This window comes from Stenotrophomonas sp. YJH_SMC_82 (genome assembly GCF_059368875.1).
On sequence record NZ_JCAFSE010000002.1, the window covers coordinates 782,828 to 838,541 of the forward strand.

Genomic DNA, 55,714 nt, shown 5'->3' on the forward strand with positions numbered 1-55,714 from the left:
CTGGTGCGCGCGCTCGGCCGCGATGAAAGCACCGGCTCCCCCACCTGGCTGTGGCCGGCCCTGCCAGCGATGCTGCTGCATGGCGGTTACCACGTGATGGTGGCGATGCGCACCAACGGCGGGCCGGACATGCACTTCTTCGCCGCGCTGTCGCTGGTCGGCCTGGGCATGGCCTGGCTGACCTCGCTGGTGGGCGCGCGCGGCCGCATGTCGGCGCTGGGCGTGGTGGTGTTCCCACTGGCCGCGGTACTGCTTCTGGCCTATCACGGCTACGGCCACGAGCCGAGCAAGGTGCTGGGCTGGCGCCTGGCCAGCCATGCCTGGCTGGCGCTGCTGGCCTACGCCACGCTGAGCATCGCCGCGCTGCTGGCGATCATGCTGTGGCTGCAGGAACGCGCGCTGCGCCGCCGTGAGTTCCGCCCGTGGCTGCGCGCGCTGCCACCGCTGGCCGACCTGGAATCGCTGCTGTTCCGGGTGATCACGGTCGGCTTCGCGCTGCTGACCCTGACCCTGGTCACCGGCGTGCTGTTCGTCGACGACCTGCTGGCGCAGAAGCTGGTGCACAAGACCGTGCTGAGCGTGCTGTCGTGGATCGTGTTCGGCGTGCTGCTGGTCGGACGCCGTCGTTACGGCTGGCGCGGCATGAAGGCGGTGCACTGGACGCTGGCGGCAATGCTGTTGCTGCTGCTGGCGTTCTTCGGCAGCCAGTTCGTGATCGAACTGGTGTTCGGGCATTCGCGATAAAGGCATGCCGACCAACGGTCGGCACCCACCCAACATCACCTGGTAGTGCCGGCCGCTGGCCGGCAACTGGACCGCACCCTGCGTGGATGCTGCCGCCGGTCAGGGCACCGGCTGCGCCAGGATCTTCCGCACCGAACGGCCGCTGTTGGTGAGGATGTCATCGACCTGCCAGCAGCCCTGGCCCTGGCGCACCATCGGCAGACGGGTCACGTAGGCCTTCTTCCATACCGCATAGCGCATCTCGACCTGGCCGGCAGTGGCCGAGGCCTCTTTCCAGCGGTAACGCACCGGGGTTTCAATGTCGCCGTCCTGCGCATCCAGCCACGGGTCGGAATCGATCGTGCAGATGCCCTCTTCGCGCTGCTGGCAGGCACGCTCGCCACGCAGTGCCTTGCCGAACGCCGGGCTGACCAGCGCGGGCGGTGGCTCCAGCAGGTCACCATTGTCGGTCGTGGCTTCGAAGAAGGCACGGGCAACGGCCATGGGTTCCTGGCAGGCCGGTGCGGCCTGCACGGTGGGGGCCAGCAGCAGCCCGGCGATCACGAACATCCCTGTCTTTCGCATGTATTCCATTCCCTGGGGGTGATGATGATCCGTTGTAGAGCCGAGCCCATGCTCGGCTGCTTTCCGCGTGGGCCGAGCGCAGGCTCGGCTCTACAGGAGCGTGCAGCTTACAACCCGTAACGCTCGATCACGTCCAGATGCGGCTGGCGGTCCTGGTCACAGGCTTCAGCCAGGCGCAGCCAGCAATGCGGATGCGGCCACGTCGCGGTGTGCTGCTGGAGGAAGCGGTGCAGCGCCAGCGGCGCATGGTCCTGCGGCTGGGCGACGGTGAACAGCAGGCCGGGCAGCGTGCCCTCCTCCCTATCGGGGTCGGTGACGGTGTAGTCCGGGCGGCTGTGCGACCACACCTTCCAACCCTGCGCTTCGGCCGCCTCGACGAAGGCATTCCACGCCTCTTCGCCCGGGTGCGCGCCATCGATCATCCAGCTGCGGGCGAAGCCGCCGCGCTCCAGCACATGCACCTGCGCATAGGTCGGGATGAAATGCTCGCGCGCTTCCTCCTCCTCGGGTGCCGGATGCACCAGTGCGGCATCGAACACCACCCAGTCGCCCACCTGCTGGGCGCGGTTGGACGGCGCATTCTCGACGATGCGCGCGGTCACCGGTCCGCTGCGGCGGGCGTAGTACTCCATCGGCTCGCCGTTCTCTTCGCTGCGGATGATCACCCAGCCCCACGGTTCCTCGACCACGCCCTCGTGGCTGGACAGCTCCATGCCAATCGCCGCGGCCGAGCGGCGCACCGCGTCCCAGTCGCGCGCCGCGCTGGCCGCACTCATGTGGTCCCAATGCGCGGCGTTCGGCTCGTCCAGCAGCTCCACCAACTGCGCATAGCAGGCCTGGGCCTCGCTGAAGCGGCCGGTTTCCATGTACATGCGCGCCAGCGTGCCGCGCGCGCCGTGCGAGCCCGGAGACAGCTCCAGAAGCGATCGGGCCGCCTGCTCCAGCGCCGGCCAGTCGGACACCCGGCGTGCGCGCTGCACGTCGCACCAGTGCGCGAACACCGGCACGCTGCTGCGGTAGACCTCGGCCAGCTGGCGCAGGCCGTCGTCGTCCCCCTGCTCGGCCAGCCAGCGCATCAGCGTGTAGGCTGCGGGACCATCGTTCTGCGCATGGCTGCGTACGAACCGCCACAACAGCGCTCGCGCCTCGGCCTGCGCGCCGCAGGCGCTCAGCGCCGAGGCGGCCATCTCGGCCAAGGCCTCGTCATCGGGCAGCTGCGCCTGCGCCTGCAGCAACCACTGCGCCTCGCGCTCGGGGTCGCGCGCCTGGTTCTGTTCACCCTGCGCGTCCAGCCATGCCAGCAGCTCGCCGGCCGGCACCGGCAGCGGTGCGACATCCGGCAATGCATCGATGCGTGCCGCCAGGCCGGCCACCAGCGCTGCCGCCCCCCGGTCCTGGCGCAGCTGCGCCAGATGGGTACGCGCCAGTTCCAGCTGGCGCAGTGCCACCCAGCGCGCACCACGCTGCAGGGCAAGCTCCAGGCTCAGCGCTGCCACTTCGATCAGCAGGCGATGCGATCCGACCCGGGCGAAGTGCTCGATGATCGTGTTGAAGCGCGTGCCCAGGTCCCACGTATTGCGCGCAGGGTCACGCTGGCACAGCGCTGCGGCGGTGTTCGCCCACAGCCGCCAGTAGTTCGGGGTCAGCTCGCTCCACGGCACCAACTGCTGCAGCGCTTCTTCGTCGCGGCCCAGCTGGGCCAACGCCCATGCCTTGGACAAGCGGCGCGGCACCGTGCAGTTGGCCGGCTCATACTCCCCGGAGGCGGCCACTTCGGCTTCGCGCTTCTCGATCAGCGCCAGTGCCTCGTCGGCGCGGCCGACAGCGAGCAGGATCTTGATCTGCATCTCCGGGAAGCTGTCGAACACTTCCTTGCCACAGGCCTCCACGGCGTCGGCCTGCGCCTGCAGGTAATCCAGCGCCTCCTGGCCACGGCCATCGTCGAGCAGCGCATCGGCTTTCTCGCAGCTCAGGCACTGGAAGCAGGCCCAGCTGGGATCGATGCGGCCGAGGGTCTCGTCGCACACCTCGATGCGCTCGGGCACCCAGCCCGGGCCATCGATGTTGCCGTAGCAGGCGGCCAGGTCCTGGGTCACGCAGATCGACTGCGGGCATTCCAGGGTGTCTTCGCGGTGTGCCCGCTCGAACAGCGCAACGGCTTCGCCAAGTGCGCTCTCGCCTTCAACACGGTTGCCGACGCGGTTGCGCAGCGCCCAGTGGCCGACGTAGACGTCGACCCAGGGGTTGTCGAGCGCCTTGCCCAGTGCGCGTGCTTCGGGCAGCAGTGCATCGACACGGTCGATCTGCAGTTCACTGACCTCGTCGGCGAGGCGGTTCAGCAGGTGCGCGTTCTGCGCCTGGCCGGCCTGGCGCAGGTCGCCCTGCAGTTTTTCGACCCAGTTCCAGATGTCCATGGGGTAAGTACTCCTGTCTAGCGAAGGCTGGATGAGAGGGCGCGGTGCTCAGCGCAGCATCTGCTGCAGGGCACCGGCGATATCGGTAAAGGCGCCGTTGAGATCCGGGCCCTGCGTGACGGTCGTTGCCCGGGCCAAGGGACGGCCCTGCGCAGCGACGATGATCTTCAGCGAGCGCAGCAGGCGTGCCGCCGCTTCGGCCTGCGGGTGGCCCTCGCGCTGGGCGCGCAGCAGCGCCTGCACCGCCGGGTTGTCGAGGTTGAGGTACAGCCGCGAGGGTGCGCGCGATTCGATGCGTGCGGTGAACTGGCGCGCCAGGCGCAGCGCCGCCATCGAAACGCGCTTGTCGTTCTCGTCGTCTTCCAGGCGCTGCTTCAGTTCGGCCTCGCGGTCGGGCACCACCACCACCGGCAGTGCTTCCGGGCTGAAACGCGCCGGCAGCAGCTGCTCGCCATCACCCAACTGTTCGCGCAGCCAGGCCAGCTGCGCGTCGTCGAGGCTGTCATCGCTGCGGAACAGTGCGCGATTGCCCTGCTCGGTGCCGAGTTCAACCAGGCGCAGGCCCTTGGCCTGGGCCCAGCGCCGCAGGAACGGCACCACCGCGTAACGATGGCCATGCGCGACCGGCACCCCCATCGCGCGGAACAGCATCTCTTCGAAGCCACCGCCATTGTCGAGGATGACATGCACGGCACCGCGCGCCGGCAGGGCACTGGCCGGCAGGTCGCCCTGCGAGGTCGGCACGCGCACATGCTCCATCAGCAGGTCGAACAGGCGGTCATCGCACAGTGCCGCGCCCAGCAGCGCCTCGTTGTGGCGGCTCAATACGCGTCGCCACGCCTCCGGCTGCTGCCGCGCAACGTCGGCCAGACCATCGATCAGCGCCTCCAGCAAGGCATGTTGCACAGCGCGGTACTGGTCATCGCGCTGCAGGTCTTCGCGGCTGGCGGTGGGAGTCAGCCGCGAGGATTCGATCACCCCGCCGATGAAGCCAGCCCACGGCGGCAGCAGGTCACGGGCATCGTCATCCAGCAGCATGCCGCGCACGAACACCGACAGGTTGCGGTTGTCGCTGGTGCCATAGGTGGCACCATCCTGCACCCACAGCAGGCCGGTGGCATCGCTGTTGCCGTCGGCACGCAGCGGCACGGTGACGATCGGCTCGAAATCGTGCTCGAAGCGCGCGGCGAACTGCAGTGCCTGGCGGCGTGCCTGCACCGGGTGCACGGCCACGTCACCCTGCCCCCGCCACGGCGGCGGCTCGGGGTTGAGCGCTTCGGTCGCAGCACCGATGAAGATCGGTTCGGACAGCAGCGCGCAGTAGCGGCCCAGCACCTCATGCAGGCGCGCCTCGTTGGCCAGCGGCAGGAAGTCCGGATGCAGCTCCAGTTCCACCTCGGTGCCGACCGCACGTGCCGGCACTTCGCTGACGGTGTACTGCTCGGCATTGCTGGACACGTACAGATGGCCCAGCTCCGGCGTCTGGTACGAGGTGGTACGCACGCTGACCCGGCGCGCCAGCACGAAGGCCGACAGGAAGCCGAGGCCGAACATGCCGATCAGGCCTTCATCATCCTCGCCGCCCTGGCGCAGGCCACGGGTATAGCCGACGCCGACGGTGGCCAGGTAGTCGTGGATCTCCTGGCGGGTCAGGCCGGCACCGGTATCGGTGATGCGCAGCACGCCGGCACCGGCATCGACCTGCACCGAAATGCGCGAAGGCACCTGGACGCCGGGCTGCTCGATGCGGCGGCGGATGATCGAGTCGTGCGCGTTCTGCACCAGTTCGCGCAGCGCCACCACCGGGGTGGAATACAGGTGCTTGCCCAGCACCGTCATCAGTCCATTGAGATCGACCCCGGCACGACGGATCTCGGCGTTGGGGGCGGTGAGCGCGGTGTCCTGCATGTAATCGTTTACTCCTGGGCACGGAAAGGCGCCAGAGGGCGCCTTCGTCGAGCGGGAAAAACTAGCACAGCCAGCCTGACCGTTGCCGTATATGACGTATGTGGAGGCAGGCCCCGCAGCAGTCCCCCCAGTGCCTCACGCCGCGTCGATGGCCTCGGACAGGCGCTCCACCGCGATCACTTCCATGCCTTTCACCGATCCGCCCTTGGGCGCATTGGCCTTGGGCACGATGGCGCGCTTGAAGCCATGGGTGGCGGCCTCGCGCAGGCGGTCTTCGCCATTGGGCACCGGCCGGATCTCACCGGACAGGCCCACCTCGCCGAACGCAATCGTCTTTTCCGCCAGCGGCCGGTCCTGCAGCGAGGACAATACGGCCAGCAGCACCGGCAGGTCGGCGGCGGTTTCCTGCACGCGGATGCCACCGACCACGTTGACGAACACGTCCTGGTCGCCGACCAGCACGCCACCGTGGCGGTGCAGTACCGCCAGCAGCATGGCCAGGCGGTTCTGCTCCAGGCCGACCGCGACACGGCGCGGATTCGACAGCGGCGACGCATCGACCAGCGCCTGCACCTCCACCAGCAGCGGCCGGGTGCCCTCGCGGGTGACCATCACGCAGCTGCCCGGCTGATGGGTGCTGCCGCCGGACAGGAAGATCGCCGATGGATTGGAGACCTCCTTCAGGCCCTTGTCGCCCATCGCGAACACGCCCAGTTCGTTGACCGCACCGAAGCGGTTCTTGAACGCGCGCAGCAGGCGGAAGCGGCTGCCGCTCTCGCCCTCGAAATACAGCACTGCATCGACCATGTGCTCGAGCACGCGCGGGCCGGCGATGCCGCCCTCCTTGGTCACATGGCCGACCAGGAACACGGCCGTGCCGGTCTCCTTGGCAAACCGGACCAGCCGCGCCGCGCTCTCGCGCACCTGGCTGACCGAACCGGGCGCGGCGGTCAGGCTCTCGGTCCACAGGGTCTGCACGGAGTCGGCCACGATCAGCCGCGGGCCGGCCTTGGACGCATGCTGCAGGATCGATTCGACCCCGGTCTCGGCCAGTGCGTTGACCCCGTCCAGCGGCAGCTCCAGGCGGTGCGCGCGGCCGGCGACCTGCGCCAGCGATTCCTCGCCGGTGACGTACAGCACCGGCAGTTCGGCCGCCATCTTCGCCACCGCCTGCAGCAGCAGGGTCGACTTGCCGATGCCCGGATCGCCACCGACCAGCACCACCGCGCCCTCGACCAGGCCACCGCCCAGCACCCGGTCGAACTCGCCGATGCCGGTGGAGACCCGGCGATGCTCGGTCTGCTCCACGTCCTTCAGGGCGGTGATCTTCGGCGGGTCGATCTTGCCGGCCCAGCCGGCCCGGCGCGAAGCCGGCGCCTTGGCCGCCGCCGCGCTTTCCAGCACGATCTCCGACAGCGAGTTCCAGGCGTTGCACTCGGTGCATTGGCCCTGCCACTTGCTGAATTCGGCGCCGCATTCATTGCAGACGTAGGCGGTGCGGGCTTTTGCCATCGGATGATTTCCAGCTACGGGAACAGGCGTGGCAGGATAGCCGAGCCGGGTCGCAGGTGCTGCGACCACTCAAGTCCTGCCCACCTGCGCCGATAGGGGTCGCGGGCGTGCGCCTTGCGGGCGCCCCTCCCTCCCCCACTGGATTCATCATGACTGGCAGCTACAGTCAGAGCCTGGTCATCATCTCCGTGCTGGTGGCCATTCTTGCTTCGTACACGGCGCTGGACATGGCCGGGCGCCTGGCCACGGCCGAGGGTCGCGTGGCCCGCTGGTGGCTGGCCGGCGGCGCGGCGGCCATGGGCCTGGGCATCTGGTCGATGCACTTCATCGGCATGCTCGCCTTCGACCTGCCGATTCCGGTGGGTTACGACCTTGGCATCACCCTGTACTCGCTGGCGGTCTCGATCGGCGCCTCGGCCTATGCGCTGTGGCTGGTGTCGCGGCCCAGCCTGCCGTGGCGCCGGCTGCTGGCCGGGGCCGTGCTGATGGGCCTGGGCATCGCCACCATGCACTACCTGGGCATGGCGGCGATGCGCATGCAGCCGGGCATCGACTACCACCCGGGCTGGTTTGCCGCCTCCATCGCGGTGGCCATCGGTGCCGCCGGCGCCGCACTGTGGATCGCCTTCCGCCTGCGCGCCGAGCGGCGCAACACCCTGCTGCTGCGCGCGCTTGCTTCGCTGGTGATGGGCCTGGCCATCGTCGGCATGCATTACACCGGCATGGCGGCGGCGCGCTTCCCCGAAGGCAGCATCTGTGGCGCCGTCGGCAGTGGCGGCATCGACACGCGCTGGCTGGCGGTGCTGGTGATCGTCACCACCGTGGCCACGCTGGGCATCGCCCTGGTCGCCTCGCTGTTCGACCGGCAGATGCGCGTGCGCACCGGTCTGCTGGCCGATTCGCTGGCGCACGCCAACGACAAGCTGATCCAGGCCGCGCTGCACGACCCGTTGACCCAGCTGCCCAACCGCATGCTGCTGCAGGACCGCATCGAGCAGGCGATCGAGAAGGCGCGGCGCCGCAACCATGCAGTGGCGGTGATGTTCTGCGACCTGGACGGCTTCAAGGCGGTCAATGATGCGTACGGCCACCAGCTCGGCGACCGCCTGCTGGTGGCGGTGGCACAGCGCATCGGCGGCCAGCTGCGACCGCAGGATACGTTGGCCCGCCTCGGCGGCGATGAGTTCGTGATCGTGCTGGCCATCGACATTCCCGACGATGCGGTGGTGGTGGCCGAGCGCATCATCGCCGCGGCCGGCGAACCGTTCCTGCTGGATGCGGCCGAACTGCAGGTCAGCGCCAGCCTGGGCATTGCCCTGTACCCGGATGACGCCGGCAACGAGCGCGAGCTGATGGCCCACGCCGATGCGGCGATGTACCACACCAAGGAAACCGGGCGGAACGGCTACACCTTCTTCACCCCCTCGATGCAGCTCAGTGCCAACCGCCAGCTGCGCCTGCTGCAGGACCTGCGCAAGGCCATCGCCCGCGACGAACTGATCCTGCATTACCAGCCCAAGTTCCCTGCCGCCGGCGCACCGGCCACCGGGGCCGAAGCGCTGCTGCGCTGGCAGCACCCGGAGCTGGGACTGCTGGCGCCGGACGTGTTCATCCCCATTGCCGAGCGCAGCGGCCTGATCCTGCCGATCGGTGACTGGGTATTGGACCGCGCCTGTGCGCAGCTGCGGGCATGGCACCAGGCCGGGCATACGGAATGGTCGATGGCGGTGAACCTCTCGCCGCTGCAGTTCGCCTCGCCGGCACTGCTGGACAGCGTGCGCGAGGTGCTGCACCGGCATCGGATCGAACCGGCGCGGCTGACCCTGGAGATCACCGAGACCACGGCGATGAAGGACGTCGATGCCAGCCTCGCGATTCTCAACGACCTGACCGCGATGGGCGTGCACATCGCCATCGATGATTTCGGCACCGGCTATTCCAGCCTGCTGTACCTCAAGCGCATGCCGGCCACCGAACTGAAGATCGACCGTGCGTTCGTGCACGACCTGGAGCGCAATGACGAGGACGCCGCCATCGTCTCGTCGATCATCGCGCTGGGCCGCACCCTGCAGCTGCAGGTGGTGGCCGAGGGCGTGGAGACGCAGGCGCAGCGCGAGTACCTGAGCGAACTGGGGTGTGATCAGTTGCAGGGTTACCACCTGGGCCGACCGATGGACGCCGAGGAATTCCTGCGCCGGGTGGGGTGAGGCGCCAGGTCCGGGGTCGGATCCCTTGCCGCAGGCAAGGGATCTGACCCCATCCACGCATGGCGTGGATCTCCTGGTAGAGCCGGCCGCTGGCCGGCTTCGCGTAATTGCCGGCCAGCGGCCGGCACTACCAGCCTGGTAGGTGCACGAAACGCGCAACCACAGCAAACAGAAAGGCCGCCCGAGGGCGGCCTTTCTGCGTGGCAACGTCGCGAGGACGTCAGTGCATCATGTGCACGTTCATGTTGTGCATGACCCACAGGGTGCCGATCACGATGATGCCGATCACCACAACGGTGAAGGCCGCAGCGTTGACGTTCCAGCGGCTTTCCGAAGAGCGGTCCAGATGCAGGAAGAACACCAGGTGGACCAGCATCTGCAGCACCGCGGTGACCGCGATCACCACACCGTTGACGGTGCGCGAGAAATCACCCGACATCACCATCCAGAACGGGATGACGGTCAGCACCACCGCCAGCACGAAGCCGATCAGGTACGACTTCACGCTGCCGTGGCTTTCGCCGCCGGTGCCGTGGTCGTGTGCGTGGTTGTCATGTGCCATTACAGCGCTCCATTGAGGTAGACGACGGAGAACACGCCGATCCAGATCAGGTCCAGGAAGTGCCAGAACAGGCTCAGGCACGCCATGCGGGTCTTGTTGGTCGGGGTCAGGCCGTACTTCTTCAGCTGCACGAACATCACCAGCAGCCACAGCAGGCCGGCGCTGACGTGCAGGCCATGGGTGCCGACCAGGGCGAAGAACGCCGACAGGAAGGCACTGCGGTCCGGACCGTAGCCCTGATGGATCAGGTGCTGGAACTCATAGACTTCCATGCACATGAAGCCAAAGCCCAGCAGCCAGGTAACCGCCAGCCACAGGAACATCTGGCCAACCTGCTTGCGGTGCATGGCGATCATGCCCAGGCCGAAGGTCAGCGACGAGGTCAGCAGCAGCGCGGTTTCCCACGCCACGAACGGCAGTTCGAACAGGTCCTTCGCGGTCGGGCCACCATCGGTACCGCCTGCCAGCACCACGTAGGTGGCGAACAGCGAGGCGAAGATGAGGCAGTCGCTCATCAGGTACACCCAGAAACCGAAGACGGTGTTGCCGCCGGTGTCGTGGTGCTCGTGGTCGTCATGGCCATGGGCCGCCGCGTGCGCGGCGTGCCCGTGGCTCAGGGTCGAGGTATTGGTGCTCATGCCTTCAGCTCCGACTTCACCAGGCCCTGGGCTTCCAGGTGCTTGCGGTGTTCGTTCTCGATGCGTTCCACCTCGGCGGCCGGGACCCAGTAGTCCACGTCCTGGTCGAAGGTGCGGTAGATGAACGTGGCGATCATGCCGACGAAGCCGACGATGGCCAGCCACCAGATGTGCCAGATCATCGCGAAGCCGAACACCAGGCTGAAGGCACCGATGACAACGCCCGTGCCGGTGTTGCGCGGCATGTGGATGTCGGTGTACTTGGCCGGCTTCGGCCAGGCTTCACCGCGCTGCTTGCGCTCCCAGAAATCGTCCAGCTCGGTGACTTCCGGCAGCGTGCCGAAGTTGTAGAAGGCCGGCGGCGAAGAGGTTTCCCACTCCAGCGTACGGGCATCCCACGGGTCGCCGGTCAGGTCGACGGTCTTCTTGCGGTCGCGGATCGAGACGGCCACCTGGATGATCTGGCACAGGATGCCGGCGCCAACGATGAAGGCACCTGCGGCGGCGATCAGCAGCAGCGGCTCATAGGCCGGGTTGACCGTGCTCTGCAGGCGACGGGTCATGCCCATGAAGCCCAGCACGTACATCGGCATGAAGGTCACGTAGAAGCCGATGAACCAGCACCAGAACGCGCACTTGCCCCAGAACTCATTGAGGCGGAAGCCGAACATCTTCGGCCACCAGTAGGTGATGCCGGCGAACATGCCGAACACCACGCCGCCGATGATGACGTTGTGGAAGTGGGCGATCAGGAACAGGCTGTTGTGCAGCACGAAGTCGATGGCCGGGATCGCCAGCATCACGCCGGTCATGCCGCCGATGACGAAGGTGACCATGAAGCCGATGGTCCACAGCACCGGGGTGGTGAAGTGCACGCGGCCGCGGAACATGGTGAACAGCCAGTTGAAGATCTTCACGCCGGTCGGGATCGAGATGATCATCGTCGTGATGCCGAAGAAGGCATTGACGTTGGCACCGGAGCCCATGGTGAAGAAGTGGTGCAGCCACACGATGAACGACAGCACGCCGATGCAGGCGGTGGCGTAGACCATGCCCTTGTAGCCGAACAGCGCCTTGCGCGAGAAGGTCGCGATGACTTCGGAGAACACACCGAACGCCGGCAGGACCAGGATGTACACCTCCGGGTGACCCCAGATCCAGATCAGGTTGATGTACAGCATGGCGTTGCCGCCACCGTCATTGGTGAAGAAGTGCGTACCCAGGTAACGGTCCAGGGTCAGCAGCACCAGGGTGATGGTCAGCACCGGGAAGGCAGCGACGATCAGCACGTTGGTCACCAGGGCGGTCCAGGTGAACACCGGCATCTGCATCAGCTTCATGCTGGGGGTACGCATCTTCAGGATGGTGATGAAGAAGTTGATACCGCTCAGCGTGGTACCCAGGCCTGCGACCTGTAGACCCCAGATGTAGTAGTCCATGCCGACGCTTGGACTGTATTCGATGCCCGACAGTGGCGGGAATGCCAGCCAGCCGGTGGCAGCGAACTCACCGATCCACAGCGACAGCATGATCAGCACCGCACCGGACACGAACAGCCAGAAGCTGAGCGAGTTGACGAACGGGAACGCGACGTCGCGCGCACCGATCTGCAGCGGCACGGCCAGGTTCATCAGGCCGGTGATCAGCGGCATCGCCACGAAGAAGATCATGATCACGCCGTGGGCGGTGAAGATCTGGTCGTAGTGGTGCGGCGGCAGGTAGCCCTCGGAGCCACCGACGGCGATGGCCTGCTGGGTACGCATCATGATGGCGTCGGAGAAACCGCGCAGCAGCATGACGAAGGCGACGATGAGGTACATCACGCCGATCTTCTTGTGATCCACCGAGGTGAACCACTCCTTCCACAGATAGCCCCACAGCTTGAACTTGGTGATCAGGGCGACGACGCCCAGGCCACCAAGAACCGCGCCGATCAACGTCGTCAGGACGATCGGATCGTGGGGGATCGACTCAAGAGAGAGTTTTCCCAACATGTTCATTCTCCCGAACCCGCGTGGCCGGCATGGCCTGCGTGTTCGTGTTCGTTGGCATCCAGGTTTTCACCCGATTCCTTGGAATCATGCGCATCACTGGGGGCATGGCCCTCGTGCGCTTCATGGGTGGCGGCATCGGCAGCGGCGGCACCGGCATGCGAGTGCTTCATGCCGTAATGCTTGTTGTCGCCCATGTGCTTGGCGATGACCCAGTCGAACAGGCCTTCTTCGGTCTTGCCGAAGTAGGTGACCGGATACCACTCGGCGTTGCGTGCTTCACCCAGCGCCTTGAACGAGGCCTTGTCCAGGGTCTGCTCACCGGCGCGGACCTGGTCCAGCCACTGGCGGTATTCGGCATCGGTGACCGAGTAGGCGGTGAAGTGCATCTTGGCGAAGCCCGCGCCGCTGTAGTGCGAGGACATGCCCGGGAATTCGCCGGTCTCGTTGGCGATCAGGTGGAGCTTGGTCTCCATCGCAGCCATCGAGTAGATCATGCTGCCCAGGTGCGGGATGAAGAATGCATTCATCACCGAATCGGACGTGATCTTGAAGTTCAGCGGCGTGTTGACCGGGAACTTGATTTCGTTGACGACCGCCACCTTCTCTTCCGGATAGATGAACAGCCACTTCCAGTCCAGCGAGATCGCCTCGATGGTGACCGGCTTGACGTCCGAATCCAGCGGACGATACGGGTCCAGTGCGTGCGACGAACGCCAGGTCAGGACCGCCAGCACCAGCACGATCATGCAGGGAATGGACCACACCACCACCTCGATCGCCGTCGAGTGGGACCACTTCGGCTCGTAACGGGCCTTGGTGTTGGAGGCGCGATACTTCCACGCGAACGTCAGGGTCATGATGATGACCGGGATGACGACCAGCAGCATGAGCACGGTGGCCGTGATCAGCAGGGTCTTCTCATCCTGGCCGATCTGGCCCTTCGGACTGAGGATGGCCACCGCATCGCAACCGGTGAGCATCACCAGCAACGACAGCAGCAGGCCCGGGCGCAACCAGCGCCCAAGGGTTTTCAACGGAATCATCGGTCGATCCAATTGCGAGGGAATGCCGTTCCCCGTCCCTGCCTGTTCCGGCCAAAAGCCGGTCCCACCGGTCCGGAAGACAGGCAGGGAGGTGGGGTCGAGTCAGCCTTTCAATTTTAGGCCGTCACCCACCATTTAAGAAAGGCATTGACATTGATCGAGCGCAGGAAAGGCCCGATTCTGGCTGCGACACGTTGTCGCACCGCGCAGGTGTGACGGGCCCATGACCCAGGACTGCGTGCCGGCCCCGCGCGCTCGTGGGGCCATTCGCCCTCGTTCGGCAAAGTCACCTGAACCGGTTCAGCGTACTGGCGGGTGCCTGGCGTGGGATGCTCTGCACAGGAGGAAGCCCCCGATGGACAAGATCGACTTCAAGAAGCGCGACCGGGCGCTCTATCAACCGCCCGCCGGCAGGTTCGTACCGGTCGATGTGCCGCCCCTGCCCTACGTGATGGTCGATGGTCACGGCGACCCGAACACGGCCCCCGCCTACCTGCAGGCCGTGCAGTGGCTGTATTCGGTGAGCTATGCATTGAAGTTCGCGCTGAAGGCCGAAGGGCGCGACTACGTGGTGCCACCGCTGGAGGCGCTGTGGCGCGCCGAGGACCCGGCCAGCTTCATCGCGCGACGCAAGGATAAGTGGGCCTGGACCGTGATGATCCGCACGCCTGAGGATATCCGGCCTGCGCAGTGGCAAGCGGCGATCAGCAAGGCGCGCGCGAAACTGGGGGATGCGCCGCCCAGCCTCCGCCATGAAATCCTTGCCGAGGGCCCCAGCCTGCAGACCTTGCACGTGGGCGCCTACGACGACGAAGGCCCCGTCCTGGCGCATCTGCATGACGAAGTGATGCCCGCACTGGGTTACACCTTCGCCGGCCCCCATCATGAGATCTACCTGAGCGACCCGCGCAGGACCGACGCGGCACGGTTGAAAACCGTGCTGCGGCAGCCGGTGCGGCCGATCGGGCCTGATGAGGATTCCGGCACATGACACAAGGAATGCCATGCACCTGATCAACCGACTGCTGCACTGGACCACCCTGCCCGCCGGGCGCCGCCTGATGGCCGTGCTGGGTGCCGCGCTGGTGATCGTGCTGGCCTGCAATCCGGATCTGCTGCCGTTGTTGCCGGTGGTGGATGCGCTGGGGCTGGACGTGCTGATGCTGCTGCTGGGTGCGCAGGTGGTGGCGGTCCTGCCTTGGGTGCGGGAGCGGGCCGGGCGCGGAATCAGAGTGCTCGCACGCCTGCTGATCGGTGCATCGGCGGGAGCAGCGGGTGGCTATCTCCGGCAGCTGGCGTGGTGGCTGGCACAGGATGCGGTGGTCGCTGGACGCAAATGAAGGCGCGTTTCGATCGGTGACGTTGCCGACCAACCCTGTTCCTTGGGCAGAAACAGAAAGCCCCCGCGAGGGCCGGGGCGTTCTGTTGATGGACCTGCTCGCCTTACGTGGAGCGCGCCTAGAACGCGGTCGGACCGATCTGAATCACGCCATCATGGGCCAACGCGAGACGGATCTTGGTTCTGCCACCCGCCGTGACCATTTGGGAAATCTCTCGCCTATGCGCCGATTCATCCCCCCACGAACAGAGACCTTTGCCTGCGAAACTTGCGCTGACAATGCGATTCCCGGCGGGAACAGGCAGCGAGACAGACTCTCCCCGCTGCAGATGGGCTGCCAGGGTGCCGTCGATATACAGTGCAATCGGGCACGCCCCACCAACCGCGCCAACGTCGCGCGTAACAATTACCTGTCCGGAAGCAGTGTCACCGATCCCATTGAAGGCGAAAACCCGCTCGGCGGGCACCGGTTGCGCCTGTTCGGAGCTGATCTGGCGGGTTGCACAGCCGGCAAGAACGACGCACGCAATCAGACTCAGCACGATCTTCTTCATGAGATCCGCCGTTTATTGAAACTGTGTTGCCCGGTCCAGCGCCGCAAGCAATACACCTTGGCAATGTTAACCCCGACCAAGCAGGTACATGCCCGCGGTTCCATCGGACGCTGGCGCGGGCCCTGGGCCGGCGCCAGCACAGCCCAAACAAAAAGCCCCGACCAAAGGCCGGGGCTTTTCTACAACTGGTGCCGGAAACAGGAGTCGAACCTGCGACCTACGCATTACGAATGCGCCGCTCTACCAACTGAGCTATTCCGGCCTAGCAGGGAATTGTAGGGGGTGGCGATCAGCAGGTCAATCGAGGTCAGCCTGCTGGCGCTCCCCCTGCCTGCCCCTGGCGCGGCGGATCGACTGCACGGTCAGCACCCCGAAAAACACGCAGAACAACGAAAGCCCGACCAGGGCGACGTCGTGCATGCCGCCCAGCTGTCCGCTGGTGGCCCGGCTCCACAGGTAACGCGTCGCCAGCAGGATGATCAGCAGCGCGACCGCCAGATTGATCCACTTCATGATGGCCCTGAACGTCGTCTGGGTCATGGATGTATTACTCCCTCTGCAGGCATCGTCGGTGGCCTACCTGGCCGCATTATCAGCCAGTACCCACCGCATTGACGCAGGCGCGCCCCGCGGCGAAATCGCGCAGGTTCCCCAACGTGATCGCCGAGATCTCCTGCAGCGCCTCCATGGTGAAGAAGCCCTGGTGGCCGGTCACCAGCACGTTGGGGAAGGTCATCAGGCGTTGGAAGGCCTCGTCGTCGATGATCTCGCCGGAAAGGTCCTGGAAGAACAGCGCGCTTTCCTGCTCGTAGACGTCGATGGCCAGATGACCCAGCCGCCGCGATTTCAGCGCGCGGATCACCGCATGGGTATCCACCAGCGCGCCGCGCGAGGTGTTGACCAGCATCGCGCCGGTCTTCATCCGCGCCAGCGAGGCGTCGTTGATCAGGTGCTGGGTATCGGGCGTCAGCGGGCAATGCAGCGATACGATGTCGGCCCGCGCCAGCAGTTCATCCAGACCAACCCTGTCGCCCACGCCGGCGAAGGCCGGCGATGGATACGGGTCGTGCCCCAGCACGGTGCAGCCCATGCCATGGAAGATGCGCGCGGTGGCCAGGCCGATCTTGCCGGTGCCGACGATGCCGACCGTGCGCCCATGCAGGGTGCGCCCGAGCAGGCCATCGAGCATGAAGTTGCCCTCGCGCACGCGGTTGTAGGCGCGATGGGTCTGCCGGTTGAGCGTCATCACCAGCGCCAGCGCGTGCTCGGCCACGGCTTCGGGGGAATAGGCCGGCACCCGTGCGACGAACAGGTCCAGCGCTTTCGCGGCGGCCAGGTCCACATTGTTGAAGCCGGCACAGCGCAGCAGTACGGCGCGTACGCCCAGCGCATGCAGCGCGTGCAGTACCGGCGCGTCGAGGCGGTCATTGACGAACACGCAGACGGCGGCGCAGTCCTGTGCCAACGCAGCGGTATGCACGTCCAGCGCGGCATCGAAATACACGAATGCAAAGCCCTGCCCGGCCGCATCGCGCTGGTTGGCCTCGTCGAGGAAACGACGATCGTAGGGGCGGGCACTGAAGACGGCGATCTGCATGACGGGGCCTGGCTGGATTTCCCTGCCGACCATACCGCAGCACCTGCCCTGATGGGATGGCCCCGGCGATACGCATATCGCCGGGGCCGGGTACCGCTTAGAACCGGTAGCCCAGGCCCAGCATCACGCCGTTCCGGATCTGCCCGTCGCGGCGCTCACCCACGTAGTCGGCCATGATCGACAGGCGCTCGCTGGCGCGACTGGTCACGCCCACGTTCCAGGCCAGTACCTGCTCGCCCACGGCCTGGCTGCTGGCACCAAACACCAGGTCCGGGGCCGCAGCAAAACCGGTGCTATAGCGCGCCTGCGAGTCGCCCAGCTCCTTCTGCCAGACCACGCGGGCACGCGGGGTGATGCGCTCGCCGTTGTTGCCCTCGAAGGTCTTGAACAGCTGCAGGCCGGCACCCACGCGGATGCTCTCCAGGCTGCCGCTGCGTCCTGCCAGCGCACCAGCGCCCTGCCCTTCGTTGAAGCGGGTGGCCGAGGTCCGCGCGTAATCCACCACCGGCAGCAGCGGCTGGATCACCAGTCCCTTGCCGGTGGTGAAGGAGAACGCATGCTCCACCCGCGCCGAGATCGCGTCGTTGCTGTATCGGGCACGCAGCGGCTGTTGCAGGCCATCGATGGCCGAAAGGCTGCGGCGGGTATCGTGGCGCAGGTCGGTGTAGCGCACGGCCGCCGACAGGTAGCCACGCGAATAGGTCGCATCCAGGTAGCCGCCCACATCCAGCGCGCGCACGTCGCCACTGAAACCGGAGCCATCGCTGGCCTTGGTCGACATGTCCGCGGCGGCCACGCTGACGCCGAGGGTGACGCGGTCATCGGCCACGTGCGTGTCGGCACCGACCACGATGCCGCCGATGTTATGGCTCAGGCCGGCCACGCCACCGTCGGCGTCGATGCGGCCATGGCTGGCGAAACCGCGCGCCCACAGGCCACGGCTGCCACCCGCCGCGCGGCTGTCGCCAGCAGCCCCGCCGGCCGGCTCGACCAGATGCATGGCCAGCTGGTTGAACAGGCTGCCATGGCGCATGCCCGGCTGCGCCGACACCGACTGCGCCGCCTGCGAGGCCAGGCCATCGGCATCGCCGCCACTGCGCATCGCTGCCTGGTGCTGCTGCACCACGTTGCCGATGCTGCCCAGCAGTGCATTGTCGGCCAGGCGCAGGCTGGCATGTGCATCACCGCGCAGGGCGCCGGCCTGCTGTGCGATCACATCGCGGTCGGTGAACTGCAGCGCGCCGAGCAGCGACTTCAGGCCGCTGTCCTGGCGATCCGATGCGGCTGCCAGCGCGCGCCCCAGTCCATCGCCGGAGGTGCCGTTGGCAAACAGGCCCAGCTGATCGAAGCCCGGGTTGGCGGTCAGCCACAGCCCGTCGGTCGTCTGGTTGACGTTGAAGCTGAGCAGCGAATTGTGGCGCGGGCGGAATACTTCGCCCGCGGTGATGCTGGCGCTGTAGCCGGTGTCGCCCAGTCGCACGGCATCCTGGAAACCGCCTTGGTAGATCGGCCCTTCCACCAGATCGCGGCGGTAGGTGCCGGCATAGAAGCCCTGGGCGACGTTCAACGCCAGGTGTGCGCCCTGCGCGATCACCAGCGCCCCCTCTTCGGCACCGCCATCGTAGAAGCTGCCGACACGCAGGCGGCCACTGCCGGTGCCACCGGCCTCGGTAACATCGAACAGCACCTGCCCGCCGGGCATGATGTTGACGTAGCCGTGGGTCACCAGATCACCGCCACGCGGCATCAGCGTGCCGAACACGCGCAGGCGGTTGAAGCCGTCTTCGCGCCAGGACGGGCCGGTGCCATCCAGCAAGGCATCGCTGTCGGTGCCGACCGATGCGATATCACCGTGGCCAACCACGATGCTGCCCGGCATCACCCGCAGCTCGGGGGTGCGCAGCGCGCCGCCCTCCAGCGCGATGGTGCCGTTGTCGACCAGCATGAAATCGGCGCCGGTGGTTTCGGCGGTGCGCCAGGTGGCGCCATTGCTGACACGGATCACGCCCGCCGAACTTGCCAGGGTGGAGGCATCCAGATCGGCCAGCCGCAACTGGCCGCGCAGCTCATCCTGGAGGTCGGGGTCGGCAAGCAGCTGCTGCAGCGACTGCGTGCCGATGCCGTTCGGCCCCCGCGTGGAGACGTTGTACAGGCTCACCGCGTAGTTGATGTAGGTGCTGGCCCAGTCGGTGTTCCAGCGCGCGAAATCGTCGTCGACGAAGGCCTGCAACTGGCGCGCGGTGCGCAGGTAGCCCGGATTGATGTCGCCGCTGACGTTGCTGGTCACATGCAGGGTGTCGCCCGGATCGCGATAGCCTGCCGTGTTGATGATGTTGTTGCCGCGGATGTCCTGGCCCGGGAACGACTCCAGCTTGCTGCCGCTGCCATCCGGATCGAAGGTGACCGATGTACCCGTGGTGCGCGCCGGGTCGCGGAACACCAGCAGGCCATTGGGCCGCACCACCTCATACATGGCCTTGTGCAGCAGGCCGGCATCCATGCCGCCGCCATAGTTGCCGGTGTAGATCTGGGTCATGCGCGGCGACGGTGCGTAGGTGATCCTGCCACCACTGCTGGCGGCATGGATCTGCACCGAATCGACCAGCGGCAGGTCGCCGCCGAGATAACGGTTGACGCCGCCGGACTGCATGATCGAGCAGGACGAAATGCAGTGGCCGGACACGATCGTGTCCAGGCCCTGGGTGCGGATCACCGCCTGCAGCCACTCGCCGGCGATCAGCGCGCCACCGTTGGACGTGCGCAGCACGACTTCGCGGATCGGGCGTCCTTCGGCCTGCGCCTTGGCCAGCAGCGCGGGCAGCGCCACCACATCGGCAACGGTTACGCCGCCGCTGAGGAAGACGCGATCGTCCTGCACGTGATAATTCATTGCCATGACGTCATCAACCGCCGCCATGGCGGTGATGCCCAGCAACGCTGCCAGGGCCAGGCTCAACTTCGAATGCTTCATGTGTTCTCTCTCTCCACCCGCAACGCACGGGTCGAAAGTTCAACGTCCGGACGGTGCGCCCTCCCCCAGTGCAGCGCCCCTCGAAACATGAACGCATTCACAATGGATTCGTGGGCCACGCACACTCTTCCCCATCCGGTCATCGTCGCGTAAAACTCGAAGACGTACCCGCCACCGACGTCCGAGGCCAGCCCTGTCCGCCCCCTCTCCTCTGATCCATCGCGCGCCGGACCTGTCCGCGCCGGCGGACGCGTTCATTGCGTTCGTGCGGGAGGAACGCGCGCCGTTGTGTGCGTTCCTGCGCACGCGCGGTGTCGGGCCGGAGGATGCGGAGGACATCGCGCAGGACTGCATGGAGCGGTTGATCCGCTATCGCGCGCACAGTGCCGACGAGCTGCGGCTGCTGCTGTATCGTATCGCCCGCAACCGCCTGGCAGACCGCGGCCGTTCGTCGCAGTCGCGGCCGCATCTTTCCCTCGCCGAACATGATGGCGGCAACGAGCCTTCCAGCACGTCGCCCGATCCATTGCGCCAGGCCGAGTCCGGGCAGATGCTGTCCCTGCTGCGGCAGGCCCTGTTCAAGCTGCCCGAGCGCGCGCGCGAGGTGTACCTGCTCAACCGGATCACCGGCATGAGCTATACGCAGATCGCGCGGCACTGTGGAATTACTGCCAAGACCGTGGAAAAACACATCGCCCGCGCACTGCAGGGCCTGCGCCAGGAACTCGGAACGGATCCGCTGCACAACGACAGGGACAACGGATGAGTCACGCCAGGCCCAGGGAAGATACGCAGCTGTTCGAACGCGCCAGCGCCTGGGTGGCGCGGCTGGAGGCTCCGGACTGTACGCCGGGCGAGCGCGAGACGTTCGAGGACTGGTTGGCCGAGGACCCGGCCCATGTCACTGCCTGGATCCAGGCCGAGACCCTGTTCCAGCAGGGCGAGGAACTGGCCGCCGACCCGTGGCTGCGCACCGCCGCGGCACGTGCGGCACGGCCGGCGCCGCGTCGCTGGCTGCCGGCAGTGGCCGCTGCCGCAGGCGTCTGCCTGGCCATCGGGATCGGCTGGATGATTGCCGTCGACGGCAACCCCACGCCGCTGCGCTACGCCAACGATTCCCACCAGCCCCGGCTGCAGACGCTTGCCGATGGCAGCGTGGCCACGCTGGATGCGGGCACCACCCTGCACGCCCGTTTCGGTTGGCGCCATCGCAACCTGGTGCTGGAACGTGGCCGCCTGCAGCTGCAGGTCGCACCGTCGGGCAAGGCCCTGCAGCTACGCGCCGGCGACAGCACCATCCGCGACATCGGCACCACCTTCCAGGTGGAACGCCTGCATGATGGCCTGGTCGAAGTCGCACTGCTGGAAGGTGCGGTGGAAGTCAGCAGCGGGGGCACCCAGCACACCCTGGCGCCCGGCCAGCAACTGCAGGTACTGCCGTCGGGCCGCATCCAGCCCGGTCCGGCACTGTCGTCCAATGCCGCTGCTGAAGGCTGGCTGCAGGGACAGCTGGTGTTCGATGCCACACCGCTGTCGATCGTGGTCGAACGCATGAACCGCTACGGCCACACGCCGCTGGTGATCGCCGATCCGGAGATCGCCAGCCTGGCGGTAAGCGGTACCTTCCGTGCCGGCGACGCGCAGGAACTGCTGTCGGCACTGGAACTGGGCTGGTCGGTGGCTGGCCAGACGCGACCGGATGGCGCGCTGGAACTGCGCCGCACGTACTGAGGAGGCCTGCGGTGATGGCAGTACCGGGCGCGCTGCAGGGGGGGCTGCTGCTCCGCACCCTGTTCTGCCTCGCGTTGGGCATCCCCGCGCTGCCGTCTGCCGCTGCGGCCGAGCAAGCGGGCACCCTGGAGGTCGATGTTGGCTCAGGCCCGCTGGCGCCGGCCCTGCAGCAATGGGCGCGACAGAGCGGCATTGCCCTGCTGTTCGATGCGCGTGAGCTGGATGGCCTGCGCACGGCCGGCACTCATGGCCACCGCGATGCGGCCGCGGCCCTGAAGGAACTGGTCGCGGGCATGCCGGTGAACATCCTGCGTACGCCCGCTGGCGGATTCGTCGTACGCCGTACCCACCCCGCGCTCCCATCGCGACCTTCGGTCGCGGCACGCGCCACGCCCGCAGCACCTTCGCCACACAAATCCGCCGACGCGCCGCCGCAGGTGGAACTGGCGCCGATCCATGTCACCGGCAGCCGGCTGCCGCGCACCTCCGTGCAGACCACGCTGCCGGTCACCATCATCGACCGCGATGACATCCTGCGCAGCGGCTACGGCAGCCTGTTCGACCTGCTGCGGCACTTGCCGGGCATGAACGGCCACCCGGCGATGAGCACCTCGCGCAGTGGCGATTCGCAGTACCTGCCGGTGGGTGCGGCCACCACCACCAGCCTGGACGGCATGGGCCCGCGTGCGACCCTGTTCCTGGTCAATGGCCGGCGCCTGCCACGCTATCCCATGGTGTCGCTGGAACAGGGTGGGCTCACCGATCTTGGGGGAATTCCGCTCAGCTTCGTCGAACGCATCGAGCTGGTACGTGGCGGCGCCTCGGCCATCTATGGTGCCGACGCGATGTCCGGCGTGGTCAACATCATCCTGCGCGACCAGGCTGACGGCCCGGAAGCCATGCTGCAGACCGGCCTGAGCGGGCGCGGCGACGCTGGCCAGTATCGCGTGCAGGCGGCCACCGGCGGCGTGCGCGACGGAGGGGACCGCTGGTTCGCCGGCATCGACCTGCACCGCATCGACCACGTGGCCGGTGATCGCCGCCAATGGCATGCGGAAACCTCGCAGTACCTGATCGGCGCGTTCCGCGATGGACGCTACTGGCCGGCAGAACGCTGCGAAGGCCCATTGACGCGGCGCGATGGTGCCTGCTGGTTCGACAGCGCCCGACCACGCTCGCTGCAACCGGCCTCGGATACCGCCTCGGCCTACCTGCGCTACCGGCATGAGCGCGGCGAAGGTCGCTATGCCTACGCCGAGGCGCGGGCCAGCCACAACCGGCAACGCTTCGACCTTGGTCCAACCGCCGTTGCCATCGGCCTGTACGGGTTCACCTTCAACAGCGTGCTGCGCGAAGCCGGCAACGTGCGTCCGCATGTACGTGCCACCGACGCCGACGTCACCTTCGGCATTGGCCGCGACCAGGGCCGGCGCAGCTGGGATGCCGGCATCAGCGCACAACGCAGCGATGTCAGCCTGTCCACGTCGGGCACCGTGCGCGCCGAGCCCCTGCTGCGGGTCGCCGAGACACTGGATTTCCTGCCCGGCTTCACCTCGTTGCCGGCGGGCGCGGCCGAGCAGTTGTTCCCGTCGATCCGCAACCGCGGGCGCACCGAGCAGTGGCAGGGCTGGTGGGGCATGCAGCGGGAGCTGATGCCATTGGCCGGCGGTGCTGCACAGCTGGCCACCGGCATCGACCTGCGCCAGGAGCGCTGGACCTCGCATCCCGACGCCCTGCTGAGCCAGGGTGACCTGGCGCTGGGCCTGCCGCAGGAGCAGCGCCACCTGGCGCGCCGCAGTGGCGGCGCCTACGCCGAACTCGGCCTGCCCCTGGCGCACACGCTGCGCATGGACCTGGCCGCACGCTGGGACCGCGATGGCGACTACCAGGCCTTTTCACCCCGTGTTGGCCTGCGCTGGAGCCCCACGCCCCGGTGGTCCTTCCTGCTTGCCAGCGGGCGCGGCTACCGTGCGCCCAGCCTGTTCGAGCAGCGGCGCCCCCCGGGCTATTTCGGTGCGATCGAGCTGCCGGCCTCCAGCGCCCTGCCCGACTGCGCGCAGAGCAGCGGCAACGGGCGCTGCAGCGTCACCGTGGACGTGGTGGAGAACGATGCGTTGAAGGCCGAGCGGTCGCGCAGCCATTCCCTGGCCGCGACCTGGACGCCGACCGATACGTTCTCGCTGTCACTCACCCACAACATCGTCGAACTGCGCAACGAGATCCTGGCCCTGCAACCGGCCGACGCGGTGTGGAACCCCGGCACCTGGGAGCTGGACGAGGACGGCCACCTGAGCAACCTGCGCCTGTCCTTCGACAACATCGGCCGCACCACCTCGCGCAACTTTGTACTGCGCGGGGAGTACCACATCGATACCGGCAGCACCGGCCAGTGGCTGTTCTCGCTCGATGCGCTGAAGCAGCAGGAACTGCGCCGCGAACGTGGCCATGATGCAACGGTGGACCTGCGCGGCCATGTCACGCCGACGATGGCCGCCGTGCTGAACGTGCAGTGGCAGAACAGCAACTGGGACATCGCCCTGCGCGGCAACCAGGTGGGGCGCACGCGCGCCTGGCTGCCCGGTGCGGCATGCCCGGAGGAACAGCGCGAGCAGAACCACTGCATGAACCCCCGGCAGCTGCGCTGGAACCTGCATCTCGCACGACGCCTGGGGCCGCGCGTGGTCGCCGCGCTGGACGTGCACAACGTGCTCGACACGCAACCGGTGAACTATCTGGTTGGCAACGGTGGCCAGATGCCGGGGCTCGACGATCCGCTCGGCCGCTACTTCCTGCTGACCCTGCAGATCCGCTGAGCGTAGTACCCTACGCGCCCTGTTCCATCGGTTCCCCACCACCCCATGAAGGCCTATCTCTGGTTCTGGGGCGCGTTCCTGCTGTTCTTCGCGTTGCCCTTCCCCTGCATCCTCTATGTCGGCACGTCGTGGCCGGTGCAACTGGCCGACCGCAGCGCGCCATGGCTGGCCCTGCTGCTGCTCGCGCTGTCGGTGATCCTGTGGCTGGCCCTGCTGCTCGCCTTCCTGCACTACCTGCTGCTGGGCCCGCCGCGCGCGCTGCATCGGGTGCGCACCATCCTGGCCGGCGGTGAGCCGCGCGACGCGTTGATCGAACAGGCCGAGCCGACCGGCGTGCACGTGCGCGGCTTCGCGCAGTGGAAGCTGCAACTGGGCTTCCAGAACCTGTCCGGCACGCCCATCAACGAACAGATGCTGGTGGTGGACAGCAAGCCGCAGCTGCAGCGTTTCGTGGCCGGCAAGCGTATCGAGGTACGCCTGAGCCGGATGCCGGGCGCGTTCCCCAACGTGGTGCTGGAGGGGGCGCAGCCCGAACTGGATGTCGCCAGCCTCTGGCGTCGTGGTGTCGGCGCAGCGATCGGCATCGTGGCGGTGGCCAGTGCCTATGTGGCCGCCTATCGGCTGCAGAGTGAGGGGCTGGGCTGGACCTTCCTGTCGCTCGGTCATCCGCTGCTGGTGTGCCCGCTGGTGTTGTGCGGCTACGCGCTGGGCCTGCGCCTGCTCGGCCGGCTGCTGCAGGCCGACGCCCGCGGTGACGCGCTGAAGTATCGCGGCATCGGCGTGGATGCGAAGGTGCTGAAGCTGCGCCAGACCGGCACCTATCTCAACGAGCAGCCGCAGGTGGAGTTCCAGCTGGAATACATCGACCGCGAAGGTGGCGTGCAGCAGGTGAGCGTGCGCCGCTTCATCCCGTTGATCGAGCTGGCCAATCTTCCGCGCGAGCGGGTCACGCTGTTGTACGACCCGGAAGATCGCCGCAACGTTCGCCTGGAGGGTGTATGAAGCAGCCGCCCTCGACCCGGCTGGTGTTCTCCGTGGTGTTGCTGGTGCTGGCCGGCGTCGCCGTGGCAGGCGGAGCCCTGCAGACGCTGGGCGAAACACTGGGCCATTCGGTGCAGGCCGACAGCGCAAGCGCGCCGATCGCCATGCCGCCAGCGCGCGAGAGGCCCGCTTCGCTCGCGCCGATGACCGAGCCGCGGTTGCCGCCGGTGCCCGAACGCAACAACCGGTTGTTCGATGCGGACTACCTGCTGGCCGCCCGCCAGGCACTGGAACAGATGCCTGCGCTGGCCGGGCACCGGCTGGCGGTGTTCCACAGCATCCACTTCTACGACGACGGCCGCATCAACCTGGACCTGGTCGATCCGCAGCAGCCGACCCGCGTCGACAGCTACCACTTCGAGCGTGGTCAATGGCGCAAGGGCAATCCAGTGAACCCACAACAGTTCGCCCCTACCATCAGCCTGCAGCGCAGCAGCACGCCTCTGGCCAACATCGATTTCGATGCCGTGCCACGCGTGGCCAAAGCACTGCAGGAACAGCGCAATGCGCTGCAGAACCCTGCATCCGAAGTCGGCCATGTCTACGTGATCGTGCGCAAAGCTGGCAAACTGGCATGGCTGCCGGACGAAGTGGCCGGTGATCGCGAATCAGTGCGCCTGCAGTTCGATGAACAGGGCACCCTGCGCGGCGTTAGTCGCCGGTAGACAGCGCGATCCAGTCCAGCCCCAGCAGCCGGTACTCCAGCAGGTAGAGCAAGCATTTTTTGCTGGCCAGAAGACTGGAACTAGCGGGCAGCCAATGCGGATGCCCTCAATGGATCACAACTCCCAGTACTTGGAACCTTGGGCTTCATGCAGCCGGGATAGGAAGCCTGCAAGCGAGTCCGATGCTTCATGCCAGTCTTTTCGCTCGTCCAAAGGCAGGCAGACCAGCACCGAACCAAAGGCGTTCATAACCAGTAGATCTGAGTCGCCGTAGAAGCGGCCAAATACGACATCGCCGCTCCGGAAATCCAACGGACGCGAACCAGCGAGAAAGGCCGTCTGAACGTGTGCATCCTCGACGCTGAGCATCTCCATGCCCCATTGACCAAATTGCTCGTCCTTGAACAATTCCGCCGAAGCGTACCTGTCCCAGAATGCGAGCAACTGCGCTGAACAGCCCTGGAATCGTCGGTCTGTTGGTACCGCAGCACTGCGTTGTACAAAGGAAGATCGAAGCAGGAAAGGACACTCCCCATGCTGATGCATGGCGACCCGGGGCCGCGACCACTCCGCCCGTATGGCATCGATAACTGCAGCCAGCGCGTTGATTTCCCTATCCATCAGAAAATCATAACGAGGCCAGGCTACCGATGGCCAGGCACAACCGAGCGGGCGATGGCGTACTGCGCGCCGTAGTAGGTGGACAGCACCAGCAGGCTGGCCAGTGGCAGGCCGCCGGCGAAGCGGTCCCAGGCCAGCAGCGAGTCGCTGGCGACGAACAGCAGCGCACCGGCGGCCGCCCAGCGGGAGCTGCTGGCATCCATTGCATCGGTGTGCGGTCGCCGCCACTGGCGTGCGAGCGCCAGGACCGCCATCGAGGCCAGCACCACCACGTATGCCAGCACCGGAATGCGCATCGGTGCGGGCAGGTGCGGCCACAGACCAAGTACATTCAGTACAGCGAACGCGCCGAGCAGGACGCTGGCGGCAAGCAGGCCACGTCCGGCACGCAGGCCATCGCGGAAGGCGACGATGTAGCAGAGGTGCGCCAGCAGGAACGCGACCAGCCCCGGCACGAACGCATCCACCGGCAACATCAGCGCGATATCCCCCACGCACGACAGCAGCATGCCAGCCAGCACCGCGCGTCGGTAGAACGGCTGCGCTGGATCATGCACGCGCCAGGCGATGGCAGCGATCAGCAGCGTGGTGGTCGGCTTGGCCAGCCAGTGCAGCCAGCGCCCGTCGCCGTGCAGGAACGCACCGAGAATGGCGAGGATCGCCATCAACAGGATCACGCCATCGCGGGCGCGCGGTTTCATCGTGCCTTCCACAGGTCCGCAAGGCGGTCAGGCTTGCCGGCGATACGCTCCAGCACCGGGTACTGCAGGCCACCGTGGTAGGCGATGTTCATCGTTTCGATGCGGTCGAACTGCTTCACCAGCAGTACGATCGGCGCCTTGTCCTTCGCCGCCGCAGCTACCGCATCCTTCAAGCGCTGGCTGCTGTACTCGCGCCCGCCAACGGCAATCACCTTCATGCCCGGCGCCAGGCCGGCATTGAACGCCGGGCTGTCCCAGATCACGTCGCCGACCACGCCGCTGTCGAGCACGGTCGCACCCAGCGAGTACGCCAGCAATGCCGCCTTGGCGCGTTTTTCCTGCGCCTTGTAGGCATCGTTCGGCGTATCGCGGTAGACCAGCTTCCAGCCCGCCAGTTCCAGGCCGCCGGTCAACGAACCGTGGCCGTCCAGGCGCCCGCGCAGGAACGTCGCCCAGTCATACGGCGCGATGCCGTTCAAGGTCACGACCACGTCGTTGAAGGTGTACGGGTTGACGTCCCAGTCGCCGTTGCCGACGCCGAAGAACGCACGTGCGAAGTCATCCAGGCTGCGCCGGTTGCCGCTCAGTTCGCGCAGCTTGCCCTCCACTTCCAGCCACAGCATCTGGCCGCCGGAGTAGTAGTCCTCGCTCATCTGATAGTTGCGGTAAGGCAGCGTGCGGCGCTGCGCGATGGTCGGGTCATTGGTGGTGTCCTGCAGCGGCCGCCAGGCCAGGCCCGGCCGACCACGGTCATAGGTCGCGGCCACGTTGGCCAGCATGTCGCGCGCCTGCGCGGTCGACCACAGCCCTGAACGCGCCGCCAGCACCTGGCCCCAGAACTGGGTCTGGCCTTCGTAGACCCACAGCAGACTATCGCCCATCGGCGTGTTGAAGTTGGCGGTGGCCAGATCGGCGCCGCGACGGTACTTGCCATTCCAGGAATGGGTGTACTCGTGCGGCAGCAGATCGCGCATCCACGCGTTGTTGTCCCACTCGGTGAAGTAGCCCGGGTCGGCGCTGTTCTCACTGGAACGGTGATGCTCCAGGCCGATGCCGCCGAGGCGGTCCGTCAATGCCAGCAGGAACTCATAGTGGTTGTAGTGCCGCGCGCCGTAGAGCTTGTCGGCCTGCTGCACCAGCGCGCGGTGCATCGTGATCTGCGCCTCGCTCGGCTTCAGCGATTTGGCGTCGTCGGCAAACACGTTGAGGTGCACCGGCACCTTCGCGCCCGGATCGAGATCGATGCGCTGGTAGTGCTCGCCGGCAAACAAGGGCGAATCGACCAGATGGTCATAGGAGATCGGCTTGAACACCACGGTGTCACCGTCGCGGCGCGCGGTCTCCAATGCAGTGGCGAACGACCAGCCCTTGGGCAGGGTCACGCTGGCCTGCGCCTGCAGCTGGCGCGCGTCGATGCCGGCCGGATACAGCGAGTTGGCGTTCCACTGCAGGTTGAGCATTTCCGGGGTCATCACCACCCGGCCCTGGCTGCCGCCCTGCGAGGACAGGAAATCGAAGTGGGCGACGATCTCGCTCACGCCCTCCGGCACGTCCACCTTGAACGCATAGACGTTGTACTGGTCACGCTGCCAGGCCAGCGGCTTGCCGTTGGCGGTCACGCGCAGGCCGGCCAGCTTGTCGATCGGGCCGGTGGGCGAATGGTTGCCGGGAATCCACTGCGGGTACAGCAGGGTCATCGGGCCGGGCGTGGCCGGCACGGTGGCGGTCACCTTGAAGATGCGCCGGGCCAGATCGCGCGCGTCCACATCGATGCGCAGCAGTCCTGGGGCTGCCGCGTTGGCCGGTGGCGAGGTCTGCGCAAGTGCAGGCGTGGCCGCCAGCGCGAACAGCAACGACATCGCCAGGGCTCGGGTCTTCATCAGGCAGTTTCCAACAACGGGGAATCCTCCGATGCTAGGCCTGTGCGATGGCCGGCCCCATGGCCAAAGGTCATGGGCGGTGCGCCCACCCGGCCATGCCAAAGGCGTGCGAACCAAGGTTCGCACCCACCAGATCAGTTTCGGTTCGCACCCACACCGGGTAGTGGCGGGCCGTACCCTGCAGACGTCCTTCCGCGCTCAGTCGACCAGGCGCAGGCGCAGTTCCTTCGGCAGCGCGAACACCATCGATTCCGGTTCGCCGTCCAGCTCGCCCACGCCGGTGGCGCCCAGCTCGGCCAGGCGCGCCAGCACGCCATCGACCAGCACCTGCGGCGCCGAGGCGCCGGCGGTCACGCCGATGTGCTGCTTGCCTGCCACCCATGCCGGGTCGATCTCGTGCGCACCATCGATCAGGTACGACTCCACGCCTTCGCGGCGGGCCAGCTCGCTCAGACGGTTGGAGTTGGAGCTGTTCGGCGAACCGACCACCAGCACCAGGTCGCAGCGCTTGGCCAGGTCGCGCACAGCATCCTGGCGGTTCTGCGTGGCGTAGCAGATGTCGTCGTTCTTCGGGCCCTGCATCGCAGGGAACCGCTCGCGCAGCGCATCGATGATGCCGCGCGTGTCATCCACCGACAGCGTGGTCTGGGTGGTGTAGGCGAAGTTTTCCGGCTGGTTGATCTGCAGCGTCGCGACCTGCTCGACATCCTCGACCAGGTAGATCTGCCCGGTCCCGGCTTCGCGGTTCCACTGGCCCATGGTGCCTTCCACCTCCGGGTGACCGGCGTGGCCGATCAGCACCACGTCACGGCCGGCACGGCAGTGGCGCGCGACCTCGAAGTGGACCTTGGTCACCAGCGGGCAGGTGGCGTCGAACACCTTCAGGCCACGGCGCTCGGCTTCCTGGCGCACGGCCTGGGACACGCCATGCGCGCTGAAGATCACGGTGTTGTTGTCCGGAACCTCGTCGAGTTCCTCGACGAAGATCGCGCCGCGCTGCTTCAGGTCGTCGACCACGAAGCGGTTGTGCACCACTTCATGGCGGACATAGATGGGCGCGCCCAGCGTTTCGATCGCGCGCTTGACGATCTCGATCGCACGATCGACACCGGCACAGAAACCACGCGGGTTGGCGAGCAGCACATCCATCAGTTCAGTCTCCCGGCGGCAGCCGGCTTACGGTTTCGGGTTGGCATTATCCGCCTTTTTGGCGGACTTGCCGTCGAACAGGCCAAACAGCGCGATGCCGATGGCACCCACCACGATGGCCGAGTCGGCGATGTTGAACGAGGGCCAGGTGTAGCTGCCCACGTACCACTGGATGAAGTCGACCACGTGGCCGTGCACCTGGCGGTCGATCACGTTGCCGATGGCGCCGCCGATGATCAGCGCATACGGCACCGCGGCCTTCCAGTTGCCGCGGGCGGTGCCGCGCAGCCACCAGGCCATCAGCCCGCTGATGGCGATCGCCAGCGCGGTGAAGAAGTACTTCTGCCAGCCACCGGCGTCGCTCAGGAAACTGAATGCCGCGCCGGTGTTGTAGGTGCGGTACCAGTTCCAGAAGCCGTCGATGACCACCACCGGCTGGAACTCCGGCAGGCTGGACAGCACCCAGGCCTTGGACCACTGGTCCAGGCCGATGATGGCCACCGACAGCAGCAGCCAGACCAGGGCGTTCGGATGCGGACGGGGCGCGGCCATCAGAACCAGCTCCGCACTTCGCCGGCGCCGGTCACGTTGCTCACGCAACGGCCGCACAGCTCGGGATGGTCGGCGTTGCTGCCGACGTCGGCGCGGTGGTGCCAGCAGCGCACGCACTTGGCCTTGGTGGTCGGCTGGGCGCTGACGAACACCTCGTCGGTGGTCGCCGGGCGCACCTGCACGTCGCCACTGATGAACAGGAAACGCAGTTCATCGGCCAGCGGCTGCCAGCGCGCGGCCTGTTCTTCGCTGGCGGCGATGGTGATCTCCGCTTCCAGCGCCGCACCGATCGCACCGTTGGCGCGCATCGGCTCGAGCACCTTGGCCACCTGCTCGCGCACGGCCAGCAGCTGGTCGAAGTCGGCGGCATTGAGCTGGGCATCGGCCGGCAACGGCGCCAGGCCGTCATACCAGGTGGTGAACAGCACGTGGCCGGCGCGTTCACCCGGCAGGTAGCCCCACAGCTCGTCGGCGGTGAAGGTCAGGATCGGCGCCACCCAGCGGGTGAACGCTTCGGCGATGTGGTACATCGCGCTCTGGGCCGAACGGCGACCGTGCGAATCGGTCGGCATGGTGTACAGCCGGTCCTTGGTCACGTCCAGGTACAGCGAGCCCAGGTCCACGCTGCAGAAGTTCAGCAGCAGCTGCACGATCTCGGCCATGTTGTAGCCGTCGTAGGCCGCCTTGATCTTCTCCTGCAGCTCCCACGCGCGATGCACGATCCAGCGGTCCAGCGCGACCATCTGCTCGAGCGGCTGCAGGTGCAGCGCCGGGTCGAAACCGTCCAGGTTGCCGAGCAGGAAGCGCGCGGTGTTGCGCAGGCGGCGGTAGGCGTCGGCGTTGCGCTTGAGGATCTCCTGCGACAGCGACATCTCGTTGCTGTAGTCGGCCGAGGCGATCCACAGGCGCAGGATGTCCGCGCCCAGCTTGTTCATGATGTCCTGCGGCTCGATACCGTTGCCCAGCGACTTGGACATCTTGCGGCCGTGCTCGTCCACGGTGAAGCCGTGGGTCAGGCACTGCTTGTACGGGGCGCGCTTGTCGATCGCCACGCCGGTCAGCAGCGAGGACTGGAACCAGCCGCGGTGCTGGTCGGACCCTTCCAGGTACAGGTCGGCCGGCTTGCCGAAGCCACGCGCGGCGAGAACGCCTTCATGGGTCACGCCCGAATCGAACCAGACGTCGAGGATGTCGGTGACCTTCTCGTAGTCGGCCGCGTCGGCACCGAGCAGTTCGGCGGCGTCCAGCGAATACCACACGTCGATGCCCTCGGCTTCGACGCGGTCGGCGACCTGCTGCATCAGCTCCACCGAACGCGGATGGATCTCGCCGGTCTGGCGGTGGGTGAACATTGCGATCGGCACGCCCCAGGTGCGCTGGCGCGAGATGGTCCAGTCCGGGCGACCGTCGACCATGCTCTGGATGCGCGCCTTGCCCCAGGTCGGGAACCAGCCGACGGTGTCGATGGCGGCCAGCGCATCGTTGCGCAGGTTGGCCTTGTCCATCGAGATGAACCACTGCGGGGTGGCGCGGAACACCACCGGCGTCTTGTGGCGCCAGCAGTGCGGGTAGCTGTGGCGGATCGGATGGAACGCCAGCAGCGAACCGTTGTCGCGCAGCACGCCGACGATGGCCTCCTGCGCCTTCCACAGGTGCTGGCCCGCCAGCACCACGTCACCGGCCGGCGGGGTCGATTCCAGGTACACGCCGCGGCCGTCGATCGGAGTGACCTGGCCAGCGTTGTACTTGTCCAGCAGGCCGTACTTCTGGCTGACCACGAAGTCTTCCTGGCCGTGGCCGGGGGCGGTGTGCACCGCACCGGTACCGTCCTCGTCGGAGACGTGGTCGCCATTGAGCACCAGGATCTCGCGCTCCGGGTAGAACGGATGCGCCAGCAGCTGGTTTTCCAGCGCAGCGCCGGTGGTTTCACCATGCAGCACCACTTCGTCCACGCCATAGCGCTGCAGCGCGCGCTCGGCCAGGGCCGCGGCCAGCACCAGCCAGCGGCGCTTGCCGTTGTGGGCCGGGCCTTCGGCCAGCACATAGTTGATCTCCGCGCCCAGCGACACCGCCAGCGAGGCCGGCAGCGTCCACGGCGTGGTGGTCCAGATCGGTACGGCCACTTCGACGTCGACCGGCACGCTCACGCCGAACGCCTGGCCGATGGCCTGCGCATCGCGTGCAGCGTAGGCGACGTCGATCGCCGGCGATTCCTTTTCCTGGTACTCGATCTCGGCCTCGGCCAGCGCCGAGCCACAGTCGAAGCACCAGTACACCGGCTTGGCGCCGCGGACCAGGTGGCCGTTGGCCACGACCTTGGCCAGCGCGCGGATCTCGTTGGCTTCGAAATCGAAGCTCAGGGTCTTGTACGGGTTGTCCCAGTCACCGGTCACGCCCAGGCGCTTGAAGTCCACGCGCTGGATGTTGATCTGCTCTTCGGCGAACTCGCGGCACTTCTGGCGGAATTCGACGGCGTCAAGCTTGGTGCCGACCTTGCCCCACTTCTTCTCGACCGCGATCTCGATCGGCAGGCCATGGCAGTCCCAGCCCGGCACGTAGGGCGCATCGAAGCCGGCCAGGTAGCGCGACTTGACGATGATGTCCTTCAGGATCTTGTTGACCGCGTGGCCCAGGTGGATGCGGCCGTTGGCGTATGGCGGGCCGTCATGCAGCACGAACAGCGGGCGGCCGGTGGCGTTGTCGCGCAGCTGCTGGTAGAGCCCCTGCTCTTCCCACCGCGCCAGAATGCCCGGCTCGCGCTTGGGCAGGTCGCCGCGCATCGGGAATTCGGTGGCTGGCAGGTTCAGGGTGGTCTTGTAGTCCTGGCTCACGCAGTGGCTCGCAATCTATGTTCGGAAAGGATGGCGCGCGCCTGTTCGGCGTCGCGGTGCATCTGGTCGGTCAGCGCCGCCAGATCATTGAATTTCTCTTCGTCGCGCAGCTTGGCGACGAACTCCACGTCGATGTGGCGGCCGTACAGGTCGCCCTGGAAATCGAACAGGTGGGCTTCCAGCAGCGGCTCCACGCCCTCCACCGTCGGCCGCGTACCGAAGCTGGACACCGAAGGCCAGGGCTGGTCGAACACGCCGTGCACCCAGGTCGCGTAGATGCCCGACAGTGCCGGGGTCTTCGGGAAGCGCAGGTTGGCGGTGGGGAAGCCCAGCGTACGGCCGAGCTGGCGCCCGCGCACCACCCGCCCGCTGATCGCGTAGGGGCGGCCGAGCAGGTCGTTGGCGCGGGCGAAATCGCCCTCCTGCAGCAGCTGGCGGATGCGGGTGCTGGAGATGCGCTCGCCATGCAGGTCCACCGCTTCGATCTCGCCCGCGGTGAAGCCGAGTTCGGCGCCCATCTCCTGCAGCAGTGCCAGATCACCGCGGCGGCGGTTGCCGAAGCAGAACTCGGGCCCGATCCACACTTCGCGGGCGCCCAGCCGGTGCACCAGCAACCGGCGCACGAAGGTCTCGGCCGGCATCGCCGCCATCGCCGCGTCGAAACGCAGCAGGCCGATCGCATCGACGCCGAGCTCGCGCAGGATCTCGACCTTGCTGCGCGCCAGGGTCAGCCGCGGCGGCGGCGTGCCCTGGGCGAAGAATTCACGCGGCAGCGGCTCGAATGCCACGGCCACTGCGGCCACGCCCAAGGCGCGCGCGCGGGCAACCGCGTGGCGGACCAGCGCACGATGGCCCAGGTGGAGGCCGTCGAATGCACCGATACAGACCACGCTTCCGTTGGGGAACAGCTCCCCGCCCTCGACGCTTCTGAACAGCCTGCTCATCAACTCTCGTTCCGGCCCGACCGGGGCCGCCGCTTCAATGGTGTAACCCTGAAGTATAGCCGCCACGGACCGCGATCAATGCCCGCGCAGGTCGCGCGGGCGGAAGCCCATCGCCAGCATGGCCACCACGTAGGTCGCGCCGCCGCCGCCGACCAGCAGCATCAGGCCACCGATACGGTGCCATTTGTCCATGCCGGTGAAGTCGGGGACCCAGTGCAGCAGGGCCAGCAGCACGCCGACCATGGCCACGCAGGCCACCCCCAGCCGCACCAGATAGCCGCCCCAGCCCGGCCGCCGCTGGTAGACGTCGGTCTTGCCCAGCCAGTACCAGAGCAGGCCCAGGTTCAGGTAACTGGACAGCGCACTGGCAATGCCCAGCGCCAGGTGCAGGCCCGGCTGCTTGCCGATCGCCGCCATCACGCCCTGCGCCTTCAGCGCGTCGGGCACCATCACCTGGTACAGCACGGCCAGCAGCGCGAAGTTGAACACCATGTTGGCCACCAGCGCGGCCACGCCGGCACGCACCGGGGTCTTGGTGTCCTGCCGCGCATAGAACGCCGGCAGCACCACTTTCAGCAGCGCGAACGCCGGCAGGCCGAAGCTCAGGCCGTATACCGACAGCGCGGTCATGCGGGTATCGAACGCGGTGAACTGGCGGTACTGGAACAGCGTGGCGATCAGCGGCTCGGCCAGCAGCACCAGGCCCAGCATCGCCGGCACCGAGATCAGCAGGGTCATGCGCAGGCCCCAGTCCAGCGAGCGCGAGAAGCCCTCGCGGTCGGTGCTGACATGGTGGCGGGCCAGCGCCGGCAGGATCACCGTGCCCAGCGCCACGCCGAACACGCCCAGCGGCAGCTCCAGGAAGCGATCGGCCAGCGACAGCCAGGACTGCGAGCCGTCGGTCAGCTTGGCCGCGATGAGGGTATCCAGCAGCAGGTTGATCTGCGCCACCGACGAACCGAACAGGGTCGGCACCATCAGCGTCAGCACCTTGCGCACGCCCGGATGGTTCCAGCCCCAGCGCGGCAGGGTCAGCAGGTTGATGCCCTTCAGCGAGGGCAGCTGGAACAGCAACTGCAGGAGACCGGCCGCCAGCACCGCCCAGCCCAGCGCCAGGATCTGCTTCTCCGGGGTGCCGCCCAGCCGCGGCGCCAGCCACAGCGCACCGGCGATCATGCACAGGTTGAGGATGACCGGGGTCAGCGCCGGCATCGCGAAGCGCTGGAAGCTGTTCAGCGCACCGCCGGCCAGCGCGGTCAGCGACACGAACAGCAGGAACGGGAAGGTCAGGCGGAACAGGTCGACCAGCAGGGTCTGCTTGACCGGGTCGGTATCAGCACCACTTGAGAATGCCACCGCCAGCTGCGGCGCGAAGATCAGCGCCAGGGCGGTGACCAGCATCAGCACCCCGCCCAAGGTGCCGGCGGTCCGGGACATCAGCTCACGCAGTTCGGCGTGGCTGCGGGTCTCCTTCACCTCGGTGAACACCGGCACGAAGGCGGTGGAGAAGGACCCCTCCGCGAACAACCGGCGCAGGAAATTGGGTATCCTGAAGGCAACCCAGAACGCATCGGTAACCGCATTGGTGCCGAACGTGGTAGTGATCACCTGATCCCGGACAAGTCCGAGAACCCGCGAGACCATGGTCATGCTGCTGAACGACAGCAGGCCCCGCAACATCTTCGGTGAACTCACTCAGCGTCCCTCTTGACAATCGACTTGACGTGCATTTCTCGGGCCATCATACTAGCTAGCTTGCTGTTCCCATAACACCGATTTTTTCAGGAAACCACCACCGTGGCCAATATCAAGTCCGCCAAGAAGCGCGCCAAGCAGACCGTCGTGCGCAACGCGCGCAACGTGGCTCAGCGCTCGATGCTGCGCACCGCTGTCAAGAAAGTGATCAAGGCGCTGGACGCCAACGATGCCGCCGGCGCCGAAGCCGCCTTCGCCGTTGCCCAGCCGATCCTGGATCGCTTCAGCGCGCGTGGCCTGATCCACAAGAACAAGGCTGCTCGCCACAAGAGCCGCCTGAACGACCGCATCAAGGCCCTCAAGGCCGCCTGATCCGGCGTTGCCGCCCTGCCCTTCGGAGTTGGGCAGCAGACAAAAGCCCGGCCCCGGCCGGGTTTTTTGTTGCCTGCGGTTCACCGGGATTGCCGGCCAGCGGCCGGCACTACCAAATGAAAAACCCGGCCGAAGCCGGGTTTTCCGCATGGAACCACAACGGCATTCACTGCGCGTTGCGGGCTTCCAGCTCGTCTTCCTTCTGGCGATCGAAGAAGGCCATGATCCGGCTCATGATCGGGAAGGTACCTTCGCGGCCCAGCGCGGAAACCAGGAACCACGGCTCCTTCCAGCCCAGCTCGGCGACGATCTGCTCCGCCGCGGCCTGCGCCTCGTCTTCGAACATCAGGTCAGCCTTGTTCAGCACCAGCCAGCGCGGCTTGTTCAGCAGCTCCGGATCGTGCTTCTCCAGCTCGCGTTCGATCGCACGCACCTGCTCCACCGGCGAAATGCCCTCCACGCCGCCTTCCATCGGCGAGATGTCCACCAGGTGCAGCAGCAGGCGGGTGCGCTGCAGGTGGCGCAGGAACTGCGCACCCAGGCCGGCGCCGTCCGCAGCGCCTTCGATCAGGCCCGGAATGTCGGCGATCACGAAGCTGCGGTGGTTCTCCACCTTCACCACACCCAGGTTCGGGTACAGCGTGGTGAACGGGTAATCGGCCACCTTCGGCGTTGCCGCCGAAACGGCACGGATCAGGGTGCTCTTGCCGGCGTTGGGGAAGCCCAGCAGGCCGACATCGGCCAGCAGCTTCAGCTCCAGCTTCAGCGTGCGCTCTTCGCCCGGCTCGCCCGGCAGCGCCTGGCGCGGCGAGCGGTTGGTCGAGCTCTTGAAGTGCATGTTGCCCAGGCCACCGCGACCGCCCTTGGCCACCAGCAGGCGGTCGCCGTGCTGGGTCAGGTCGCCGATGACTTCATCGGTGGCAACGTTGATGACCACGGTGCCGACCGGCACGGTGATGGTCAGATCTTCGCCGCCCTTGCCATAGGCCTGGCGGCCCATGCCGTTCTCGCCGCGCTGCGCCTTGAAGATACGCTCATGGCGGAAGTCGACCAGGGTGTTCAGGTTTTCGTCGGCGCGGATGTACACGCTGCCGCCCGCACCGCCGTCGCCGCCGTCCGGGCCGCCGAGCGGAATGAACTTCTCGCGACGGAAGCCAATGCAGCCGTTGCCGCCGTTGCCGGCGAACACTTCGATTTCTGCTTCGTCTACCAGTTTCATTGTTTCGATGCCTGCGATGGGCGCGACCTGCTGGCCGCCACCTTGAATGTCATGCCGGCCGCGGGCCGGCAACCCGGCCCAGCCGGTCTTGCTTCAACTCTAACGAAAAGCCCCGCCGAAGCGGGGCTCTCCATGCAGCGTGCTCTTCATCCAGCACGGCCATGCCGCGGCACGGGTGCCGGCGATGCCTGGATCAGGCGTCGGCCGAGACGATGCTGACGGTGCGACGCTTCTTGGCGCCCTTGACCGAGAACTCCACCTTGCCGTCCACGAGGGCGAACAGGGTGTGGTCACGGCCCAGGCCAACGCCGGTGCCCGGGTGGAACTGGGTGCCGCGCTGACGCACGATGATGTTGCCGGCTTCGATGGCCTGGCCGCCGAAGATCTTGACGCCCAGGTACTTCGGGTTGGAGTCGCGACCGTTGCGCGAGGAGCCTACGCCCTTTTTATGTGCCATGACTGCTTCTCCTGATGCTTAGCCGGCGATGCCGGTGATCTCGATTTCGGTGTAGTACTGACGGTGACCCTGACGCTTCATGTGGTGCTTGCGGCGACGGAACTTGATGATCCGGACCTTGTCAGCACGACCCTGGGACAGGACCTTGGCGGTGACGGCAGCGCCCTTCAGCGCATCGCCCAGCTTCACGCCGTCGCTGTCACCCAGCATCAGGATGTTGTCAAACTTGATCTCGCTGCCGACTTCGACTTCGAGCTTTTCAATGCGGAGCTTTTCGCCCTGCGCCACGCGGTATTGCTTACCGCCGGTGACCAGTACTGCGTACATGACCAGGCCTTCCTCTGTAGTTATTGTGGTCTGAGCTGCCGCCATCGAGGGCGGACAGGAGCGGAATTGTACGCAGATCAGCGGGCGCGGGTCAAGTCAACCCCCGAACGCCGCGGGGGACGGCTCCGGAACGGGGTCAGATCCCTTTTCACCCCGTGAAAAGGGATCTGACCCCTGCCTGACGGCCTGTCTCACCAGATGAGACATCGGGCTGGCATTGTCGCCCATTGCCCCCATCTGGTCACCTCGGTAGGCTGACCGATTGCCGTTCCCTGCTGGCCCGGCACCCAGCCAACGCCCCCACAACCGGATCCCCCATGGCGATGGATTTCATCCGCATCCGCGGCGCGCGGACGCACAACCTGAAGAACCTCGACCTCGACCTGCCCCGCGACAAGCTGATCGTGATCACCGGCCTGTCCGGCTCGGGCAAGTCCTCGCTGGCGTTCGACACCATCTATGCAGAAGGCCAGCGCCGCTATGTCGAGTCGCTGTCGGCCTATGCGCGCCAGTTCCTGAGCGTGATGGAAAAGCCGGACCTGGACCACATCGAGGGCCTGTCCCCGGCGATCTCGATCGAGCAGAAGTCGACCTCGCACAACCCGCGTTCGACGGTCGGCACGATCACCGAGATCTACGACTACCTGCGCCTGCTGTACGCCCGCGTCGGCACCCCGCGCTGCCCGGACCACGGCTATCCGCTGGAGGCGCAGACGGTCAGCCAGATGGTCGACCAGGTGCTGACCCTGGACCCGGAACAGCGCTACATGCTGCTGGCCCCGGTCATCCGCGACCGCAAGGGCGAGCATGCCCAGGTGTTCGACCAGCTGCGCGCGCAGGGTTTCGTGCGCGTGCGCGTGGACGGCGAGCTGCATGAAATCGATGCGGTGCCGCCGCTGGCGCTGCGCCAGAAGCACACCATCGAGGCGGTGATCGACCGCTTCCGCCCGCGCGAGGACATCAAGCAGCGCCTGGCCGAGAGCTTCGAAACCGCGCTGAAGCTGGGCGACGGCATGGCCTCGGTGCAGAGCCTGGACAGTGCCGACGCTTCGCCGACGCTGTTCTCCTCCAAGTACTCCTGCCCGGTCTGCGATTACTCGCTGCCGGAGCTGGAACCGCGCCTGTTCTCGTTCAACGCACCGATGGGCGCCTGCCCCGGCTGCGACGGCCTGGGCATGGCCGAATTCTTCGATCCTTCGCGCGTGGTGGTGCATCCCGAGCTGTCGCTGGCCGCCGGCGCGGTGCGCGGCTGGGACCGCCGCAACGCCTATTACTTCCAGCTGATCGCCTCGCTGGCCAAGCACTACCGGTTCGACGTCGACGCGGCATGGAACTCGCTGCCGCAGAACGTGCAGCAGGCCGTGCTGTACGGCAGCGGCGATGAGGCGATCACCTTCACCTACTTCACCGAAGCCGGTGGCCGCACCCAGCGCAAGCACCGCTTCGAGGGCATCATTCCCAACCTCGAGCGCCGCTACAAGGAAACCGAATCGCCGGCGGTGCGCGAAGAGCTGTCCAAGTACATCAGCGAACAGCCGTGCCCGGAATGCCATGGCGCGCGCCTGAACAAGGCGGCACGCAACGTGTTCGTGGCCGACCGCCCGCTGCCGGAGCTGGTGGTGCTGCCGATCGACGAGGCGCTGAAGTTCTTCAGCGAACTGAGCCTGCCGGGCTGGCGTGGCGAGATCGCCGCGAAGATCGTCAAGGAAATCGGTGAGCGCCTCGGCTTCCTGGTCGATGTGGGCCTGGATTACCTGACCCTGGAACGCAAGGCCGACACCCTGTCCGGTGGCGAGGCACAGCGCATCCGCCTGGCCAGCCAGATCGGCGCCGGCCTGGTCGGCGTGATGTACGTGCTCGACGAGCCGTCGATCGGCCTGCACCAGCGCGACAACGAGCGCCTGCTCGGCACCCTCACCCGCCTGCGCGACCTCGGCAACACGGTGATCGTGGTCGAGCATGACGAGGATGCGATCCGCCTGGCCGACTACGTGCTGGACATCGGCCCGGGCGCGGGCGTGCATGGCGGCGAGATCGTCGGCCAGGGCACCCTGCAGGACATCCTGGAGGCACCGCGCTCGCTGACCGGCCAGTACCTGTCGGGCAAGCGCGCGATCGAGATCCCCGCGCGCCGGCACAAGCCGAACCCGAAGATGACCCTGCACCTGCGCGGGGCCAGCGGCAACAACCTCAAGGGCGTGGACCTGGCGATTCCGTCGGGCCTGCTGACCTGCGTGACCGGTGTGTCCGGCTCCGGCAAGTCCACCCTGATCAACGACACCCTGTTCTCGCTGGCCGCCAACGAGATCAACGGTTCCTCGCACCCGATCGCCCCGTACAAGGAGATCGATGGCCTGGACCTGTTCGACAAGGTGGTGGACATCGATCAGTCGCCGATCGGCCGCACCCCGCGTTCGAACCCGGCCACCTACACCGGCCTGTTCACCCCCCTGCGCGAACTGTTCGCACAGGTGCCCGAAGCGCGTGCGCGTGGCTATTCGCCGGGCCGTTTCAGCTTCAACGTGCGCGGTGGCCGCTGCGAAGCCTGCCAGGGCGACGGCCTGATCAAGGTGGAGATGCACTTCCTGCCGGACGTGTACGTGCCCTGCGACGTCTGCCATGGCAAGCGCTACAACCGCGAGACGCTGGAGATCCTCTACAAGGGCTTCAACATCAACGACGTGCTGGAAATGACCGTCGAGGATGCACTGAAGCTGTTCGAGCCGGTGCCGTCGATCGCACGCAAGCTGGAAACCCTGGTCGACGTCGGCCTGAGCTACATCAAGCTGGGCCAGAGCGCGACCACGCTGTCCGGTGGTGAAGCGCAGCGCGTGAAGCTGTCCAAGGAACTGTCGCGCCGCGATACCGGCCGCACCCTGTACATCCTCGACGAACCGACCACCGGCCTGCACTTCCACGACATCGAAGCGCTGCTGGGCGTGCTGCACAAGCTGCGCGACGAAGGCAACACGGTGGTGGTGATCGAGCACAACCTGGACGTGATCAAGACCGCCGACTGGATCGTCGACCTGGGTCCGGAAGGCGGCCACCGCGGTGGCACCATCCTGGTCACCGGCACGCCGGAAGACGTGGCGGCCTGTCCGCAGTCGTATACCGGCCAGTTCCTGGCGCGCATGCTGCCGTCCACCAGCGCGCGCCCGGAACAGCCGGCTGCCGTGGCCAACAAGCCCGACGCCCGCCCGCCACGCAAGGTGAAGCCTGAGAAGCCGGCCAAGGTTGCCAAGAAGGCCGCGGCCGCCAAGAGCACCGGCAAGGCCAGCAAGAGCACATTGAAGAAGAAGGACGCCTGATGAGCAGCGAACACAAGATCCTGGCCCGCATCCCGATCAGCGTGCGCTGGCGTGACATGGACAGCATGGGCCACGTCAACAACGCCAAGTACATTTCCTACCTGGAAGAAGCGCGCGTGCGCTGGATGCTGGGCGTGGACGGCGTATCGATGACCGACCGCATCGCACCGGTGGTGGCCGCGACCAACGTCAATTACCGGCTGCCGATCGTGTGGCCCAACGACATCCTGGTCGAGCTGTTCGTCGAGCGCCTGGGCAACAGCAGCGTGACCATCGGCCACCGCATCGTCGACCAGCAGGACGCGTCGAAGCTGTATTCCGACGGCAACGTGGTGGTGGTGTGGATGGATACGCAGACCGGCAAGAGCGCGGCGCTGCCGGAGGCGATCCGCAGCGCCTCCACTTGACGCGCCCTGGTAGGTGCCGACCTTGGTCGGCACGCTTTGGCTGCAATGAGGTTGCCGGCCAGCGGCCGGCACTACCGATCCCATTCAATGGACTGACATGATCCACCAGACTGAACTGCGCGACCTGCTGCCCGGCATGGTCCCCTTCCCCACCGACGTCTTTCCCGCCGACCAGGCCTGGCTCGGCCAGCACCTGCTGCCGCTGCTGAAGATTGACCTGGGCGTGCTGCGGCCGGAACTGGCCGGCCAGGTGGCGACGATGCTGTGCCCGATCGAGCCGTACGACGGCTGCATCGGCGAGACCACCGAAGAACACCACAACGATTTCACCGGCACCAACTGGATCGCCTTCGAACTGACCGCCGGCAACGAGATGCGCTTCCTCGGCAATGAGGGCTATTTCATCGGCGAGGCGGTGCAGGACAAGGATGCGCAGGAGCACATCGCGCAGATGCGCGACAGCTACGCCAAGGCCCGCGATTACCATGCCGCGCACGGCCGTCTCGCCTGCTACTCGCGCTACGGCAAGGGTGAGGCCAGCGAACGCGACTACCTGGATACGCTGGGCGGACCGATAGGCTTCGGCAACTGGACTGAGACCGCGGAGATTCCCGCGGCCTTCGAACTGGGCTTCACCGACGCTGCCGATGACCCAAACGCTGCGGACGATGCCGAAACGGTGATCATCACCCGCAACGGCAACAAGTTCTTCGCCGTGGCCGGCGTAGCCGGCTACAACTGGTGCGCCACCGGCGCCGATGCGATCGTGATGCTGTACGAGCCGGAAAGCCGCACCGTGCTGTTCTCGTACGACTGGTCGTAAGGCCCTTTGATCGTGCCGGCCAGCGGCCGGAACTACACGATCCTCTGCGCCACCGGCGCCGACGCGGTCGAGATGCTGTACGAGCCGGAAAGCCGCACCGTGCTGTTCTCGTACGACTGGTCGTAAGGCCCTGTGGTAGTGCCGGCCGCTGGCCGGCATTGCCCGTGCTGCCGGCCAGCGGCCGGCACGACCATCCCGCTACGGCGCAGCCTTGCGTACGGCCAGCGTCGCACTTGCTTCGCCGCCGCCTTCCAGCTGCAGCCGTAGCGGCACCGCCTGCCCCTCCTTCAGCGCGCCCTTGCCCTGCATCAGCATCAGGTGCAGGCCACCGGGCTTGAGCTCGGCACGTGCACCCGGCGCCAGCGGCAGGCGCTCGATCGCGCGCATTCGGCTGACCCCATCCGTGATCGTGGTTTCGTGCAGCGACACATCATTGAAGCTGCTGCTGGTCGCGCCGGTGATCACCACCGCCTTGCCGCAGCCGTTGTGGATGACGCCGTAGCCAGCGGTCATCGGCATTGCCGGATTCGGTGGCAACCGCGCCCAGCCCTGATCCACCGTGACGCAGCCCGATTCCGCCGCCGAGGCCGATGCTGCGGCCGCACACAGAAGCCACAGTACGCCAACGAATGGTTTGGTTATCATCGCCCAGGTTCCTTCTTCGCAACGAGACCGCAGCATGACGACGCTCATCGAGGTGATCAACCATGGCCCCATCCGCGAACTGCGCCTGGCGCGGCCGCCGGTCAACGCACTGGACACCGACCTGTGCCGGCAGTTGATCCATGCCATCGAGCTGGCCATGGCCGAAGACGCGCACGGCATCGTGCTGTCGGGCAGCGAGCGCATCTTCACCGGCGGCATGGACGTGCCGCACCTGCTCTCGCATGGCGATGACAAGCACAAGCTGCTGGACACCTGGAACGCCTTCTTTGGCGCCGTACGCACGCTGGCCGAGAGCCGCATCCCGGTGGTCGCGGCGATCACCGGCCACGCCCCGGCGGGCGGCTGCGTGCTGGCCCTGTGCTGCGACTACCGGGTGATGGCCCGCAGCGCCGATCCGTCGCGGCCATATGCCATCGGCCTGAACGAGGTGCAGGTGGGCCTGATCGCGCCGGAGGGCATCCAGCGCCTGCTGCGCCGTGCGGTGGGCGTGCACCGCGCCGGCGTGCTGCTGACCACCGGTTCGCTGGTACCGGCCGAACAGGCGGTGCAGATCGGCCTGGTGGATGAGCTGGCAGAGGGGGACCTGGTGGTGGCACGCGCGATTGCCTGGCTGCAGGACCTGCTCAGGCAGCCGCGCCAGCCGATGCTGCTGACCCGCGCCATCGCCCGCGCCGACCTGCACGTGGCGCTGCAGCCGGACCTGATCCAGCTCGACCGTTTCGTCGAGGCCTGGTTCGCCCCGGACGCACAGAACGCCCTGCAGGCCCTGGTAGCCCGGCTGGGCAAATAGCGGTTGCCCCGCCCGGGGTCAGATCCCTTTCGCCGGGCGAAAGGGATCTGACCCCTGACCGGTATAATCAGGCCCTCTTTCACTGCTGTGGCCGCCCCCTTGAACGACACGCCCGAACCCGTCGTCTCCGAGCTGATCGACCTGCTCACGCTGGAGCGGCTGGAGGACAACCTGTTCCGCGGGCAGAGCCGCGACATCGGCACCAAGTACGTGTTCGGCGGGCAGGTGCTGGGCCAGGCGCTGGCCGCGGCACAGGCCACGGTCGACAACGGCCGCCACGTGCACTCGCTGCACGCCTATTTCCTGCGCGCCGGCAACATCGACCACCCGATCGTCTACGACGTGGACCGTACCCGCGACGGCGGCAGCTTCTCGGTGCGCCGGGTCACCGCGATCCAGCACGGCAAGGTGATCTTCTTCTGCGCGGCATCGTTCCAGCAGGCCGAGACCGGCGCCGAGCACCAGCACAAGATGCCCGAAGTGCCGCAGCCGGAAGACATCGAACCGAACCGGCCGCTGCCGGCCGAAGTGCTGGAGCGGCTGCCGATCAAGGTGCAGCGCTGGCTGTCGCGCGGCGGCCCGTTCGAATTCCGCCACGTCTACCCGCGCGACGAACTGAACCCGCCCAAGCGCCCGCCCTACCACCAGGTGTGGCTGCGCCTGAGCGAGCCGGTCGGCGATGCTCCGGAACTGCACCAGGCCCTGCTGGCCTATGCCTCGGACTTCCACCTGCTGGGCACGGCGACGTTCCCGCACGGCATCAGCTACTACCACCCGCACGTGCAGATGGCCTCGCTCGACCACGCGATCTGGTTCCACCGCCCGTTCCGTGCCGACGACTGGCTGCTGTACTCGCTGGACAGCCCCAGCGCGCAGGATTCGCGCGGCCTGGCCCGCGGCCAGTTCTTCACCCGCAATGGTGTGCTGGTGGCCAGCACCGCGCAGGAGGGCCTGATCCGCGTGGTTCCCGACCAGGCTGCCGCGGCCGCCGTGCCGGCCAAGGAGTAAACCCATGCGCCAGATCTTCAGCAGCCAGCGCGTGGAAACCGTCGAAGGCGTGGCCGAGCTCCTGCGCGGGCATGGCATCGACGTCAAGGTGACCAACGGGCGCTCGTACAAGACCCGTCGCCGCGGCCAGTTCAGCTATACCGACCTCGGCAACGCCAACGCCTACCCGGCGGTATGGATCGTGCGCGCCGACGACCAGCCGCGTGCACGCGAGATCCTGCGTGAGGCGCGCCTGCTCGACACCACCCGCCGCGACCATCCGACCGCCGAGTTCGCCTTCCGCGACACGCCGGAACAGGGCAGCGGCGGCCGCAGCTGGGCCTGGCGCATCCGCATCGCCCTGCTGGTGGTGATCGCCGGCGTGGCGCTGGTGATCGGCCTGCGCCATCGCGGTGCCCCGGCCCCGGCAGCACCGGCCCCTGCCCCGCAGGCCCAGCCGCAGCAGGCGCAACCGGCCCCGCAGGCCGCACCGGAAGAGGAAGAAGTCCGGGTCCGCATCCAGCCATCGAAGTAACTCACGGGTCGTACCCGCCGCTGGCCGGCAACTGCAAAAAGGGGACGGAGGGGATTAAGTCGTTTGTGGCACAAACGACTTAATCCCCTCCGTCCCCTTTTTTGTCAGCACAGAAAGTCGGTCACATTGGGCGCGCGGCTCCGTCATGGGACACAATCCCAGCAGGAGAGCCGCCGCCATGACGACGTTCGCCGCATCGATCGACCAGACCCTGGAACGCGAACTGCCCGCCGCCGCCAGCGGTTGCCAGCACGCCTACGGCCGTATCGTGCTGGCCTGCCAGAACACGGTCACCGCCATCGCCCTGGCCATCACCCGCGACCGCCAGGCCAGCGAGGACATCGCCCAGGAGGCCTTCGTGAAGGGCTGGCAGCAGCTGCACCAGCTGCGCAGCGCGACCAGCTTCCTGCCCTGGCTGCGGCAGATCACCCGCAACCTGGCCCGCGACTGGCTGCGTGCGCAACGCGGCCGGCCGCTGACCGGCGAGGCCGCGGAGGTGGCGATGGGCATGGCCGCCGACCCGGCCCCAGGTGCGGCTGATCGCCTGCAGCGGGTGGAAGAGGAGATCGCCGCCGAGGACATCATCTCCGCCCTGCCCGCTGACAGCCGCGAAGTCCTGTTGCTGTACTACCGCGAAGGACAGCGCTCGCAACAGGTCGCCGACCTGCTCGGGCTCAGCGATGCAGCCGTGCGCAAGCGCCTGTCGCGTGCACGTGCCCTGGTGCGCGAAGGCCTGCTGCAGCGCTTCGGTGAATTCGCCCGCAGCAGCGCGCCGAGCGCTGCATTCGCCACCGCCGTGGTGTCGATGGTGCTGGTGGCCGCGCCCGGCACCGCCAGTGCAGCGGTGCTGCTCGGCACCGGCGTCGGCATCGGCGGCAGCAAGCTCGGCCTCGGCGGCGCCAGCGTTGCCGGTGGAACCGCGATGGGCTCGTTGACCGCCACCCTGGGCCAGCTGCATGTGTTGCCGGCCGAAAGCTGGGGGGCGGTCATTGGTGGCGTTGCCGGTGGCGCGATCGGCAGCTATCTCGGCGGGCGCTTCCTGATGTCGTACACCGAAACTGCGGCAGAGCGGGCCGATGTGCGCCGCTTCCTCTACCTCAACATCACCACCGGCATGTTCTGGTGCCTGGCGATCCTGCTGGCTGTGGTGCTGCAGGCACCGGTCTGGACGCAGCTGACGGTGCTGGCGGTCGGGTTGGGCGTGGTCAACTACCAGTGCCTGGTGACGCTGCAGCGGGTGATGGCGCCGATGATCGCGCGCGATTCGGCGCGGCGCGGGCGAACCGGCATCAACTGGAAGTTCGAATCGATGTACGGCCGCACCGCCATCATCGCCATGAACCTGATGGTCATTGCGCTTGTGGCGTACTCGCTGATGCGCAGCGGCCGCTTGTAACGGACAACGCCGGCAGTGCCGCCGGCGTTGTCGTCATCACTGCATTGATCCTCAGCGCTGCGGCTTCGGTGCGCCGCCGTCGCGCGGACCGCCATGGCGCGGGCCACCATGCATCGGGCCCTTGGCCGCATCAAACTCGGCCTTGCTCAGCTGGCCGTCCTTGTTGGTGTCGGCGGCGGCGAACCAGGCATCACGATGCTGCTTCATGCGCAGCTCGCGGTCGGCCTTGTCCAGGTAGCCGTCCTTGTTCAGATCAAGCTGGTCGAAGCGCGCGGCCAGGCGCGGATCGGCCTTGGCTTCCTCGCGGCTGATGCGGTCATCCTTGTTGACGTCCAGCGCGGCCCAGCGCTCACCGCCGTGGCCACGACGGCCATGCTGCCAGCGCGGCAGCTCGTCGCGCGAGAGCTTGCCGTCCTTGTTCTTGTCCAGCTCGTCGAACTTCGCGGCCAGGCGCGGGTTGGCGGCCGCCTCGCTGCGGTCGATCACGCCGTCACCGTTGGTATCCAGCTTGGCCGGGCGCGGTGCCGGCGTGGCCGGGGTGTCGGCCGCCAGCGCGATACCGGATGCGGAGGTGCCAAGCAGCAGGGCCAGCAGCAGGGGGGTACGGATCATGAGGTCACTCCTGGGGATGGGAACAGCGTCGGGGTGATCACTTCACCCTCGGGGGACAACAACGCCCGGGCGCGACGTCGGTTGACGCTACTGCCGATTCCATTCATCCGGCGGACAGTCGCCGCCACTGCGACAACCTGGGGCTATGCTGTGCCCATGGCGATACATGGCGACAGAGACGACGAACTGCGACTTTTCCAGACCGGCGAGCACCCCTGCGGGTACTGGTCGGACCGGGTGGCACGCGACCTGGTGCTGGACCCGAACGACCGCCGCCTCGGCGCGCTCTATCCACTGGCACTGAGCTGGGGCTTCCGCCGCAGCGGCGACCTGGTCTACCGGCCGCATTGCGCGCACTGCCAGGCCTGCGTGGCGGTGCGCATCCCGGTGGCCCGCTTCGCCCCGGACCGCAGCCAGCGCCGCTGTGCCACCCGCAATGACGACCTGGAGGTGCGGATCACCGCCGCCACCGCCCGCGATGACCTGTTCGCGCTGTACCACCGCTACCTCACCCACCGCCATGCCAACGGCGGCATGGACGACCACGGCCCGCACGAGTTCGAGCAGTTCCTGATCGGCAGCTGGTCGCACACCCGCTTCATGGAGATGCGCCTGCCCGGCCACGACGGCCAGCCCAGCCAGCTGCTGGGGGTAGCGGTGACCGACGTCACCGAGCACGGCCTGTCGGCGGTCTACACCTTCTTCGACCCGGACCACGCCACGCGCGGGCTGGGCACCTTCGCGATCCTGCAGCAGATCGAGTGGGCACGCCGCGAGGGCCTGCCGCACGTGTATCTGGGCTACTGGATCCGCGGCCACCAGAAGATGGACTACAAGCGCCGCTTCCATCCGCTGGAAGCCTACGATGGCCGCCGCTGGCACGATTTCGACAAGGATCTGGACGGGCGCTGACAAACCGCTGACACCGGGCCGGGTGCACAATATGGCCCATGAACATGACCCGCCGCCATCCCCTGATCCTCGCCCTGGCCCTGCTCTGCGGCGCCACCGCCCCTGCCTTCGCCACGTCCCCTGCGATGACCGAAAAGCCGTCCGCTGCGCTGCGCCTGGCCACCTACAACACCTCGCTGTACTCCGATGACGCCGGTGGCCTGATCAAGGAGCTGGAAGGCGACAGCGAACACGCGCGCAAGATCGCCGCAGTGCTGCAGCAGGTGCGCCCGGACCTGGTGCTGCTGAACGAATTCGACTTCGACGACGCCCATCGCGCCGCCGACCTGTTCCAGAAGCGCTACCTGGAGGTCGCCCAGCCCGGTGGCGGCAAGCCGCTGCACTTCGCCTACCGCTATCTGGCACCGGTCAACACCGGCGTGCCCAGCGGCCTGGACCTGGACAACAACGGCGTGGTCGGTGGCGAAGGCCGCAGCCGCGGCAACGATGCCTGGGGCTACGGCCTGCACCCGGGCCAGTACGGCATGCTGGTGCTGTCGCGCTACCCGATCGACGAAGCCAGGGTGCGCAGCTTCCAGCTGCTGAAGTGGAGCGCGATGCCGGGCGCGATCCGACCGGTCGATCCACGTACCGGCCAGAGCTTCTACAACGACCATGTGTGGTCGCAGCTGCGCCTGTCGTCGAAGTCGCATTGGGACGTGCCGGTGAAGACCCCGGCCGGCGTGGTGCACGCGCTGGTGTCGCACCCGACCCCGCCGGTGTTCGACGGCCCGGAAAAGCGCAACGCGGCGCGCAACCATGACGAACTGCGCCTGTGGCAGGAATACCTGTCCAAGGGTGACAAGCCATGGCTGTGCGACGACAAGGGTCAGTGCGGCGGCCTGGCCCAGGACGCGCGCTTCGTGATCCTCGGCGACCTCAACAACGACCCGGTCGATGGCGATGGCCGCCATGAGGCGATCGTCGAACTGATCGAGAACGCCCGCGTGCTGCGCTACCCCACCCCGCGCAGCGTCGGTGGCGAGCAGACCAGCCTGGCCTATGCGGCCAAGGGCATCGAGCGCAAGGGCGCACCGTTCCATGCCACCGGCGATTTCGGCCCGAAGTCCGGCACCATGCGCCTGGACTACGTACTGCCCTCGACCGGTTTCGAATATGTCGGCAGCGGTATCTTCTGGCCGGCCAATGAAAGCCCGGAAGCGAAGATCGCCGACGGCAGCGACCACCACCTGGTGTGGGTGGACGTGCGGTAGAGTCGACGGCCCTGAAAAGGGGACGGAGGGGATTAAGTCGTTTGTGGCACAAACGACTTAATCCCCTCCGTCCCCTTTTTGCTTTACGGGCGCAGTTCGACGCCGATGGCGTCGGCGGCATCTCGCGCGATGGCGCGCGCCTCGTCGATGGTTTCCGCGCGCGCCAGGGTGACACCGACGCGGCGATGGCCATGCACGCTCGGCTTGCCGAACAGGCGTACGGCAGTATCCGGCACCTGCAATGCAGCGGCGACGTTGTTGAAGTACGGCACGCCCTCGCCGTGTGCCAACAGCGCGCACGACGCCGACGGGCCGCTCTGGCGGATCACCGGGATCGGCAGGCCGAGGATGGCGCGCGCATGCAGCGCGAACTCGCTCAACTCCTGCGATACCAGCGTCACCAGGCCGGTGTCGTGCGGGCGCGGCGACACTTCGCTGAACCACACTTCGTCGCCCTTCACGAACAGCTCCACGCCGAACAGGCCCCAGCCGCCAAGGTCGTCGGTGATCGCACGTGAGATCTCCTCGGCACGTGCCAGTGCCGCGCTCGACATCGGCTGCGGCTGCCAGCTTTCGCGGTAGTCGCCATCCTTCTGCAGATGGCCGATCGGCGCACAGAACGAGGTGCCACCGGCATGGCGCACGGTCAGCAGGGTGATCTCGTAATCGAAATCGATGAAGCCTTCGACGATGCAGCGGCCGGCACCGGCGCGGCCACCGGTCTGCGCGTAGTCCCAGGCCGGGGCGATGTCCGCCTCGCTGCGCAGGGTGCTCTGGCCCTTGCCCGAGGACGACATCACCGGCTTGACCACGCACGGCAGGCCGATGGCGGCGACGGCAGCACGGTATTCGGCCTCGGTATCGACGAAGCGGTACGGCGAGGTCGGCAGGCCCAGGGTTTCGGCGGCCAGGCGACGGATGCCTTCGCGATCCATGGTCAGGCGTGCGGCGCGCGCGGTCGGGATCACCCGCAGGCCCTGCTCCTGTTCCAGCTGGACCAGGGTCTCGGTGTGGATGGCCTCGATTTCCGGCACCACCAGGTGCGGCTGCTCCTGGGCGATCAGCGCCCGCAGCGCCATCGCATCGAGCATGTCGATCACGTGCGAGCGGTGCGCGACCTGCATGGCCGGGGCGTCGGCATAGCGATCAGCGGCGATCACCTCCACGCCCAGCCGCTGCAGCTCGATGGCCACCTCCTTGCCGAGTTCGCCCGAGCCCAGCAGCAGCACGCGGGTGGCGGAGGGGGACAACGGCGTTCCAAGCTTGGCCATGGCGGTTCCAGCAGCGATGTGAAGGCGGGAGGGCATTCTAGCTGGCCGGGCACCCTGACCATGGCATCCGACGAACGGTAGTGGACAGGTGATATCACTTTGATATCTTAAATTTGAACCCTCAAGGACGTACCGCCATGAAAGAGAAGTCGCTGTCTTCCCTCAACGGCCTCGGCACGCTGGTCGGCGCCCTGCTCGTCGGCCTCGCCGGCGCCGCCCTGTTCGTGGTGGGCGTGGCAGCCAAGGCCAGCACCGGCTCGCCCAGCCTGCTGCTGATGCTGCTGGGCGCCCTGCTGGTGGCGCTGGGCGTGTTCATCCTGGCCGGTCTGTACACCATCCAGCCCAACCAGGCGGCGGTCCTTAGCCTGTTCGGCAAGTACGTGGGCACGGTGAAGGACAACGGCCTGCGCTGGAACAACCCCTTCTTTGCCAAGCGCCGGGTCAGCCAGCGCGTGCGCAACTTCGAGAGCGGCAAGCTGAAGGTCAACGAGCTGGACGGCAGCCCGATCGAGATCGCCGCGGTGATCGTCTGGCAGGTGGTCGACGCCTCCGAGGCCGTCTACAACGTGGACGACTACGAGAGCTTCGTGCACATCCAGTCCGAATCTGCGCTGCGTGCGATGGCCACCAGCTATCCCTACGACCAGCACGAAGACGGCCAGCTGGCCCTGCGCAGCCATGCCAGCGAGATCTCCCAGCACCTGAAGAACGAGCTGGCCGAACGCCTGGCCGACGCCGGCGTGCAGGTGATCGACGCACGCATCAGCCATCTCGCTTACGCCGCCGAAATCGCCCAGGCGATGCTGCAGCGTCAGCAGGCCAACGCGGTGATCGCCGCACGCACGCGCATCGTGGCCGGTGCGGTGGGCATGGTTGAAATGGCCCTGGCCGAACTGCAGAAGAACGGCGTGGTGCAGCTGGATGAAGAACGCAAGGCGCACATGGTCAGCAACCTGCTGACCGTGCTGTGCTCGGACCGCGGTACCCAGCCGATCGTCAACGCCGGTTCGCTGTACTGAACCACCCTCGCAACGGGGTGCCCCACCACCCCGCCAGGAGCTTGCATGAGTGAGAAGAAAGCCTACCCGCTGCGCATCAATGCCGACGTCCTGGCCGCCGCGCAACGCTGGGCTGACGACGAGCTGCGCAGCCTCAACGCACAGATCGAATACGTGCTGCGCGACGCCCTGCGCAAGGCAGGACGCCTGCCGAAACCCACGCCATCTTCGGGGGACAAGGAATGAGCAAGCGCTGGAACTACCAGACGATCGAGGTCAAGACGTCCATGATGGGCCAGCTCAAGGCCGAGGACATCCAGAGCGAACTGAGCCGTCAGGGCCAACTGGGCTGGGAGCTGGTCAACATCATCATCCCCGCACCGATGCGCCCGGCGATGCTGGTATTCAAGAAGGAGGCCTGAGCCATGGGTGCCAGCGATCCAAAGCAGTACGAGGTGGCCGAGAGTTCGCCGTTGCGCGTGCTGTGGATCGTGCTGCCCCTGCTCGCCGCCTTCGTGGCCTGCCTGTATGCGCAGTTGTACAAGGCACCGGCCACGGCGCCCTGGATCGAAGTGACGCTGTCGCCGCCCTGGTTCCGGATGGGCGGCAGTGCCGCCTGGAGCCTGCTGGTGATCGCCGCGCTCGGCATCGGGTTGGGCGCGGCGTTCTTCCGCCGCCGGGTGGAACTGGCCGACGACGTGCTGGACGTGCGCTCGACGATGTACCGCCGCCGCGTTCCGGTGGCACAGCTGCGGCTGGACCAGGCCGAGGTGGTCGACCTGCAGCGTGACCGCCGCTATGGCATTCGTTTCAAGACCAATGGCTATGCGATGCCGGGCTTCTATTCCGGCCACTTCCGCCTGCAGGGCGGCGGCAAGGGGTTCGCGCTGGTCACCGACCGCACGCGCGTTCTCGCCCTGCCGGTCAGCGATGGCAGCACGCTGCTGCTCAGCCTGGAGCGGCCGCAGGTGCTGCTGGACGCACTGCGCAAGGTGGCCGCACCGGCGCCTCGGCGGTAAGCTGCGGCGATGCAACGACGCGCCCCCCTGCTGATCAATACCGAGGCCATCGAGCTGTGGCCCGCCCACCTGCTGCGCGCACGAAGCAACCTGGATGCCCGCCTGCTGTCGCAGGCACAGTGGGTGCTGCGGCGCAAGCGCGATGGCCGCTACCTGGCGGCGGTAACGACGCATGGCGTGCATTCGCTGGTGCCACGCCTGCCGCGCGAGCCCGGGGCCGAGGACGCACTGGCGCTGCTCGATGCAGCGGCGGCACGTCCGTTCGGCGCTGCGCTGCAGGAACAGTGGCTGCCGCTGGCCGGGCTGCAGCAACGCCTGCAGCAACTGGGCCTGGATGCACAGCGCTATGCCGACGACAGCGGCCTGCCACTGCAGCCCGAACCGTGCCTGCTGCACTTCGCCGGCCGTGACCGCTTCGGCCGCCCGCTGTGGCTGCGCCGTGGCGCCGCGCAGGGATGGCGGCGGATGCGCCTGCAGGCGGCACGGGAGGGCATCGCGCTCGACGCAATTTCCGGCTTCCGCAGCCATGCCTACCAGCTGGGCATCTTCGAGCGGAAGCTGGCACGTGGGTTGAGCGTGACGGAGATCCTGAAGGTCAATGCAGCGCCGGGGTTCAGCGAACACCACAGCGGCCATGCGCTGGACATCGGCACACCGGGCGATGCCCCGGCCGAGGAATCATTTGAAGCCACCGACGCGTTCGCCTGGCTGCAGGTGCATGCCGGCGGGCATGGCTTCCATCTGAGCTACCCACGCGACAACCCGCACGGCATCGTCTACGAACCCTGGCACTGGTGCTGGAGGCCTGCCAACGGCTGAGCCCCTCGTGGCGCCCGCACGCGGAATGGAACGAGAGAGCGAAGACAAAAGCGGGCCGCTTCGCTCGAAGCCGAGCATGGCTCGGCTCTACAGGAGCTGCCGCGCAACGCCCCCATGTCGTGCCGAGCCATGCTCGGCTGTACCCGGATTGCCGTCACCGCCTCAACGCGTTGATCGCCAGCACCACCCAGCCGGCCATCATGCTGGTGCCACCGATCGGCGCCATCCGCGTCGGCCACTGCCACAGCGCCCCGCCCACCAGGCTGCCTGAAAACAACAGCACACCCAGCAGCAGCACGTACAGCGCCAGGTGTGCGATCGCCCCGTGCGCGCGCGGCCCGAGTGCCACCAGTACCGCACCATGCGCGAACGCGTACAGCGCCGCCATGTTCAGGTGCTGCTGCGCCAGCGGATCGGCCACGCCATGCGAGGCGTAGGCGGACAGGCCGATCGAGGCAGCGGCCAGCAGCGCCCCCAGGCAGGCGAGCAGGGACGGCTTACGTGCACGACGTTCGAGATTGAACATGGGGGCTCCTTGCGCAGCGCCCCTTGCCGGGCGCCGGATCAAAAAAAACGCGCCGCAATGAGCGGCGCGTTTTCGTGTCCAACACTACATGGGTCAGCCGAGGCTTACTTGACGGCCCAGTAGATGTCGTAGGTCGCTTCCGGGGTGAACGACTTGTCGATGCCGTCCTTCCAGGTTTCGTACGGGCGGTCGATGACTTCGTTGCCCGAAGTCACGGCCCAGGCACGCAGGCCGTTGCGGGCCACGTCCAGACCCGCCATGTGGCCGGTGTAGGCCGCATGCGCCGAACGGTGCGGAGCAACGTGCACGTACTTGACCGGAGCGCCGCCGTCGATCTTGACGGT

At 67.1% G+C, this 55,714-nt stretch carries 52 protein-coding genes and 1 tRNA gene (2 of these 53 cut by a window edge); 24 read left to right on the top strand and 29 right to left on the bottom strand.

Going from position 1 to position 55,714, the window contains the following annotated elements:
- Positions 1–744 carry the 3' portion of a cytochrome C assembly family protein gene (locus AC5P53_RS11320; protein ID WP_049441480.1) on the top strand. 51 nt of this gene lie to the left of the window's left edge, so 744 of the gene's 795 nt are visible here — the last part of the coding sequence; the start codon falls outside the window, past its left edge; its stop codon occupies positions 742–744.
- A 99-nt stretch (positions 745–843) separates the two neighbouring features.
- Here the strand turns inward: AC5P53_RS11320 and AC5P53_RS11325 are convergent, their stop codons facing one another.
- From AC5P53_RS11325 to radA, 4 genes are all read right to left on the bottom strand, one after another.
- Positions 844–1,308, bottom strand: a complete 465-nt coding sequence (locus tag AC5P53_RS11325) for a YqhG/Tai3 family protein (RefSeq protein WP_049441566.1) — start codon at positions 1,306–1,308, stop codon at positions 844–846.
- 107 nt (positions 1,309–1,415) lie between these two features.
- A complete protein-coding gene (locus AC5P53_RS11330; RefSeq protein WP_049441479.1) occupies positions 1,416–3,722 on the bottom strand; it encodes a tetratricopeptide repeat protein in 2,307 nt (768 codons plus the stop codon).
- A 48-nt stretch (positions 3,723–3,770) separates the two neighbouring features.
- A complete protein-coding gene (locus tag AC5P53_RS11335) occupies positions 3,771–5,630 on the bottom strand; it encodes an ATP-binding protein (protein ID WP_241886613.1) in 1,860 nt (619 codons plus the stop codon).
- A 135-nt stretch (positions 5,631–5,765) separates the two neighbouring features.
- Positions 5,766–7,142, bottom strand: a complete 1,377-nt coding sequence (radA, locus tag AC5P53_RS11340) for a DNA repair protein RadA (protein ID WP_014646395.1) — start codon at positions 7,140–7,142, stop codon at positions 5,766–5,768.
- 149 nt (positions 7,143–7,291) lie between these two features.
- On the opposite strand from radA, the gene AC5P53_RS11345 reads away from it, so the two are divergent.
- Positions 7,292–9,349, top strand: coding sequence for a bifunctional diguanylate cyclase/phosphodiesterase (locus AC5P53_RS11345; protein WP_241886612.1), 2,058 nt, complete (start codon positions 7,292–7,294; stop codon positions 9,347–9,349).
- Between the two features lie 220 nt (positions 9,350–9,569).
- Here the strand turns inward: AC5P53_RS11345 and cyoD are convergent, their stop codons facing one another.
- Genes cyoD through cyoA form a run of 4 tightly spaced genes read right to left on the bottom strand, consistent with a single transcriptional unit; the run spans position 9,570 to position 13,586 of the window.
- Complete coding sequence (gene cyoD, locus AC5P53_RS11350; RefSeq protein WP_005415725.1) at positions 9,570–9,911, bottom strand: cytochrome o ubiquinol oxidase subunit IV; 342 nt, start codon at positions 9,909–9,911, stop codon at positions 9,570–9,572.
- On the bottom strand, positions 9,911–10,549 hold the full coding sequence (gene cyoC, locus AC5P53_RS11355) for a cytochrome o ubiquinol oxidase subunit III (RefSeq protein ID WP_014646393.1): 639 nt from the start codon (positions 10,547–10,549) through the stop codon (positions 9,911–9,913). Before cyoC ends, cyoD begins: the two co-directional genes overlap by 1 nt.
- Positions 10,546–12,543 carry a cytochrome o ubiquinol oxidase subunit I gene (gene cyoB / locus AC5P53_RS11360; RefSeq protein WP_032956371.1) on the bottom strand — a complete coding sequence of 666 codons (1,998 nt, stop codon included), beginning with the start codon at positions 12,541–12,543 and terminating at the stop codon, positions 10,546–10,548. The genes cyoC and cyoB overlap by 4 nt, the downstream gene beginning before the upstream one ends.
- Positions 12,544–12,545: 2 nt before the next feature.
- The gene (gene cyoA, locus AC5P53_RS11365; protein ID WP_014646391.1) at positions 12,546–13,586 is read right to left on the bottom strand and encodes a ubiquinol oxidase subunit II; all 1,041 of its coding nucleotides are present in this window, start codon (positions 13,584–13,586) and stop codon (positions 12,546–12,548) included.
- 355 nt (positions 13,587–13,941) lie between these two features.
- Between cyoA and AC5P53_RS11370 the strand changes: the two genes are divergently transcribed.
- Both AC5P53_RS11370 and AC5P53_RS11375 read left to right on the top strand, forming a co-directional pair.
- Entirely contained in the window at positions 13,942–14,577 is a 636-nt protein-coding gene (locus tag AC5P53_RS11370; RefSeq protein WP_241886611.1) for a GyrI-like domain-containing protein, read from the top strand.
- 13 nt (positions 14,578–14,590) lie between these two features.
- Positions 14,591–14,926, top strand: a complete 336-nt coding sequence (locus AC5P53_RS11375) for a hypothetical protein (RefSeq protein WP_111205798.1) — start codon at positions 14,591–14,593, stop codon at positions 14,924–14,926.
- A gap of 118 nt (positions 14,927–15,044) precedes the next feature.
- Here the strand turns inward: AC5P53_RS11375 and AC5P53_RS11380 are convergent, their stop codons facing one another.
- The 5 genes from AC5P53_RS11380 to AC5P53_RS11400 form a co-directional block, all read right to left on the bottom strand.
- Entirely contained in the window at positions 15,045–15,479 is a 435-nt protein-coding gene (locus tag AC5P53_RS11380) for a putative periplasmic lipoprotein (protein ID WP_111205799.1), read from the bottom strand.
- Between the two features lie 186 nt (positions 15,480–15,665).
- Positions 15,666–15,741: transfer RNA gene (locus AC5P53_RS11385), tRNA-Thr, on the bottom strand.
- A 35-nt stretch (positions 15,742–15,776) separates the two neighbouring features.
- The gene (locus AC5P53_RS11390; RefSeq protein WP_069117429.1) at positions 15,777–16,019 is read right to left on the bottom strand and encodes a hypothetical protein; all 243 of its coding nucleotides are present in this window, start codon (positions 16,017–16,019) and stop codon (positions 15,777–15,779) included.
- Between the two features lie 52 nt (positions 16,020–16,071).
- Positions 16,072–17,076, bottom strand: coding sequence for a 2-hydroxyacid dehydrogenase (locus AC5P53_RS11395; protein WP_241886610.1), 1,005 nt, complete (start codon positions 17,074–17,076; stop codon positions 16,072–16,074).
- Between the two features lie 97 nt (positions 17,077–17,173).
- Positions 17,174–20,047: an autotransporter domain-containing protein gene (locus AC5P53_RS11400; RefSeq protein WP_495227372.1), complete on the bottom strand. Its 2,874-nt coding sequence runs from the start codon at positions 20,045–20,047 to the stop codon at positions 17,174–17,176.
- 232 nt (positions 20,048–20,279) lie between these two features.
- Between AC5P53_RS11400 and AC5P53_RS11405 the strand changes: the two genes are divergently transcribed.
- Genes AC5P53_RS11405 through AC5P53_RS11425 form a run of 5 tightly spaced genes read left to right on the top strand, consistent with a single transcriptional unit; the run spans position 20,280 to position 26,297 of the window.
- Positions 20,280–20,813, top strand: a complete 534-nt coding sequence (locus tag AC5P53_RS11405; protein ID WP_075076110.1) for an RNA polymerase sigma factor — start codon at positions 20,280–20,282, stop codon at positions 20,811–20,813.
- Positions 20,810–21,778: a FecR family protein gene (locus AC5P53_RS11410; RefSeq protein ID WP_014646384.1), complete on the top strand. Its 969-nt coding sequence runs from the start codon at positions 20,810–20,812 to the stop codon at positions 21,776–21,778. The genes AC5P53_RS11405 and AC5P53_RS11410 overlap by 4 nt, the downstream gene beginning before the upstream one ends.
- Positions 21,779–21,792: 14 nt before the next feature.
- The gene (locus tag AC5P53_RS11415; RefSeq protein WP_241887011.1) at positions 21,793–24,591 is read left to right on the top strand and encodes a TonB-dependent receptor domain-containing protein; all 2,799 of its coding nucleotides are present in this window, start codon (positions 21,793–21,795) and stop codon (positions 24,589–24,591) included.
- Between the two features lie 45 nt (positions 24,592–24,636).
- Positions 24,637–25,593, top strand: a complete 957-nt coding sequence (locus AC5P53_RS11420; protein WP_111206922.1) for a hypothetical protein — start codon at positions 24,637–24,639, stop codon at positions 25,591–25,593.
- The gene (locus tag AC5P53_RS11425) at positions 25,590–26,297 is read left to right on the top strand and encodes a hypothetical protein (protein ID WP_241886607.1); all 708 of its coding nucleotides are present in this window, start codon (positions 25,590–25,592) and stop codon (positions 26,295–26,297) included. Before AC5P53_RS11420 ends, AC5P53_RS11425 begins: the two co-directional genes overlap by 4 nt.
- Before the next feature lie 114 nt (positions 26,298–26,411).
- Here the strand turns inward: AC5P53_RS11425 and AC5P53_RS11430 are convergent, their stop codons facing one another.
- From AC5P53_RS11430 to murJ, 8 genes are all read right to left on the bottom strand, one after another.
- The gene (locus tag AC5P53_RS11430; RefSeq protein ID WP_241886606.1) at positions 26,412–26,918 is read right to left on the bottom strand and encodes a hypothetical protein; all 507 of its coding nucleotides are present in this window, start codon (positions 26,916–26,918) and stop codon (positions 26,412–26,414) included.
- A 23-nt stretch (positions 26,919–26,941) separates the two neighbouring features.
- Positions 26,942–27,619 (bottom strand): lysoplasmalogenase, encoded by a 678-nt coding sequence (locus AC5P53_RS11435; protein WP_241886605.1) that lies wholly within the window; start codon positions 27,617–27,619, stop codon positions 26,942–26,944.
- Entirely contained in the window at positions 27,616–29,499 is a 1,884-nt protein-coding gene (locus AC5P53_RS11440) for a M61 family metallopeptidase (protein ID WP_241886604.1), read from the bottom strand. Before AC5P53_RS11440 ends, AC5P53_RS11435 begins: the two co-directional genes overlap by 4 nt.
- A 198-nt stretch (positions 29,500–29,697) precedes the next feature.
- On the bottom strand, positions 29,698–30,648 hold the full coding sequence (gene ispH, locus AC5P53_RS11445; RefSeq protein ID WP_005408565.1) for a 4-hydroxy-3-methylbut-2-enyl diphosphate reductase: 951 nt from the start codon (positions 30,646–30,648) through the stop codon (positions 29,698–29,700).
- Positions 30,649–30,675: 27 nt separating this feature from the next.
- Positions 30,676–31,200 carry a signal peptidase II gene (lspA, locus tag AC5P53_RS11450; protein WP_014646377.1) on the bottom strand — a complete coding sequence of 175 codons (525 nt, stop codon included), beginning with the start codon at positions 31,198–31,200 and terminating at the stop codon, positions 30,676–30,678.
- Positions 31,200–34,031, bottom strand: a complete 2,832-nt coding sequence (gene ileS / locus AC5P53_RS11455) for an isoleucine--tRNA ligase (RefSeq protein WP_241886603.1) — start codon at positions 34,029–34,031, stop codon at positions 31,200–31,202. Before ileS ends, lspA begins: the two co-directional genes overlap by 1 nt.
- Positions 34,028–34,975 (bottom strand): bifunctional riboflavin kinase/FAD synthetase, encoded by a 948-nt coding sequence (locus AC5P53_RS11460; RefSeq protein WP_014646375.1) that lies wholly within the window; start codon positions 34,973–34,975, stop codon positions 34,028–34,030. The genes ileS and AC5P53_RS11460 overlap by 4 nt, the downstream gene beginning before the upstream one ends.
- 75 nt (positions 34,976–35,050) lie before the next feature.
- Positions 35,051–36,655 carry a murein biosynthesis integral membrane protein MurJ gene (gene murJ, locus AC5P53_RS11465; RefSeq protein ID WP_014646374.1) on the bottom strand — a complete coding sequence of 535 codons (1,605 nt, stop codon included), beginning with the start codon at positions 36,653–36,655 and terminating at the stop codon, positions 35,051–35,053.
- A 117-nt stretch (positions 36,656–36,772) separates the two neighbouring features.
- Between murJ and rpsT the strand changes: the two genes are divergently transcribed.
- Positions 36,773–37,042 (top strand): 30S ribosomal protein S20, encoded by a 270-nt coding sequence (rpsT, locus tag AC5P53_RS11470; protein ID WP_005408560.1) that lies wholly within the window; start codon positions 36,773–36,775, stop codon positions 37,040–37,042.
- 166 nt (positions 37,043–37,208) lie between these two features.
- Here rpsT and cgtA read toward each other — a convergent pair whose 3' ends face one another.
- The 3 genes from cgtA to rplU all read right to left on the bottom strand — a co-directional run bounded on the left by cgtA (position 37,209) and on the right by rplU (position 39,045).
- Positions 37,209–38,261 carry an Obg family GTPase CgtA gene (cgtA, locus tag AC5P53_RS11475; protein WP_014646373.1) on the bottom strand — a complete coding sequence of 351 codons (1,053 nt, stop codon included), beginning with the start codon at positions 38,259–38,261 and terminating at the stop codon, positions 37,209–37,211.
- Positions 38,262–38,454: 193 nt separating this feature from the next.
- Positions 38,455–38,718: a 50S ribosomal protein L27 gene (rpmA, locus tag AC5P53_RS11480; protein WP_005408558.1), complete on the bottom strand. Its 264-nt coding sequence runs from the start codon at positions 38,716–38,718 to the stop codon at positions 38,455–38,457.
- 18 nt (positions 38,719–38,736) lie between these two features.
- On the bottom strand, positions 38,737–39,045 hold the full coding sequence (gene rplU / locus AC5P53_RS11485) for a 50S ribosomal protein L21 (protein ID WP_005408557.1): 309 nt from the start codon (positions 39,043–39,045) through the stop codon (positions 38,737–38,739).
- Between the two features lie 317 nt (positions 39,046–39,362).
- On the opposite strand from rplU, the gene uvrA reads away from it, so the two are divergent.
- The 3 genes from uvrA to AC5P53_RS11500 all read left to right on the top strand — a co-directional run bounded on the left by uvrA (position 39,363) and on the right by AC5P53_RS11500 (position 43,586).
- The gene (gene uvrA, locus AC5P53_RS11490) at positions 39,363–42,356 is read left to right on the top strand and encodes an excinuclease ABC subunit UvrA (RefSeq protein ID WP_241886602.1); all 2,994 of its coding nucleotides are present in this window, start codon (positions 39,363–39,365) and stop codon (positions 42,354–42,356) included.
- Positions 42,356–42,763, top strand: coding sequence for an acyl-CoA thioesterase (locus tag AC5P53_RS11495; protein ID WP_241886601.1), 408 nt, complete (start codon positions 42,356–42,358; stop codon positions 42,761–42,763). Before uvrA ends, AC5P53_RS11495 begins: the two co-directional genes overlap by 1 nt.
- Positions 42,764–42,860: 97 nt before the next feature.
- Positions 42,861–43,586 (top strand): hypothetical protein, encoded by a 726-nt coding sequence (locus AC5P53_RS11500; protein ID WP_014646370.1) that lies wholly within the window; start codon positions 42,861–42,863, stop codon positions 43,584–43,586.
- A 198-nt stretch (positions 43,587–43,784) separates the two neighbouring features.
- Here the strand turns inward: AC5P53_RS11500 and AC5P53_RS11505 are convergent, their stop codons facing one another.
- A complete protein-coding gene (locus tag AC5P53_RS11505) occupies positions 43,785–44,231 on the bottom strand; it encodes a copper chaperone PCu(A)C (protein WP_041863160.1) in 447 nt (148 codons plus the stop codon).
- Between the two features lie 34 nt (positions 44,232–44,265).
- Between AC5P53_RS11505 and AC5P53_RS11510 the strand changes: the two genes are divergently transcribed.
- The 4 genes from AC5P53_RS11510 to AC5P53_RS11525 all read left to right on the top strand — a co-directional run bounded on the left by AC5P53_RS11510 (position 44,266) and on the right by AC5P53_RS11525 (position 47,960).
- Positions 44,266–45,042, top strand: coding sequence for an enoyl-CoA hydratase/isomerase family protein (locus AC5P53_RS11510; RefSeq protein WP_014646368.1), 777 nt, complete (start codon positions 44,266–44,268; stop codon positions 45,040–45,042).
- Between the two features lie 87 nt (positions 45,043–45,129).
- Positions 45,130–46,050, top strand: coding sequence for an acyl-CoA thioesterase II (gene tesB, locus AC5P53_RS11515; protein WP_005408551.1), 921 nt, complete (start codon positions 45,130–45,132; stop codon positions 46,048–46,050).
- A 4-nt stretch (positions 46,051–46,054) separates the two neighbouring features.
- On the top strand, positions 46,055–46,564 hold the full coding sequence (locus AC5P53_RS11520) for a pathogenicity-like protein (RefSeq protein WP_053494920.1): 510 nt from the start codon (positions 46,055–46,057) through the stop codon (positions 46,562–46,564).
- Between the two features lie 178 nt (positions 46,565–46,742).
- Positions 46,743–47,960, top strand: a complete 1,218-nt coding sequence (locus AC5P53_RS11525) for an RNA polymerase sigma factor (protein WP_126411832.1) — start codon at positions 46,743–46,745, stop codon at positions 47,958–47,960.
- Positions 47,961–48,011: 51 nt separating this feature from the next.
- Here AC5P53_RS11525 and AC5P53_RS11530 read toward each other — a convergent pair whose 3' ends face one another.
- The gene (locus AC5P53_RS11530; protein WP_126411831.1) at positions 48,012–48,572 is read right to left on the bottom strand and encodes an EF-hand domain-containing protein; all 561 of its coding nucleotides are present in this window, start codon (positions 48,570–48,572) and stop codon (positions 48,012–48,014) included.
- Positions 48,573–48,728: 156 nt separating this feature from the next.
- Between AC5P53_RS11530 and AC5P53_RS11535 the strand changes: the two genes are divergently transcribed.
- Both AC5P53_RS11535 and AC5P53_RS11540 read left to right on the top strand, forming a co-directional pair.
- The gene (locus AC5P53_RS11535) at positions 48,729–49,484 is read left to right on the top strand and encodes an arginyltransferase (protein ID WP_100449614.1); all 756 of its coding nucleotides are present in this window, start codon (positions 48,729–48,731) and stop codon (positions 49,482–49,484) included.
- Positions 49,485–49,522: 38 nt separating this feature from the next.
- Positions 49,523–50,737 (top strand): endonuclease/exonuclease/phosphatase family protein, encoded by a 1,215-nt coding sequence (locus AC5P53_RS11540; protein ID WP_032961376.1) that lies wholly within the window; start codon positions 49,523–49,525, stop codon positions 50,735–50,737.
- Between the two features lie 83 nt (positions 50,738–50,820).
- Here the strand turns inward: AC5P53_RS11540 and purT are convergent, their stop codons facing one another.
- Positions 50,821–52,008 (bottom strand): formate-dependent phosphoribosylglycinamide formyltransferase, encoded by a 1,188-nt coding sequence (gene purT, locus AC5P53_RS11545; RefSeq protein ID WP_014646362.1) that lies wholly within the window; start codon positions 52,006–52,008, stop codon positions 50,821–50,823.
- Between the two features lie 137 nt (positions 52,009–52,145).
- Between purT and AC5P53_RS11550 the strand changes: the two genes are divergently transcribed.
- From AC5P53_RS11550 to AC5P53_RS11570, 5 genes are read left to right on the top strand one after another with little or no spacing between them, the layout of a single operon-like run.
- Positions 52,146–53,027 (top strand): SPFH domain-containing protein, encoded by an 882-nt coding sequence (locus AC5P53_RS11550; protein ID WP_014646361.1) that lies wholly within the window; start codon positions 52,146–52,148, stop codon positions 53,025–53,027.
- 45 nt (positions 53,028–53,072) lie between these two features.
- Positions 53,073–53,252 carry a type II toxin-antitoxin system antitoxin gene (locus tag AC5P53_RS11555; protein ID WP_014646360.1) on the top strand — a complete coding sequence of 60 codons (180 nt, stop codon included), beginning with the start codon at positions 53,073–53,075 and terminating at the stop codon, positions 53,250–53,252.
- Positions 53,249–53,428, top strand: a complete 180-nt coding sequence (locus tag AC5P53_RS11560; RefSeq protein WP_111205856.1) for a DUF4177 domain-containing protein — start codon at positions 53,249–53,251, stop codon at positions 53,426–53,428. Before AC5P53_RS11555 ends, AC5P53_RS11560 begins: the two co-directional genes overlap by 4 nt.
- A gap of 3 nt (positions 53,429–53,431) precedes the next feature.
- Positions 53,432–54,025, top strand: coding sequence for a PH domain-containing protein (locus tag AC5P53_RS11565; protein ID WP_014646358.1), 594 nt, complete (start codon positions 53,432–53,434; stop codon positions 54,023–54,025).
- 9 nt (positions 54,026–54,034) lie between these two features.
- Positions 54,035–54,844 carry a M15 family metallopeptidase gene (locus tag AC5P53_RS11570; protein WP_046429507.1) on the top strand — a complete coding sequence of 270 codons (810 nt, stop codon included), beginning with the start codon at positions 54,035–54,037 and terminating at the stop codon, positions 54,842–54,844.
- 154 nt (positions 54,845–54,998) lie between these two features.
- Here the strand turns inward: AC5P53_RS11570 and AC5P53_RS11575 are convergent, their stop codons facing one another.
- On the bottom strand, positions 54,999–55,370 hold the full coding sequence (locus AC5P53_RS11575; RefSeq protein WP_014646356.1) for a DUF423 domain-containing protein: 372 nt from the start codon (positions 55,368–55,370) through the stop codon (positions 54,999–55,001).
- Between the two features lie 104 nt (positions 55,371–55,474).
- Positions 55,475–55,714, bottom strand: the 3' end of a protein-coding gene (locus tag AC5P53_RS11580; protein WP_014646355.1) for a polyketide cyclase. It continues 834 nt past the right edge of the window; the window shows 240 of its 1,074 coding nt (coding positions 835–1,074); its start codon lies beyond the right edge, outside the window; it ends in the stop codon at positions 55,475–55,477.

What these genes read in the sequence shown, in the direction of transcription:
- AC5P53_RS11570 (WP_046429507.1), top strand. Translation starts at nt 54,035, where the DNA reads ATGCAACGACGCGCCCCCCTGCTGATCAATACCGAGGCCATCGAGCTG.
- AC5P53_RS11530 (WP_126411831.1), bottom strand. Translation starts at nt 48,572, where the DNA reads ATGATCCGTACCCCCCTGCTGCTGGCCCTGCTGCTTGGCACCTCCGCA.
- AC5P53_RS11330 (WP_049441479.1), bottom strand. Translation starts at nt 3,722, where the DNA reads ATGGACATCTGGAACTGGGTCGAAAAACTGCAGGGCGACCTGCGCCAG.
- AC5P53_RS11565 (WP_014646358.1), top strand. Translation starts at nt 53,432, where the DNA reads ATGGGTGCCAGCGATCCAAAGCAGTACGAGGTGGCCGAGAGTTCGCCG.
- AC5P53_RS11495 (WP_241886601.1), top strand. Translation starts at nt 42,356, where the DNA reads ATGAGCAGCGAACACAAGATCCTGGCCCGCATCCCGATCAGCGTGCGC.
- AC5P53_RS11525 (WP_126411832.1), top strand. Translation starts at nt 46,743, where the DNA reads ATGACGACGTTCGCCGCATCGATCGACCAGACCCTGGAACGCGAACTG.
- AC5P53_RS11575 (WP_014646356.1), bottom strand. Translation starts at nt 55,370, where the DNA reads ATGTTCAATCTCGAACGTCGTGCACGTAAGCCGTCCCTGCTCGCCTGC.
- AC5P53_RS11415 (WP_241887011.1), top strand. Translation starts at nt 21,793, where the DNA reads ATGGCAGTACCGGGCGCGCTGCAGGGGGGGCTGCTGCTCCGCACCCTG.
- AC5P53_RS11550 (WP_014646361.1), top strand. Translation starts at nt 52,146, where the DNA reads ATGAAAGAGAAGTCGCTGTCTTCCCTCAACGGCCTCGGCACGCTGGTC.
- uvrA (WP_241886602.1), top strand. Translation starts at nt 39,363, where the DNA reads ATGGCGATGGATTTCATCCGCATCCGCGGCGCGCGGACGCACAACCTG.
- radA (WP_014646395.1), bottom strand. Translation starts at nt 7,142, where the DNA reads ATGGCAAAAGCCCGCACCGCCTACGTCTGCAATGAATGCGGCGCCGAA.
- AC5P53_RS11420 (WP_111206922.1), top strand. Translation starts at nt 24,637, where the DNA reads ATGAAGGCCTATCTCTGGTTCTGGGGCGCGTTCCTGCTGTTCTTCGCG.
- ispH (WP_005408565.1), bottom strand. Translation starts at nt 30,648, where the DNA reads ATGGATGTGCTGCTCGCCAACCCGCGTGGTTTCTGTGCCGGTGTCGAT.
- AC5P53_RS11500 (WP_014646370.1), top strand. Translation starts at nt 42,861, where the DNA reads ATGATCCACCAGACTGAACTGCGCGACCTGCTGCCCGGCATGGTCCCC.
- AC5P53_RS11535 (WP_100449614.1), top strand. Translation starts at nt 48,729, where the DNA reads ATGGCGATACATGGCGACAGAGACGACGAACTGCGACTTTTCCAGACC.
- AC5P53_RS11510 (WP_014646368.1), top strand. Translation starts at nt 44,266, where the DNA reads ATGACGACGCTCATCGAGGTGATCAACCATGGCCCCATCCGCGAACTG.
- AC5P53_RS11370 (WP_241886611.1), top strand. Translation starts at nt 13,942, where the DNA reads ATGGACAAGATCGACTTCAAGAAGCGCGACCGGGCGCTCTATCAACCG.
- lspA (WP_014646377.1), bottom strand. Translation starts at nt 31,200, where the DNA reads ATGGCCGCGCCCCGTCCGCATCCGAACGCCCTGGTCTGGCTGCTGCTG.
- rplU (WP_005408557.1), bottom strand. Translation starts at nt 39,045, where the DNA reads ATGTACGCAGTACTGGTCACCGGCGGTAAGCAATACCGCGTGGCGCAG.
- AC5P53_RS11435 (WP_241886605.1), bottom strand. Translation starts at nt 27,619, where the DNA reads ATGAAACCGCGCGCCCGCGATGGCGTGATCCTGTTGATGGCGATCCTC.
- AC5P53_RS11345 (WP_241886612.1), top strand. Translation starts at nt 7,292, where the DNA reads ATGACTGGCAGCTACAGTCAGAGCCTGGTCATCATCTCCGTGCTGGTG.
- cyoA (WP_014646391.1), bottom strand. Translation starts at nt 13,586, where the DNA reads ATGATTCCGTTGAAAACCCTTGGGCGCTGGTTGCGCCCGGGCCTGCTG.
- AC5P53_RS11540 (WP_032961376.1), top strand. Translation starts at nt 49,523, where the DNA reads ATGAACATGACCCGCCGCCATCCCCTGATCCTCGCCCTGGCCCTGCTC.
- AC5P53_RS11520 (WP_053494920.1), top strand. Translation starts at nt 46,055, where the DNA reads ATGCGCCAGATCTTCAGCAGCCAGCGCGTGGAAACCGTCGAAGGCGTG.
- AC5P53_RS11375 (WP_111205798.1), top strand. Translation starts at nt 14,591, where the DNA reads ATGCACCTGATCAACCGACTGCTGCACTGGACCACCCTGCCCGCCGGG.
- AC5P53_RS11325 (WP_049441566.1), bottom strand. Translation starts at nt 1,308, where the DNA reads ATGCGAAAGACAGGGATGTTCGTGATCGCCGGGCTGCTGCTGGCCCCC.
- cyoB (WP_032956371.1), bottom strand. Translation starts at nt 12,543, where the DNA reads ATGTTGGGAAAACTCTCTCTTGAGTCGATCCCCCACGATCCGATCGTC.
- AC5P53_RS11460 (WP_014646375.1), bottom strand. Translation starts at nt 34,975, where the DNA reads ATGAGCAGGCTGTTCAGAAGCGTCGAGGGCGGGGAGCTGTTCCCCAAC.
- AC5P53_RS11410 (WP_014646384.1), top strand. Translation starts at nt 20,810, where the DNA reads ATGAGTCACGCCAGGCCCAGGGAAGATACGCAGCTGTTCGAACGCGCC.
- AC5P53_RS11555 (WP_014646360.1), top strand. Translation starts at nt 53,073, where the DNA reads ATGAGTGAGAAGAAAGCCTACCCGCTGCGCATCAATGCCGACGTCCTG.
- murJ (WP_014646374.1), bottom strand. Translation starts at nt 36,655, where the DNA reads ATGTTGCGGGGCCTGCTGTCGTTCAGCAGCATGACCATGGTCTCGCGG.
- AC5P53_RS11430 (WP_241886606.1), bottom strand. Translation starts at nt 26,918, where the DNA reads ATGGATAGGGAAATCAACGCGCTGGCTGCAGTTATCGATGCCATACGG.
- cyoC (WP_014646393.1), bottom strand. Translation starts at nt 10,549, where the DNA reads ATGAGCACCAATACCTCGACCCTGAGCCACGGGCACGCCGCGCACGCG.
- AC5P53_RS11400 (WP_495227372.1), bottom strand. Translation starts at nt 20,047, where the DNA reads ATGAAGCATTCGAAGTTGAGCCTGGCCCTGGCAGCGTTGCTGGGCATC.
- AC5P53_RS11425 (WP_241886607.1), top strand. Translation starts at nt 25,590, where the DNA reads ATGAAGCAGCCGCCCTCGACCCGGCTGGTGTTCTCCGTGGTGTTGCTG.
- AC5P53_RS11335 (WP_241886613.1), bottom strand. Translation starts at nt 5,630, where the DNA reads ATGCAGGACACCGCGCTCACCGCCCCCAACGCCGAGATCCGTCGTGCC.
- AC5P53_RS11380 (WP_111205799.1), bottom strand. Translation starts at nt 15,479, where the DNA reads ATGAAGAAGATCGTGCTGAGTCTGATTGCGTGCGTCGTTCTTGCCGGC.
- cgtA (WP_014646373.1), bottom strand. Translation starts at nt 38,261, where the DNA reads ATGAAACTGGTAGACGAAGCAGAAATCGAAGTGTTCGCCGGCAACGGC.
- AC5P53_RS11560 (WP_111205856.1), top strand. Translation starts at nt 53,249, where the DNA reads ATGAGCAAGCGCTGGAACTACCAGACGATCGAGGTCAAGACGTCCATG.
- AC5P53_RS11440 (WP_241886604.1), bottom strand. Translation starts at nt 29,499, where the DNA reads ATGAAGACCCGAGCCCTGGCGATGTCGTTGCTGTTCGCGCTGGCGGCC.
- purT (WP_014646362.1), bottom strand. Translation starts at nt 52,008, where the DNA reads ATGGCCAAGCTTGGAACGCCGTTGTCCCCCTCCGCCACCCGCGTGCTG.
- AC5P53_RS11395 (WP_241886610.1), bottom strand. Translation starts at nt 17,076, where the DNA reads ATGCAGATCGCCGTCTTCAGTGCCCGCCCCTACGATCGTCGTTTCCTC.
- AC5P53_RS11390 (WP_069117429.1), bottom strand. Translation starts at nt 16,019, where the DNA reads ATGACCCAGACGACGTTCAGGGCCATCATGAAGTGGATCAATCTGGCG.
- rpmA (WP_005408558.1), bottom strand. Translation starts at nt 38,718, where the DNA reads ATGGCACATAAAAAGGGCGTAGGCTCCTCGCGCAACGGTCGCGACTCC.
- cyoD (WP_005415725.1), bottom strand. Translation starts at nt 9,911, where the DNA reads ATGGCACATGACAACCACGCACACGACCACGGCACCGGCGGCGAAAGC.
- AC5P53_RS11505 (WP_041863160.1), bottom strand. Translation starts at nt 44,231, where the DNA reads ATGATAACCAAACCATTCGTTGGCGTACTGTGGCTTCTGTGTGCGGCC.